We start from the raw sequence: 57,183 nt of genomic DNA, 5'->3' as shown, positions 1-57,183 counted from the left end.
GACACACTGACCAGCGCCACCGAGCTCACCTGGGCACTGCCCGACGGGCAGCTGCGCACCCGGATCCACGCGCTTCCCCAGCGGGCGAAGACCGCCAAGGGCGAGTGGGCTCCGATCGACAACAAGCTGACCCGGGTCAACGGTTCGCCCGGCGCCCTGGGCGTCGTTCCGGCCAACCCGGCCCTGCCCGTGCGCTTCTCCAGCGGCAGCGGGGGCGGAGACCGGGCGAACCGTTCGTTCGCCCGCGCCCCGCAGCCGGGCGAAACCGTGCTCGCCGAGGTCGACCTCGGCGGCCACACCATCGCCTACACCTGGCCCGGCGCCCTGCCGGCACCGGTCCTGGACGGCTCGCGGGCCCTGTACTCCGAGGTCCTGCCCGGCGTGGACCTGCTGCTCGTGGCCCGTGAGGAGGGCGGCTTCGGCCAGGTCCTCATCGTGAAGAACCGCGAGGCGGCACGGAACGGAGCCCTGGACACCGTCTCGTACGGCCTGCGCTCCGGCACCGCGACCTTCCGCCACGACGCCGAGGCCAGCCGGATCCAGGTCCTCGACCAGGCGGGCCAGGAGGTCGGCACCATACCGACGCCGTTCGCCTGGGACTCCAGCGGACGCGACCCCGAGCTGCCGGAGGGGCAGTCCGCGCCCCGCACCGCCACGGCCACCCCGGCCGACGTGCTGAAGCTCTCCGGCCTGACCGGCATCGAGCCCGGCGCCCGCTCCGCCCCGATCCCGCTGCGGCTGGACGGAGAGGGCACCGGCGCCGCGCAGCTGCGCCTCCAGGCCTCCGAGACCAAGCTGCTGACGGACGAGAACGTGAAGTTCCCGGTCTTCATCGACCCGCCGCTCAACAGCCAGTGGCAGGCCTGGACGACCGCCTACCGGCCGTACCCGAACAGCAGCTTCTGGAACGGCACGAACTTCTCCTCCGGCACGTCCGACGCCCGCGTCGGCTACGAGTCGGACACCGGCGGCCTCGGCCGCTCCTTCTGGCGCATGGGCTTCTCCTCCAGCTACAAGGGGGCCACCTTCACCCGCGCCACCTTCAAGGTCCTCAACAACCACTCCTGGTCCTGCACGGCCCGCGAGTTCCAGTTCTGGCTGACCGGATCGATCTCCTCCGGCACCACCTGGAAGGCCCAGCCGAGCTGGTCCACCAAGCTCGACCAGCAGTCCTTCGCGCACGGCTGGAGCTCCGGCTCCTGCCCGGACGACTACGAGGCGTTCGACGTGAAGGCCGCGGCCCAGAAGGGCGCCGACAGCGGCTGGTCGAACATCACCTTCGGCATGCGCGCCACCAGTGAGGGCGACACCCAGACCTGGCGCAAGTTCCGCGCCACGTCCGCGGTGCTGGAGGGCGACTACAACCGGGCCCCCTCCGAGCCCACCAACGGCACGACCTCGCCCGGCGGCGACTGCGTCGTCGGCTCCCCCGGCCGCACGGTCGGCAGGACCAACCTGACCCTGAAGGCCAAGGCGGTCGACGCCGACAACAACCTGAAGGGCCTGCGCTTCCGGATCTGGGAGGCGGGCGGCACCGCCCCCGCCGGCACCCTGGCCACCAACCTGTCCGGCGGCTACGCCTCGACCGTCATCGTCCCCAGCACCACCATGCTGGTCGACAAGAAGACCTACTACTGGGACGTGCGCGCCGAGGACACGGTCGGAGCCACTTCCACCTTCTTCCCTGCGGGCACCACCCCGTGCGCCATCACCATCGACGGCTCCGGGCCGCCGACCCCGACGGTCGACGAGGACACCACCCCGTTCAAGCGGGCCACGAACGACGGCGCGACCTGGGCGTCGGTGAAGTTCGGCGACACCGGCACCATGACCTTCAGTTCGGCGGGCGCGGCCAAGTTCAGCTACGCCTTCGACGGCACGAACATCAAGTACGTCAACGCCGTCAACGGCTCTGCCACGGTGCCGGACCTGCGGCCCCCGCACGCCGGGCCGAACTGGCTCCAGCTGTACGCCTACGACGCCCTGGGCAACCCCAGCGTCCGCGGGGACTACCCCACGTACATCCAGCCCAAGGACAACGCCGACGGCCCCCACGACGTGGGCGGTGACAGCCTGCCCGACATCCTCGCCATCAACTCCGCGGGGAACCTCGCCTCCTACTCCGGAGGCGAGGGCGGCGACCTGTACGGCAGCCTCACCGGCTCCTACAGCGCCGGCGGAAAGCTCAACCCGGCGGGCCACTGGTACGACCCGGCCACCGGAAAGGCAGCGCTGATCGCCCACTACGGCGACGTCTACCCCGGCGACGGGACGACCGACCTGTTCGCCCGGACGCCGGACAACCAGTTCTGGCTCTACCCGGGCGACGGCTACGGCAGCTTCGACGTCGGCGAACGGATCGCGATCCGGCTGCCGTCGAACGCTCCCGCGCCCTCGACCTGGACCCAGCTCAAGGCCGTCGGCGACGTCACGGGCGACAAGCTGCCCGACCTGTTCCTGCGGGCCGGTCCGGCGTTCTGGGTGCTGTCGGGCTACACCGGCGCGACCTTCCGGACGGCCACGCTGATGAACGTCGACGCGTGGGAGCGCCGCGACATCGTCAACGTCGCCGACATCAACCAGGACTCCACGCCGGACCTGCTGTGGCGCAACCTGGACAACGGCGCCATGTACGTCCGGCACGGAAAGCCCGGGGCCGTCGCCGGAAGCGTCGACCTCAATTCGCTCACCCTGGCGGCGAACTCCCTCAACGGCGACGTCCAGTACGGCACGGCATGGACGGAGGCGAACGTCTCGACCGCGATCGGCATCCCGGACGTCAACGGGGACTCGATCCCGGACATCTGGGCCCGCTCGGGCGTCGACGGCCAGATGCGCGTGTACTACCCGTCGCAGACCAACACCAACGCCCCGGCCAAGAACGTCCTCACGGTCGACTGGCGCAGCATGAAGTCCCTGAGCTGATCCCGGCTCCGCGCGGCGCGAGCCGGCGGGGACACCGACGACGGCCCCCATGCCCCGGGAACGGGGTGTGGGGGCCGTCGTCGTCGCGCGGGCCCGCCCGGAGCATTCCGGTGGTCTGTACGAGGGAGGTGGGGTGGGGTCTGTGGGTTTGGGGGGTGGGGTCGGGCCGGCGGCGTGCATAGGGTGGTTCGTGAGGCCGCATCGTGCCGGTGACCTGGTGCTTTGCGGGGAGTGAGCTCGCAGAGGGATGGGCGGCGCGGATGCGTGAGCTGGTGGAGACGGCGCAGCGGTGGGCGGCCGAGGGGCGGGCCGGGTTTCTGGCCAGGCCCCTCACGGAGCAGGGCTTCGGGCCGCGGGACCCGGCCGGCGCCGTGCTGATGGACGGTCGCGGCGTGTGCGTCGGGGCGTTGTACAACGGGGTGTTCGACGCGGAGCTGTCCGCGGACGCCGCCGCCATGCCCGCGGGGCGGACCGCGCGGGTGTGCGAGGTGTCGGTGGCCGGAGCGGAGGCGGTCGAGGCCCGGCTGACCTGCGGCGGGTCCGCCGAGATCCTGCTCCAGCCGCTGTCCGCGGTGCCCGCCGAGTGGTGGGAGCTGCTCGGGCAGGGGGCCGGGGTGGCGCTGGTGACCCGGCTGGACGAGGCCGCCGAACAGGCGGTCAGCGAGGTCGTGCGGGCCGTCGAAGCCCCCCGTGACGATGCGGCGCGGCGGGCCGGGGAGCTGCTGGCCACCCGGCGGCCCGGGCGGGACGCGCTGTACGGGGAGTCCGGGCTGGTGCTCGTGGAGGCGTACCCCTCGGCCCCGTACCTGGTTGTCGGCGGGGGCGGGGAGCTGGCCGACGTCATCGGGCGGCAGGCCGCCCTGCTGGGCTGGAGCGCGGTGACCGTGGAGGACGGGGCGGCGGCCGGGAAGCTCCTGGCCGAGCACCGGGACGCCGCCTGCCTGGTGATGCTCAGCCACGACCCGGCCTTCGACGTCCCCACCCTGCGGGAGGCGCTGGCGCTCGGCGTTCCGTACGTGGGGGCGCTCGGTTCGCGGCGGACGACCGCGCGGCGGCGTGAGGGGCTGCTCGCCGCCGGGGTGGGTGAGGCGCGGCTGGCGCTGGTGCACGGTCCGATCGGGCTGGACCTGGGGGCGCGGACGCCCGCGGAGACGGCGCTGGCGATCTGCGCCGAGATCCTGGGCGTGCTCGGCGGCCGCGAGGCCCGGGCCCTGCGGGACTCGGACGGTCCGCTGCGCGGCTGATCCCCTCCGGTCCGGGGACGGGGGCGGGGGCGGGGTGCACGGTGCGGCGTGCGGGTGCGGGTGCGGGATGCGGGTGCGGGGTGCGGGGTGCGGCTCAGGTGTCGCCGAGGGCGCGCCTCAGCTGGGCCTTGTTCATGTTCGAGCGGCCGTGCACGTTGCGGCGCTTGGCCTCCGCGTACAGCTGGTCGTACGTGGGGCCCTGCGCGCCGGAGTGGGAGTGCAGGCCGCCGCGCCGCGACGAGGACATGTCGTCGAGGGACTCCTTGCTCGCGGTCCTGGACTCGCCGGCGCGGGCGCGCTCCTTGTTGACGGTGCGGGCGGCGATCTCCTCGGCCTTCTTCTCGGGCTCGCCGCGCCGCTCCACGCTCTCCTTGATGTGCTCGTACTGGCGTTCGCGCTTGGGGGAAGATCCGCGGGGCATGGTCGCCCTCCTCTGGTCGTCGGCGTGCACCGGGCCTCTCTCCGATTACCCCGGTTGCAGCAAGCCATCCCCTCCAGAACAGCGCATAACGGATCAAAGTGCGAGAAAATATCCGTATGGACTCGACCCTGAGCGTGGACTCGACCCTGACCGACATCGCGTGGTTCGCGGTCGTGGGGATCGTCGTGGTGGGCTTTCTGCTCGGCGCCTTCTGGCTCGGCAAGAAGGTCCGGGCGCAGGAACCCGCCCCGCCGTCGGCGGAGAGCCAGCCCCACCTCCCGGAGGGCGGGGCGGTCTACGAGGTCCGCGAGGAGCGGGAGCACGTGGAGTTCCCGGAGGGCGGCCTGCGCCCGCACGAGATGCAGGGCTACGGGAACTTCGGCTCGACCACCCACAGCCACCAGGCCGAGGCCCGCGCGGAGCGGGAGTCCGGATACGAGCACGTGGAAGGGCCGGGGCCGCATCCGCAGCCGGGGTCTCCCCCCAACTCGGGGCGCGGCGCCCACGAATAGGCCGTCCTCCCCGACGGTCCCTCCGGACCGGCCCCGACGGCCCCCTCCGCACCGGCCTCTGACCCGCCTCCGCGCGGGTCAGAGGTCCGTCCGGAGGCGGAGGACCTCCGGGGGCGGGTGGCGGGCCGACGTGTGGCGGACCTCCGCCGCGAGCGGAGGGTCCAGCGGCCGGAAGGGGATCTCCCCGAGGCCGATGGCGGTGACCGTCGACGGGGTCGCCGCCAGGGCCGTCGCCGGGGCCGTCTCCCCACCCCCCTGCGCGTCCCGCCCCGCCACCGCCCGCGCCACCTCGGCGCGCAGGGCCGCGGTCAGCGGGCTCGACACGAGCGGGGTCTCGTCCTCGCCCGGCAGCGCGAGGACCAGGGCGAGCGGGCGGCGCGGGGTGCCCGTGTAGCCGACGACGGCCGCGTCCCGCACGTTCGTGTGCCGGAGCTTGCTCCAGCCGCGCCGCCCGGCGGGGTAGGACTGGTCCAGCCGTTTGACGACCAGGCCCTCGATGCCGCTGGCGGGCAGGGTCTCGTACCAGGTGGCCGCCAGCTCCGGGTCGGTCGTCATCGGGACGGGCTGCAGCGGCGGGCCCAGCGGCAGCAGCAGCTCCACCAGCAGCGCCCGGCGGCGCTCGTACGGGCGCCCGCGCAGGTCGAGCCCGGCCAGTTCCAGGACGTCGAAGGCGGCGTACGAGGCCGGCAGGCTGCGCGCCAGGACGGCGGCGCGGGCCGCCGTGGCCGCGGCCCGGCGCTGGACGAGCGCGAAGTCGGTGCGGCCCGCGTGCCAGACCACCACCTCCCCGTCGAGGACCGTCCCGGCCGGCAGCTGCCGGGCAGCGGCGGCCAGGTCGGGGAAGGCCGCGGTGACGATCCGGCCGGAGCGCGCCTGGAGCACGACGTCCGCCTGCGACCGCAGGACGACGAGGCGGTGGCCGTCGAACTTCGGCTCGTACGCGAGGCCCGCCCCGCGGGGCAGGGTCCGTACCGCGGTGGCCAGCGCGACGCGGATCACGGCCGGGCCCGGCCGGAGGGCCCCGGCAGCCGGCCGGCCCGGTTGAGGTTGATCAGGGGCCCGAAGAGGTCTCCGTCGAGGGCCAGCCGCGGCGCGATGTCGTCGGCGAGGAACACCAGCTCGGAAGCGGTTCGGCAGTCCGCGACCTCGTCCCAGGACACGGGCGCGGAGACGGTGGGGCGGGGCCGCGCGCGCAGCGTGTAGGGGGCGGCGGTCGTCTTCGCGGCGGCGTTCTGGCTGTGGTCGACGAAGACCTTGCCGGGGCGCAGGGCCTTGGCCATCCGGTGCACGATCAGGTCGGGGAGCTCGCGCTCGGCCTCCTGCGCGAGCTGTTTGGCGTACGCCGACACCTGCTCGGAGGGGGTCGGCTCCAGGGGTACGGCCAGGTGGAGGCCCTTGGAGCCGGAGGTCTTGGCGTAGGCGTGCAGTCCGTCGGCGGCGAGGCGCTCGCGCAGCCAGAGGGCGGCGGCGCAGCACTCCACGACGGTGGCGGGCGGGCCGGGGTCGAGGTCGAGGACCATCCGGTCGGCGACGGCGGGGCTGCCGGCGGTCCACTGGGGGGTGTGGAACTCGACGACGAGGTTGGCGGACCACATGAGGGTGGCCATGTCGGCGACGACGACCTGGGCGGCGGACGCGTCCTCGGAACGGGGCACGGGGGTGGTCTTCACCCAGGTGGGCGTACCGGGTGGCGGGTTCTTGGTGAAGAAGAGCTGGCCGTCCGGACCGTCGGGATAGCGCAGGAAGGACACGGGCCGGTCGTGGATGTGGGCGAGGAGGGAGCCCGCGACCGTGGCGTAGTAGTGGAGCACCTCGCCCTTGGTGAAGCCGGTCTCCGGGTAGAGGACCTTGTCGAGATTGCTGAGCGCGATGCGACGGCCCTCCACCAAAGTGATCGGCGTCATACGATGAGATTGCCACGAAACAGGAGGAACCGTGCGATCCATTTGGAACGGGGCGATCTCCTTCGGCCTGGTCAGCATTCCGATCAAGCTCGTGAACGCCACCGAGAGCCACTCGATCTCCTTCCGTCAGATCCACCTCGCCGACGGCGGGCGGGTCCGCTACCGCAAGGTGTGCGAGCTGGACGGCGAGGAGGTGTCGGGCGCCGAGATCGGCAAGGGGTACGAGGAGGCCGACGGGTCGATCATCCCGATCACCGACGACGACCTGGCCCAGTTGCCGCTGGCCACCGCCAAGACGATCGAGATCATGTCGTTCGTGCCCGCGGAGGAGATCGATCCGCTGCAGATGGACGCGGCGTACTACCTCGCGGCGAACGGGGCGACGGCCGCGAAGCCGTACACGCTGCTGCGGGAGGCGCTGAAGCGGAGCCGGAAGGTCGCGATCGCCAAGTACGCGCTGCGGGGCCGGGAGCGGCTGGGCATGCTGCGGGTGGTCGACGACGTGATCGCGATGCACGGCCTGCTGTGGCCGGACGAGATCCGGGCGCCCGAGGGCGTGGCCCCGGAGGGTTCGGTGTCGGTACGGGACGCCGAACTCGACCTGGCGGACGCGCTGATGGCGACGCTCGGCGAGGTGGAGATGGCCTCGCTGCGCGACGACTACCGCGAGGCCGTGGAGGCGATGGTCACGGCGAAGGCGGGCGGGGCGTTCGAACCGTCGGAGGTGACGGCGGAACCGGCGGGCGGGCAGGTGATCGACCTGATGGCCGCGCTGGAGAAGAGCGTACGGGCGGCCAAGGCCTCCCGCGGCGAACCGGAGTCCGGTGCGGAGCCGGATGCGGGGGCCGGCGGGGAGTCCGGTGCCGGGGCCGAGGTGACGCCGATCCGGCGCAAGGCGGCGGCCGCGTCGCCGAAGGCGGTCGGCGGGAAGAAGTCGACGGCGTCGACCGCGAAGAAGACGGGGTCGGCGGCGACGAAGAAGACCACCGCGACGGCGGCGGCCAAGGCGACGAAGTCGTCAGCGAAGTCGGCGTCGTCATCGGCCTCGACGGCTTCGGCGAAGGCGAGCGCGGTCAAGTCGACGGCGGCCAAGTCGAGTTCGGCGAAGTCGGCGGGGTCCACGAAGAAGGCCACGACGAAGAAGGCCGCCCCGGCGGCCCGGAAACGCACCTCCGCCTGACGGGGCCCGCCACGGTGGGGAAGGGGCGTTCTAGAGCCAGGTGCCGGCGTCGCGGGCCAGGGTGAACAGGGCTTCCACCTCGCGGGGTTCGAGGACGGCGGGCAGGCCGGCGAGTTCCGGTGCGGCCGTCCCGGGCTGGAGGACGCGGAGGTCCCGGACGGTGGGCGCGACCTCGACGCGGGACGCGTCGGCCACCGCCAGGGCTCCGGTGACGCGGGCCGTCGGGGTCCGCCCGGTGCGGTCAGCGGCTGGCCTGGCGGCCGACGGCCCCGCCGTGCGGTCAGCGGCGGACCGGGCGGCCGGCCACCCCGCCGGACGGGCCCCGGCCGCGCGGGCGCCGGGGCCCTCTTCGGTACCCGGGCGGCCGGAAGACGTGCGGAGCGGGCTCGGGGCGGACCGGACGCGCGAGGCGCTTGCGGTCAGGGCCAGTTCGGCGCGGGCGGCGGCGCGGCGGGCCCAGCGCGGGTCCGGGCGGGGTTCCGCCCGGCCGACGGCGATGAGGAGGTCGCCGACCGCGGCGTGCCGGCCCCGGCCCGGGACCGTACGGACGCAGAAGATTCCCGCCGGGCCGATGAGCAGGTGGTCGATGCGGCCGAGTCCGGGCAGCGGGACGCAGTGCAGGATCCGCCAGCCGTGCGCCTCCAGGGCGTCGAAGGCGTCCCCCGCCCGCTGCTGGGCCGCGAGGTCCTGGCGGAGCCGGTGGCGTGCCCGGGTGCCCGCCGTTCCGTGGTCCAGCTCGCCCAGCAGGCTCTCGCCGGGGCGGTTGGGCGCCAGGTCGGCGTCCGGCGGGAGCGCGAGGCCCCGCAGCTCCGCCGCCGTGGGCACCGGGGGCGGGCCGATCGCGACACCGCGGGTCAGGAAGGGCCGCAACGCCCGCACCACCGCGTCGCGTTGGTCGTCGGCGAGGACGCTGATCCGGTTGGCCTGCCGGTCGTACCAGGCCACCGCCCGGCCGTCCGGCAGGTTGACGTACAGCCGCCCGCGGCCGGGCCTCCCGCTCGGTACGACCCTGAGTCCCCTCATCGCCCTCACCCCCGCCGTCCATGGGAGCAGCCGGGCTGCCCGGGGGCAATCCCCCGGCGGTGTAACGACTCCGACGGAACCCTGCGACGCCGCTGTTACACGAACGGGGCCCTGCCGCAACGGCCGCCGCCTACGTTGGTCCCACCTGGACCCGCCAGGCCCCGGCCCGCACCGAAGGACTTCCCGTGAGCACCGTCAGCCGCCGCACCCTCGTTCGCGCCGCCGCCGTGACCGTCTGCGCCGGAGGCCTGCTGGCCCTCCCCGCGGCCGCGGCGCTGGCCGAGGGCGTGCCCGCGGCGGCGGCGGCGCACTCCGCGGGCCCCCAGCGGACGCTGCTCAAGAGCCTCTCGCTGGCGGACGGCGTGTCCACGGCGAAGGTGTACCGCGTCGGCAAGGGCGCGTACGAGGCCGACATCCTGACCGCGGACGGCGCCAAGGCCGCCACCCTGACCAGCCGCGACGGGGTCACCGGCACCGGCGGCGCCGGGGAGCTGCGCGCTTCGCTGGACGCGGACGGGCGGCTGACCTCCTGGGTGGGCGACGCTCCCGCGCGGGGTGCCGGGCACGCCGTCGCGGGCGACGGGCACAAGACCGGGACCCGCAGCGGACAGGTCGTCCCGGCCTCGCTCCCGGCACGGGGCTCCGCATCGGGCTCAGCATCGGGCTCCGCCTCCGGCCCGACTTCCCCGCCGCGCACGGGAGAGGCCGGCGGTGACCGCGTCGTCGCCACCGGGCCGGTCGACGCGCTGCGCCTGAACACGCTGGCCGACGAGCCCGGGGAGGGCGTGCTGCTGCTGGCCGCGGGCGGCGGGATCGCGGCCGTCGGCGCGGCCGGGCTGGGCTTCGCGATGCTGCGGCGCGGGCGCACCGAGGGCTGACGCGCAGGTCACGGGCCCCTCCGTCCACCCGGACGGGGGTGGTGGGCAAAAAGGACGTACCTCCGCATAAGGTTGACGCTGCGGGTGCCGTGTCCCTTGGGTGCCCCGTCGCCCACGCCGCGGACAGGAGGACGCAGGGCCCCGTGAAGCCGCACCCGTACCCGTACTCGTATCCCTACCCGCGCCTTGCGCACCCGCCGTTCCCCGCGCCCACCACCCTGGCCGGACCCGCCGTCTCCGCCCCGCCGCCCCTGCCCTCCGGGGTGCTGCGGCGCAGGGCCACGGGCGCCGTGCTGCTGGTGTGCTGCCTGCTGCCCGTCCTGGCGGGCTGCGGCGACGCTGACGGCGCGCTGGCCTCGGCCGGTTCCACGCCCACCGCGAGCGGCCCCGTCAACCTGTGGCCCGGGCGGCAGGGGGCGGCCGTTCCTCCCGCCGACCCCGGCGGCGCGCCGCCCGAGTACGTACCGGGCATCGCGCCCGTCCGGAACCAGAACGTCCACGAGGTGGATCCGTTGGCCATCGTCCGGGCGGAGGTGCGCGCCCACGCGAACGCCGACGTCGGCCCGGACGGGATGCCCGCGGAGACGGCGGCGGCGATCGCGGCGTGCGGTGACGGTGACGGTGGCAGCGGGGGCGGGGCCGAGCGCGGCGCGAAGTGCCCGGTCCTGGAGCCGTACTACCGCGACCTGACCGGCAACGGCCGGGACGAGCTGATCGTCGGCGTCGAGCTGCCGGACCGCATGATGTCCGTACGCGTGTACACGGCGGACCCCGACGGCCGGCTCAACCGGATCATGGCGACCACGGACACGGTCATCGGCGTGGAGCTGGCCGGGCAGGACGTGGTCCTGCGGGTGCCCAGCGGCAACAACGGGTACGAGCTGATCACCGCCTGGTCCTACGACGGGAAGCAGCGCACCATGCTGCCCACGCGCGAGCAGATCGTACGGGTGCCCTCGGCTCCGCGGACGACGCCCGCGCCGGCCACCACGCCCGCCCCGGCCACCACACCCCCGCCAGCCGGCCCGGCGCCCGGGGCCGGCGCGCCGTGAGTCTGCGGCTGCCGGCGTGGACGGCCACGCTGACCTGGAAGTCCGCCTGCTTCATCGTCGTCATGTGCTGCTCGCTGGCGGCCGTCCTGGGAGCGCTCGTGCACGTGGAGGTGACCCGGCAGACGGTGTCCACGGCGCGCGAGAAGGCGCTCGCCAAACTGCACGACGTCTCCCACGCCTACGAGGCGGGCGAGCCCCTGCCGCCCGAGTCCGGGCTCGATCCGCAGGCGCTCCCGCCGGAGCTCCGGAAACTGGCCCTCGGCGGCCACCGCGGGACGGTCGTGGGCGACTGGCGGGGCCGTCCGACGATGTGGGCGGCCGCGCCGGCGGACGGGCGGGTGCTGGCCACCGCCGTCGACTACGCGCAGAGCGCCCGGACGATCAGCGGGCTCGACAACGCGATCATCGGGTCCTCGGTGCTGGCGATCGGCGGAACGCTGCTGGTGGGCGCGTTCGCGGTGACGCGGGTGACGCGGCGGCTGCACCAGACGGCCACGGTGGCGCGGCGGATCACGCAGGGCGACCTCGACGCGCGGGTGGGCGACCCCCGTACGAAGGACCCCGCGCGGCGCCAGGACGAGGTGGCGACGGTCGCCGGGGCGCTGGACACGATGGCGGGGACGCTGCAGTCGAAGCTGGAGAGCGAGCAGCGGTTCACGGCGGACGTGGCGCACGAGCTGCGCACGCCGCTGACCGGCTTGCAGGCGGCGTCGGAGCTGCTGCCGGAGGGACGGCCGACGGAGCTGGTGCAGGAGCGGGTGCGCACGATGCGGCAGCTGACCGAGGACCTGCTGGAGATCTCCCGGCTGGACTCGGGCAGCGAGGAGGTGGACACGGACCTGCACCAGCTGGAGCGGCTGGTACGGCGGGTGGTGCGGGCGTCCGGGACGGACACGGAGGTGGTCGTGGTCCGGGACGCGCACGTGGAGACGGACCGGCGGCGGCTGGAGCGGGTCCTGGGGAACCTGGTGGCGAACGCCCACAAGCACGGGCGGGCCCCGGTGGTGGTGACGGTGGACGGGCCGGTGGTGACGGTGCGGGACCACGGGGACGGCTTCCCGGACTACCTGGCGGCGCACGGCCCGCAGCGGTTCCGCAGCGGGGGCAAGGGGCACGGCCTGGGCCTGACGATCGCGGTGGGCCAGGCGGAGGCGATCGGGGCGCGGCTGGCGTTCCGCCCGGCGCGGGGCGGCGGCGCGGCGGCGGTCCTGACCCTCCCGCCGATGCCCGGGTGAACCGGCCCGGGCGGGTCGGGGTGCCCCTTGGGCCGGGCCCACCCGAAGGGCGGGCCCGGCGCACCCCACGAGCGGTCCGCGGCCCCGGCCGTTACGGGCGCGGGGTCTTCGTCCACGGCCAGCGCGGCTTCGGCTTCTCCCCGCCCGGGCGGAACGCGTACTTCCACCCCTTCTGGAGCCCGAGCCGCTTCGAGTACCCCGACGGGACCCGCTCGTAGAGCAGCACCGTCGGCGGGGCGTCGGGCGCGGGGACCGGGATCTCGTACCACTTCGGGGGGTGACCGGTCAGGCCGAGGATGACCGGCAGCACCCTGCCGTCCATCGGGCCGCCTTCGAAGGGGGTCGGTTGGCTTCTCACCCCACCAGTGTCACAGCAGGTGGGCGGCCTCGGAGACCACAGGGATCACGCGGCGGGCCAGCACGCCGACCGGGCCGTCCGCCGATTCCAGGGCGAGGGCGGCGCGGGCCGCGGCCGCCGTTTCGGGGTCGGTGGCGGCGGTGGCGGTCAGCAGGGCGATGAACTGGTCGAGCAGCCAGTCCCGGAGCGCACCGGCGTCCGGCTGCTTGCCCTCGTCGATCCAGATGAGCGAGGCGGCCTCGACCGCGGTGATCCACGTACGGACCATCATCCGCAGCCGGGGCCCCGGAGCCGGGGCGCCCAGGTGGTAGAGGATCTGGCCGACGGCGGCCCGGCGGATGCCGTCCACCGTGGCCGTCGTGCGGGAGGTCTCGACGACGCTGCCGCCCTGCAGGAGCGCGGAGAAGCCGGCGTGGTGCTGGTCGACGAAGGCCAGGTAGCGGTCCAGGGCCCGGGAGAGGCGCTGGGTCAGGGGCCCCTCCTGGGGCTCGGCGAAGCACAGTTCGAGGACGTCCGCCGCGGAGCGCAGGGCGGCTTCGTAGAGCTGCTGCTTGCCGCCCGGGAAGTAGCGGTAGACGAGGGGGCGGGACACCCCGGCGGCTTCCGCGACGTCGTCCAGCGAGACGTCCTCCGGCGCCCGGTGCGCGAACAGCGAGAGGGCGGCGTCGAGGAGTTGGGCTCGCCGCTCCTCGACACCCAGTCTGCGGTAGGCGCGTACGGTCATGTCCGCAGGGTAGCCCGGCGGACGTGGCCTCAGGCCAGGAGTCCGGAGCTCTTCCACAGCTTGCGGCCGACTCCCCGCAGGATGCCGATGTCGTCGAGGAAGTCGGTGAGCCGCTTGGAGCCGGCCTGCATGACCTCCCGCCGGTGGCCGCTGGCCTTGACCTGGGCGACGGCTTCGTTGCGGTCCAGCCCGATGTTCTCGTACACGGCCGGGTTCACGAAGGCCAGCGAGAAGACGCGGGCGGCCTCGCCGCAGCTGATCCGGGTGAGTTCCTGCTCCCAGCGCGGGGCGGTGAGCATCTGGCGGCGCAGCTCCTCGCGGGCGTAGCGGACGTGCCGGGCCTCCTCGATGACGTGGATCCGGGTCACGCCGCGGACCAGCGGCTGGATGCGCTCGTCCGGGAAGGTCAGGCGCTGCATCCAGTCGAGGATCTCCTCGCCGAGGAGGGTGCAGGCGAAGGAACCGGGTGTGGTGGAGACCGTCTTGAGGATGCGCGCGAGGTTGTGGTTCGTGCGGGAGACCGGGTACTCGGGGGCTCCGCCCTTCTGGATCATGCGGGCGAACATCATCGAGTGGCGGCACTCGTCCGCTATCTCGGTGAGGGCGTAGCGGACGTGGTTGCTGGTCAGCGACTTGTCGTAGATGTGCCGGACCAGGAGCTGCATGAGGATGATCTCGAACCAGATGCCCAGCGAGCCCAGCGCCGCCGCCTCGTGGCGGGAGAGCTCGATGCGCTGCTCCTCCCCCATCTTCTTCCAGAGCGGGGTGTCGTAGAGGGAGAGGAGTTCCGGGGGCCAGTAGTACTTGCCCTCGATGGGCGGGGCGTCCCAGTCCAGCTCCTTGTCGGGGTCGAAGGAGTGCTTGGCCGAGGATTCGAGGAGCCGCTCGGCGATCTGCTCGCGGTCCTTGAGCAGGCCGAGAGCGTCCCTCAGGGCGGCTCGATCGGTCACCGTCGTCATGGCTTCGGACACCTCGTTCGTTGGGTTACCGGCGGTCACTTCTTATGAGACTGCTTGTCAGCAAGGGCGTCAATCCCCTGCGCACGACTTGTTGACCCCGCGTCTACCAACGTGTGACGCTGCCAACTGTCCAGTCCTGTACGGAAGTACGCGACAGAGGTGGTGCCAGTGTCGACGCACGAGCTCTACACCAGCGACCCGGGCGCGGGAGTCTGGCAAGTCCCCGCCTCCGGATCGGCCCGTTTCAGCTGGGAGTACGACGGAGGCCGCGAGCGGCTCCTCGCGCTCTACCAGAAGGGCAAGGACAAGCAGTGGGACGGTGCCAAGCGCATCGACTGGGGCATCGAGGTCGACCCCCACGACCCGCTGGGCACCCCGGACGACGTGCTGACCCTGTACGGAACCCGGCACTGGGCCAAGCTCACGGAGAAGGACAAGGGCGAGCTGCGCCGGCACTACGCGTCGTGGAACTTCAGCCAGTTCCTGCACGGCGAGCAGGGCGCGATGGTGTGCGCGGCGCGGATCGTGGAATCGGTGCCGGACCTGGACGCGAAGTTCTACTCCGCCACGCAGACCATGGACGAGGCCCGGCACGCGGAGATCTTCGGGCGGTTCCTGCACGAGAAGGTCGGGATGCTGTACCCGATCAACGACAGCCTCCAGGAGCTGCTCGGCGACACCCTGCGCGACTCCCGGTGGGACATGCCGTACCTCGGGATGCAGGTGCTGATCGAGGGGCTGGCCCTGGCGGCCTTCGGCATGATCCGCGACACGACCGACAAGCCGCTGCCGAAGCAGATCCTGGCGTACGTGATGCAGGACGAGGCCCGGCACGTGGCCTTCGGGCGGATGGCCCTGCGGGACTACTACCGGCAGCTGACGGACGCCGAGCGGCGCGAGCGCGAGGAGTTCGTGATCGAGGGCTGCTACCTGATGCGGGACCGCCTGCGCGGGGTCGAGGTGCTGGAGAACTTCGGGATCTCCCGCAAGGAGGCGGAGGAGTTCAGCGAGCAGTCGGAGTTCCTGCACCTGTTCCGCAAGCTCCTGTTCAGCCGGATCGTGCCGTGCGTCAAGGACATCGGGCTGTGGGGCGAGCGGCTGCAGAAGGCGTACCTGGACATGGGCGTCTTCGAGATGGGCAACTCCAACCTGGACCTGCTGATGAGCCAGGACGAGGAGATCGCGGAGGCCCTGGACCGCGAGCGGTTCGCGGCGGAGGAGGCCGAGCGCGTGGCGGAGGTCGGTGCCGCGATCGCCTCGGGCGCCGAAACCTGACGCCCGGCGCCCGGTCCGCACCGCCGCGCCGCCGCACCCGCCGTCGACGCGTGGCCCGGCGCCCCGCTCACCGGGCGGGCGGGGGCGGCGGGGCGGACAGGGCCGCCTGCATCACCGAGCGGGCGATCGGCGCCGCCGCCCCGTTGCCGCTGATGTCGCCGCGCACCGCCGACGCGTCCTCGACGACGACGGCGACCGCGACCGCCGGGAGGGCGGCGCCGCCCTCCGCCTTCGCCCAGGAGATGAACCAGGCGTACGGGGTCCCCGCGTTGCCGACACCGTGCTGCGCGGTGCCGGTCTTGCCGCCGACCACCACGCCGGGGATGGCCGCGTTGCGCCCCGTACCGCTCTCCACGACCTTCACCATCAGCTCCTGCATCCGCAGGGCGGTCGCCGGGTTCATGGCCCGGCCCAGGGAGCGCTGGTCCCCGCGCCGGACCTGGGAGCCGTCGTCCTGGGTGGTGCGGTCCACCAGGTAGGGGGCCTTGAGCTCGCCGCCGTTGGCGACCGCCGCCGCCACCATCGCCATCTGCAGCGGCGTCGCCTTCGTGTTGAACTGCCCGATCGAGGACAGGGCCAGCTGGTCCTGGCTCATGTCGGTGTCGAAGTTCGACCGGGAGACCCACGACGGCACCCGCAGCCCCTCGTCGTTGAACCCGAACCGCCGCGCCGCCTCCACCATCCCCCGCAGCCCGACGCGCACCCCGATCTTCGCCATCACCGTGTTGCAGGACCACTGCACCGCGTCCGCCATGGAGGCGTCCTGGCAGCCCGTGCCCGCGTTGGGCAGCAGGGTGCTGGTGCCGGGCAGCGGATAGGGGTCGGGGGTCTCGGTCGGCGCGTCCACGTCGGTGACCGCGCCCGAGTCCAGGGCGGCCGCCGCCGTCACGATCTTGAAGGTGGAGCCCGGCGGGTACGTCTCGCGCAGCGCCCGGTTCAGCATCGGCTTGGCCGGGTCCGCGTTCAGCCGCTCCCAGGCCGCCTTGACCCGGCCGCCCGTCCCCGACAGTGCGGCCGGGTCGTACGAGGGGCTGCTGACCAGCGCCAGGATCTTCCCGGTGGCCGGCTCCACCGCCGCGACCGCGCCGCGCTTGCCGGCGAGGCCCGCGTACGCGGCCTCCTGCATCCCGGCGCGGATGGTGGTGGCGGCGTTCCCGCCGCCCGGGCGGCCGCGGGTGAGGTCGTACCAGAGGGGGAAGGCCGAGAGTCCCGGATCGGTGCCCGACAGGACCGCGTCCTCGGCGCGCTCGACGAAGCTGGTCCCGTACGTCTGGGAGGAGTAGCCGGTGACGGGCGCGTAGAGCGGGCCGTTGAGGTACGTCCGCTCGAAGCGCAGCAGCTGGCCGCTGTCGCGGGAACCGGTGACCGGCCGGCCGTCGACCAGGACGTCGCCGCGCGGTTCGGCGTACCGCTCGATGACGGGGCGCTTGTTGGCGGGGTTCGCGCCGTAGGCCGCGGACTCCCAGACCTGGACCCGGGCGATGTTGACGAGCAGGGCCACCAGCAGCAGCGCGCAGAAGTACGCGCACCAGCGGATGTAGCGGATCACGCGGCGGCCTCCTGCGGTTCGGGCCTGCGGGCGCTGTCGCTCAGCCGGACCAGCAGGGCGACGATGATCCAGTTGGTGACGACGGAGGAACCGCCCTGGGCCAGGAAGGGCATGGCCATGCCGGTGAGCGGGATCAGCCCGGTGACGCCGCCGGCGATGACGAACACCTGGAGGGCGACGATCGAGGCGAGCCCGGTGGCGAGCAGCCGGCCGAAGGGGTCGCGCAGCGCGAGTCCGGCGCGGAAGCCGCGGGCGACGAGGAGCCCGTACAGCAGGAGGATCGCGGTGAGGCCGACGAGGCCGAGCTCCTCACCGGCGGTGGCCAGGATGAAGTCCGACTTGGCGGCGAAGCCGATGAGGAAGGACTGTCCGTGGCCGAGCCCGGCGCCGAGGAGTCCGCCGGCGCCGAAGGAGAAGAGGGACTGGGCGAGCTGGCCGGGGCCCTCGCCGCGCTCGATGGAGGCGAAAGGATTCAGCCAGTCGTCCACGCGACTGTTCACGTGCGGCTCGAAGGTGCCGACGGCGTAGGCGCCGATCCCCGCCAGGACCAGGCCGATCGCGATCCAGCCGATCCGTCCGGTGGCGGTGAACAGCATGATCACGAAGAGTCCGAAGAAGAGCAGCGAGGTGCCGAGGTCCCGCTCCAGGACCAGGACGCCGACGCTGAGCAGCCAGATCGCGAGGATCGGGCCGAGCACCCGGCCGGGCAGGAGGCGGAGCTTCCAGAACAGCGTGCGGCCGGTGAGGGCGAGCGCGGTGCGGTTCGCGGCGAGGTAGGACGCGAAGAAGACGGCGAGCAGGATCTTGGCGAACTCCCCCGGCTGGAAGGAGAGTCCGGCGAACCGGATCCAGATGTGCGCGCCGTTGACCGCCGGGAAGAAGACGGGGACGAGCATCAGCGCGAGGGCCGCGGTCACCGAGACGTACGCGTAGCGCTGGAGCGCGCGGTGGTCGCGGAGCCGGGCGACGACGAGCACGAACAGCGCCACCCCGAGCGCGGACCAGAGGAGTTGGTCGCCGGCGGCGAGGTGGGCGGGGGTGGTCACGTCGAGGCGCTGGATGAGGACCAGCCCGAGGCCGTTGAGCAGGAAGGCGATCGGGAGCACGACGGGGTCGGCGTACGGGGCCCAGCGGCGGACGGCCAGGTGCGCGAGCAGCGCGGCGGCGGCCAGCCCGCCCGCGTAGCGGGCGGCGGAGCGGGGGACGTCGCCCGTGGTCGCGAGGCCGACGTGGACATGACCGAGGGCGGCGATCAGGACGGCCCCGGCGAGGAGGGTCAGCTCGACGCCGCGACGCCGGGGGGCGCGGGCGTCGGGAGGCGGCGGCGCGGGCTCCGCCACCTTCGCCGTCAGAGCGGTCATGGGGGAAACGTAGCAAGCGGACGGATGGTATGTCCGTTTATGTCATAGGGTGCCGAAGAGTCGTCACAAGCGGTCGGAATCAGCGCCGGAGCCCTGCGGAGCCCGTGCCGCCGATCGCCCTCGCCCCCGCGGAGCGACGGCCCCGCGGCCGCGAGGGCGGGGGCGGGGCGAGGGGGCGGGGCGGCGCGGGGCCCCACCCCGCCACCCGGGTGACCCCGGTCGGGCCCGCCGACCCTGTTGGGCGATTTGTCATACCGGGCGTGGCAGCATCGGCCGCCCCGGAGGTGATTCCATGTCACATCGGCCGCTCCGTGCCGCCTGTATCGCCGCGCTGCTCCTCGCAGCCTGCCCGACCCCCGCCGCCACCGCCGAGCCCCTCCCGTCCGCCGAGCCGGTCGGCGTCCTGCTCACCCGGCTCCAGGGTCTGTACCAGAAGGCCGAGGAGGCCACGGAGGCGTACAACGCCACCGAGAGCGCGCTCGGCGCACGGCTCGACGAGGAGCACCGGCTCAGCGGTGAGCTCGGCAGGGCCCGCGGCGCGCTCGACGCGGAGAAGGCGCTCGCCGGGCGGCTGGCCCGCGAGCAGTACCAGGCCGCCCGCGGCTTCGCCCCGTACGCCCGCATGCTGCTCGCCCGGGACCCGCGCGCCGCCCTCGACCAGCACCGGCTCGCCGCCCGGGAGGGCAACCGCCGCGCCGGCGTACTGGACCGGCTCGCCCGCGGCGAGCAGCGGGCCGGCTCGCTGGCCGCCCGGGCCCGCAAGGCTCTGGACGACCAGCGGGCGCTGGCCGCGCGGCAGAAGCGGCAGAAGGAGGAGGTCGCGGTCCAGCTCAAGGAGGTCGAGCGGCTGCTCGCCTCGCTCAGCGCCGAACAGCTCGCGCAGCTCGGCGCGCGCGAGGCCGCGGTCACCGCCGGCGCGCAGCGCGCGCTGGTGGACTCCGGTCGCCTGCCGGCCCGTACCGGCACGCCCACCGCCGCCGGCGGGGCGGCGCTCACCTACGCGGCGGCGCAGATCGGGAAGCCGTACGTGTGGGGCGCCGAGGGGCCGGCGTCCTTCGACTGCTCCGGGCTGACCTCGCAGGCCTGGGCGCACGCCGGCCGCGCCATCCCCCGTACCAGCCAGGAGCAGTGGGCCCGGCTGCCCAGGGTGCCGCTGGACCGGCTGCGGCCCGGGGACCTCGTCGTGTACTTCCCCAAGGCGACGCACGTGGGGCTGTACGTCGGCGACGGCAAGGTCATCCAGGCCCCGCGCCCCGGAGCCCGGGTCAAGGTGTCGCCGATCGCGGCGAACCCGCTGCTGGGCGCGGTGCGGCCGGACCCGGACGGAGCGCCGCTCGACCGGTTCGTCCCGCCGCCGCTGCCCGGGGCGGACGCGGCGGGGGGCGACGACACCGGCTATTCGGCGGAGGAGGCTCCCGAGGGGGCCGGGGCGTCCGCGGCGTCCGGCTCCGGTGCCGAGCCGGCGGGCTCCGAGCCGGATGACGGGCCGGCCACCGCCGCCGCGACCTCGGCCAGGTAGTCCGCCGCGTCCTCGGGGTCGTAGAAGTACCCGTCGAAGTCGGCCGGGTTGTCGAAGCCGTTGGCGAAGCGGTCCGCCACCGGCTGGAGCTGCCCGGCCGCGCCGATCAGGTTCAGCACGTGCTCCGGCGGGACCCCCAGCATCGCGTTCGTCCACTGGGTGACCGGCTTGCCGGTCGTGAACCAGAACTTGTCGAAGGTGGCCTTCATCCACGCCTCGTCGAACGGCTTGTCCCCGTGCATCAGGATCGACGACAGGTACGAGGCCGCGCACTTCGAGGCGGAGTTGGAGCCCTGCCCGGTGATCGGGTCGTTGGCCACGACCACGTCGGCGACGCCGAGGACCAGGCCGCCGCCCGGCAGCCGGCCGATCGGGTTGCGGACCACCGGTGCGTAGCGGCCGGCGAGTGTGGCGTGCGCGTCCGTGAGCTCCACGTCCGCCGCCCGGGCGTGCTCCCACGGCGTGAACGTCCGCATCAGCTCCAGCGTGAGCTCCAGGTGCGCCGCCGGGTCCTTGACGCCGTTGAACGCGTCCACCGGACCGCCCGGCACCCCCTCCCAGAACAGGATGTCCGCGCGGCCCGAGAGGGTGAGGGTCGGCATGACGAACAGCTCGCCGACGCCCGGGACCAGGTTGCAGCGGACCGCCTCCGTCTCCGGGTGCTCCGGGCGCGGCCCGAGGCCGTGCACGTAGCTGACCGCGAGGGCGCGCTGCGGGGCGTCGTACGGGGAACGGGCGGCGTTCCGGCCGAACATGGACACCAGCTCGCCCTTGCCGGCCGCGACCAGCACCAGGTCGTACGTACGGGAGAAGTAGTCCAGGTCGGCGACGGAGGCGCCGTGGATGACCAGCTGCCCGCCGCGCTGGACGAAGGCGTCGAGCCAGCCCGCCATCTTCAGGCGCTGGTCGACGGATTGCGCGTACCCCTTGAGGCGGCCGAGCCAGTCGACCGGCCGGCCGGCGTCGGGTGCACCGACGGAGACGCCCACGCCCTCGATCCGGGGGGCCTGCTGCCCCCAGAAGTCGATCCGCAGGTCCCGCTCGTGCTGGAGCGCCGTGTCGAACATGCATTGCGTGGACATGACCCGCCCGGTGCGGATCTCGTCCGCCGTCCGGTTGGACATGAGGGTGACGTCGTAGCCCTTCGACTGGAGTCCGAGGGCGAGCTGGAGACCGGACTGGCCGGCTCCGACCACGAGTATCTTGCGCATGTCGTTCTCGATTCGCGTCTCGTCGGGCTATTCGGGAGTGCTGTCGAGGGCGTGCGACACCAGCGTCAGCAGGGCCTCGACGACCGTCGCGCGACGTCGCGCGTCCATGATCACCACGGGGACGTGGGGCGGGACGGTGAGCGCCTCGCGCACGTCGTCCGGCTCGTAGGCGCGGGTGCCCTCGAAGTGGTTGACGGCCACGGCGTACGGCAGGCCGCAGCTCTCGAAGTAGTCGAGCGCGGGGAAGCTGTCGCGCAGCCGGCGGGTGTCGGCCAGCACGATCCCCCCGACGGCGCCGCGCACCAGGTCGTCCCACATGAACCAGAACCGCTCCTGGCCCGGGGTCCCGTACACGTACAGCACGAGGTCGTCGTCCAGGGTGACGCGGCCGAAGTCCATGGCGACGGTGGTGGTGCTCTTCTCCGGGGTCGCGGAGAGGTCGTCCGTGGGGATGCTGGCCTCGGTCATCACCGCCTCGGTGCGCAGCGGGGCGATCTCCGAGACGGAGGAGACGAACGTGGTCTTGCCGACGCCGAAGCCGCCGGCGACGAGCACCTTGACGGCGACGGGGGCGCGGGAGCGGTCGTACTGCCAGGCCTGTACGGATTCCTCGGCCGGCGCCGGACGGTCAGAGACGGCGGAGCCCACTGAGCACCCTTTCGAGCAGAGCGCGTTCGGGACGGCCGGTGCCGTGGCCGGTGCCGTAGACGCGGAGCCTTCCCTGGTCGGCGAGGTCGCTGACGAGGACCCGGACCACGCCGAGGGGCAGCTTGAGCAGCGCCGCGATCTCGGCGATCGTGCGCATGCGGCGGCAGACCTCGACGATGGCGGGCATCTCGGGCATCCGGTCGGGCTTCTGCGGGTCCGACGCCTTGGTGTCCAGGGCCGCGACGAAGGTCTCGACGAGCAGGACGTGCGCGAACCGCGTGCGGCCGCCCGTGAGGGAGTACGGGCGGACGCGGGCGGGGCGGCGATCGGCGCCGCGGACGGGCAGGCCGGGTATCGGCAGCAGGTCGGAGGCCGGGCTCCTCACGGGGTCTTCTCCATCGACTGGCGCAGCTCGCTGCGGACTTCGGGGGTCAGGACGTGGCCGGCGCGGCCGACGAACAGGGCCATGTGGTAGGCGACGACGCTCATGTCGCAGTCGGGCGTGGCGTGCACGCCCAGCAGGGAGCCGTCACTGATGGCCATGACGAAGACGGAGCCGTGCTCCATCGCCACCATGGTCTGTTTGACGGAGCCGCCGTCCATGAGGTCGGCGGCGCCGGTGGTGAGGCTGCCCAGGCCGGAGACGATGGTGGCCAGGTCGGCCGAGGCCCCGCGCGGGCCCCTCGGCCTGCCCTGCGGGGACTCCGCTCCTGGTTCGGAGGAGAGCAGCAGGAGCCCGTCCGAGGAGACGACGGCGACGGAGTTGACGCCGGGCACCTCCTCCACCAGGTCGGTCAGCAGCCACTGCAGGTTGCGGGCCTGGGTGCTCAGTCCGTACGTACTGGGCGCGGTCATGTGCGTGCCTCCTGTGCGGTGTCCCCCTGGTCGGTCTGACCCTGCCCCCGGTCCTGCGTGTGGTCCTGGTCGCCCGCGAGTTCGGCCGCGACGACGCGGCGTCCGTCCTGGGCCCCCTGGTAGAAGCCGCCGAGCCGGCGGCGCAGCTCGTCGGCGTCGACCCGGCGCGGCGGCTCGGGCCGCGGCTCCTCGGTACGGGCGCCGGCCACCGCGCGCGGGGTCCGCTTCGGCAGGCCCTTGTCGGTGACGGCCTCGGCGGGGTCGGCCGGGTGGCTGCCCTGGCGCGGCAGCCAGTTGCCCTCGGCGGCGGCGTGGGTGTGCGGGTCGGCCTCCGGCGCGGGGGCGGACTCCGCGGCCGGCTCCGGCAGGGGGGCGGACAGGGGCTCCGGCGCGGGCGCGGGCGCGGGCTCGGGTGCCGGGTCCGGCACGGCGTCCGGGGCGCGCTCCGGGGCGGTGGGCTCCGCGTCGGGGACCAGCCGGGCGAGGAGCTGCTCCGCGGGCTCGGGGCCGGCCGGAACGGTGAACACCTGGTCGGCCGGGGGCACCTGCTCCGCGGCGCCGTCGGTGTCCGGGACCACCCGGGCGGGCGGCTCTTCGGCGGGCGCGGTGTACGGGGCGCCTTCGGCGTCCGCGGCCGGGCTCGGCGCCGGAACGGTGGAGGTCCCGTCGGTGTCCTGTGCCGGGTCGGTACCCGGCGCCTCCGCGGCGGCGGGCATGGCGGACAGCGGCAGCACGGCCGCGGTGGCCTCGGGCCGGGCGGCGGCCGGGAACGGCCCGTCCTCCGGCTCCGCACCGGACCCGCCCGCGTCCGGCTCGGTGTACGGCTCGGCGGCCGGGGCCGCGGTGGCGTCCGCGTACGCGGCCTCGTGGTCCGCGTGGTCCGCGTGGTCCGCGTACGCGGCGCGGTCGGCCTCGTCGACGGCCCAGCCGGGCGCGGCGGGCGCCGCGGGTTCCGCGGGTTCCGCCGAAACAGCCGCCTGGGCCTCCTCGGCGGGGGCTTCGCCGCGCCGGCGGGTCGGCAGGGTGTTCTCGTTCGCCTCCGCGACCGCACCCGGCAGGTGCAGCGCTGACGATCCCGGCGTGCCCAGCGCGTGGACCGCCGACGTGGGCGGGGTCGCGGGCAGCAGCGCGGCCGGTACGACCACCAGGGCCTCGGTGCCGCCGTGGCGGGGGGCCCGCAGTTCGGCGGTGACCCCGTGCCGCGCGGCGAGCCGCCCGGCCACGTACAGGCCGAGGCCGAGGCCGTGTTCCGCCTCCGGCTCCTCGTCGTACGCCTCGGGGGTGGACAGCCGGGAGTTCAGCGCCTCCAGCCGGTCCTCGGTGATCCCGATGCCCTCGTCGACGACGGACAGCACGGCGTCACCGGATTCCAGCAGCCACCCGGACACCTTCACCTTGGCGTCCGGCGGCGAGAACGTGGTGGCGTTCTCCAGGAGTTCGGCGACCACGTGCGAGATGTCGTCGGCAGCGTGCCCGGCGACCTGGGTGAAGGAGGGCAGCGCCGCGAGGTCGACGCGCTCGTAGCGCTCGATCTCGCTGACGGCGGCCCGCATCACGTCGACCAGCGGCACCGGTGCCGCCTGGCCGTGTCCGTGTTCCTGGCCGGCGAGCACCAGCAGGTTCTCGTTGTGGCGGCGCATCACGGTCGCCAGGTGGTCGAGCTTGAACAGCGTCGCCAGCCGGTCCGGGTCCTGCTCCTTGGACTCCAGCTCCTCGATGACCGCGAGCTGGCGTTCCACCAGGCCGAGGGTGCGCAGCGACAGGGAGACCGAGGTCGTCGACATGACGCGGCGGTGTTCCTCCAGGCCCGCCCGGAGCTTCGTCAGCTCCTCCTCCAGCACCTCGCGGCCGCCGGTCAGCGCCTCGTTGCGGCCGATCAGGCGGCGGCGGTCGGCGTCGAGCCCGGCGATCCGCGTGTGCAGGGAGACCGTCTGGTCCCGTACGGCGTTGAGGTGGCGGACGACCTCGGCGAACTCGTCGTTCCGGCCGGTGAACCGGACCGGCTCCACCGAGCCCTCGGGCGTCGCCAGCCGTTCCGCGCCGCGGCGCAGGACGGACAGCGGCCGGGTCAGCGAGCGCGCGATGGCGGTGGAGAAGCCGACGGTGAAGAGGAACAGCACGCCCAGCAGGGCGACCACGGTTTCCAGCCGGGTGACGTCGTCGTCGCGCAGGGAGGCGAGCGCGGTGGCCCGCTGGCCCGCGAGCGTCGACTCCACGGACCGCATGCGGTCGAGGCGGGAGGTGAGCGCGGCGCCGACGGCGGCGCCGTCGGTCCTGCGGTCGGCCGGCGTCAGGGTGGGCCGGTCGGTGAGGCGCTTGAGGTAGTCGTCGGCCGTCTTGACCTCGGGCCCGGTGACGGTGGCGGCCAGCGTCTGGCGCACGTCGGGGCGGGCGGCCCGGGCGAAGTCCTCCAGGGCCGCCTGTTCCCGTACCCGGGCCCGCTGCGCGGCGGTGGTGAGCTCGTCCACGACCGCGGCGTTGGCCGACTGCTCGCCCTTCGGGACGGCCAGTGCGGCCAGCAGCAGTCCGCGGGTGGCGGAGGCCTGCTCCACGGCCTGGCCGAGGGGGGCCATGGGCCGGGTGGTGGCGAGGGCGCCGACGGCGCGCGGCGGGGTGAGTTCGGTGAGCCGGTCGCCGGGGGCGAGGAGTTCGGCGATGAGGCCGGCGTACGCCTGGTGGGCGGCGAGGGCGCTGCCCTTGCCGTCGACGGCCTCGGTACGGACGGCCCGGAGCCGGCCCAGCGCGCGGGCGGTCTGCTCGTCGGCGTCGGCCTGGACCTCGGTGATCTGCCGGTCGGTCCGGGCGGCGCGTTCGTCCACGGGCCCCTTGGCGGAGCCGGGGCGGCCCTTGGCGGCGTACTCGACGACCGCGTCGCGCTCGTCGCCGAGGAGGTGCGCGAGGGTGAGGCTCTGCCGGGTCTGCTCCGCGAGGACGACCAGGTTCTGGGAGTCGTTGAGTTCTCTCGTGGCGGAGACGACGGCTGGCGCGCCGGCCACGAGGACGGTGAGGCCGGCGACGGCTACGCCTACGACCAGCCTGCGGCGCACGCGGACGCGGCGTCCTGCGGGTGCCGGGCCGTCGATGGCGGTGCCGTTCTTCCGAGACCGCTTCTTCTGCACCGGTGCTCGCAATCCTGTACGTGTGCTCTTGCTCGTCTACTCGTGTGGCCGAGGTAACGGCCGGTCAACAAGTAAACGCCCCCTGCCTCCTCGTACCGCCACAGACCTTTGCAGTGTGTTGGGGAGAGAGCCGCCCATCGCTCACCCGGCCACTCGAACGAGTGAACATCACGGATGAGTTGGCGACCAACTCGGGCACCCGGTGTCAGAGCGCGTCCGTGGACAGGCGGTTGAAAGATCGACGGGGGCTTTGGCAGTATGCCCGCCCACAGCTCGGCCGCCGCCGCCCTCCCGGGCCGGGCGGGCCCGCCGCGGCACCCGGCGGGACGGCCGGACGGGCCCGGGAATCGGTCCGGACCTGCCCGCGCTCCCCGGGTCGCCCAGGGGCAGTATGTCCGTATGCGCATCGACCTCGCCTCGGCCCCCGGCGACCCGGAACGCCCCAATGAGGACTGGCTGTCGGCCGCGATCCCCGCCGCGGGCGGGGGCGTACTGGTGGCCCTGGACGGGGTCACCCCGCCGCGGGACGGGGACGGATGCGTGCACGGGGTGCCGTGGTTCGCGGCGCGGCTCGGCGGCCGGTTGACCGAACTGTCCGGATCGCGGCCGGACCTGCCGCTGGACCGGATCCTGGCGGAGGCCGTCCGCGCCACGGCAGGGGCCCACGGCGACGCCTGTGACCTTTCTCACGTACGGACGCCGCAGGCGACGGTGGTCGTCGTCCGGTGGGACGCGGCGTACGTGGAGCACCTGGTGCTCTCGGACTCCGTCCTGCTCCTCCAGGCGCCCGACGGCGCGGTGACGGCGGTGCTCGACGACCGGCTGGACCGGGTGCCCCGGGAGGTGCTCCGGTCGGTGGCCGCGACGGACGCGCTGCGGAACGCGGAGGGCGGTTTCTTCACGGCGGCCGCGGACCCGGCGGTGGCGGCCCGCGCGGTGACGGGGCGCACCCCGCGCGGCGAGGTCCGGGCGGTGGCCGCGCTGACGGACGGGGCGAGCCGGTGGACGGACACGTTCGGGGAGGGCGACTGGGCGCAGTGCCTGGCGGTCCTGCGGAAGGAGGGCGCGCAGGGCCTGATCGCCCGGGTCCGCGCCGTCGAGTCCGACCCGGCGCGTCCGCGGGCCCGCCACAAGCGCCACGACGACGCGTCGGCGGCGTACGCGGAGCTGTAGCCGAGCGGGGGCACGGCGGGCGCGCCCGAGGGGCGGGCGGTCCCGGACCGGGCGGGCGCGGACCGGGCGGGCGCGGACCGGGCGGGCGCGGACCGGCTGTTGCTATTCGGCTCCGGCGTTCAGCTGGTTCAGCAGGCGGGCCAGTTCCGCGACCTCGCCGCGGTCCCAGTCGGCGAGCTTGCGCATGTACTGCTCGCGCCGCGCGTCCCGCACCCGCAGGAAGCGTTCGCGGCCCTCGTCCGTGAGGCCGACCAGGAAGGCCCGTCCGTCGGCCGGGTCCGGCTCGCGGGCCACCAGGCCCAGCACCTCCAGGGCCCGCAGCTGGCGGCTCATGGTGGCCTTGCCGACGCCGAAGTACGCGGCGAGCTCGGTGGCCCGCTGGCGGCCGGCGGCTTCCAGGCGGGTGAGGAGCCCGTACGCGGCGGGTTCCAGTTCGGGGTGGAGCTCGCGGGCCATCTCCCCGGAGGAGGCCCGGGCCCGCCGGAGGAAGACGGACAGCTCCCGCTCCAGGGCAAGGAACTCCTGGTCTTCGCTCCCGTGCACGTACCGCTCCTTCGGTGGTGGGGTGGGCGCCCAGTATTTCGCAGCGGACACACCGGCGGCCCGGGGCCCCGCCGCAGCGGGACTCCGGGCCGTCCGGACGGCGGCCGGGCCGCCCCCGGTCAGGCGGCCGCGGTCAGGCGGCCGCGGTCACGGGCGCCGTGGGCGCCGCCGTCTCCGCCCCCACCAGGGCGATCTCCAGGACCTGCCGTACGTCGGTCACCGGGTGCACCTCCAGCCCCTCCAGCACCTCCGCCGGGACGTCGTCCAGGTCCGCCTCGTTCCGCTTCGGGATGATCACCGTGGTCAGCCCGGCCCGGTGCGCGGCCAGCAGCTTCTGCTTGACCCCGCCGATCGGCAGCACCCGGCCGGTCAGCGAGACCTCGCCGGTCATCGCCACGTCCGTGCGGACCTGCCGTCCGGACAGGAGCGAGGCGAGCGCCGCCGTCATGGTGATGCCCGCGCTCGGCCCGTCCTTGGGCACCGCGCCCGCCGGGAAGTGGATGTGCACGCCCCGGTCCTTCAGGTCGGCCACGGGCAGTTCCAGTTCCGCGCCGTGCGAGCGCAGGAAGCTCAGCGCGATCTGCGCCGACTCCTTCATGACGTCGCCGAGCTGGCCGGTGAGCGTGAGCCCGGCGGCGCCCGTCTCCGGGTCGGCGAGCGAGGCCTCGACGAACAGCACGTCCCCGCCGGCGCCGGTGACCGCCAGGCCGGTGGCCACGCCGGGAACGGCGGTGCGCCGCTCGGCCGGGTCCTGGGCGGACTCCGGAACGTGGTGCGGGCGCCCGATCAGCCCGCGCAGATCGCCGGCGCCGATGCGCAGCGGCAGTTCGCGCTCCCCCAGCTCGTGCTGGGAGGCCACCTTGCGCAGCAGCCGGGCGAGGGACCGCTCCAGGGTGCGCACGCCCGCCTCGCGGGTGTACTCCCCGGCGAGGCTGCGCAGCGCGTCCTCCTCCAGGACCACCTCGTCGGCGGCGAGCCCGGCCCGCTCCAGCTGGCGCGGCAGGAGGTGGTCGCGGGCGATGACGACCTTCTCGTCCTCGGTGTACCCGTCGAGCCGTACGAGCTCCATCCGGTCGGCCAGGGCCTCCGGGATGGACTCCAGGACGTTGGCGGTGGCGAGGAAGACCACGTCGCTGAGGTCGAGCTCGACCTCCAGGTAGTGGTCGCGGAACGTGTGGTTCTGGGCGGGGTCCAGGACCTCCAGCAGGGCGGCCGCGGGGTCGCCGCGGAAGTCGGAGCCGACCTTGTCGATCTCGTCGAGGAGGACCACCGGGTTCATCGAGCCGGCCTCCTTGACGGCCCGTACGATCCGGCCCGGCAGGGCGCCGACGTAGGTCCGGCGGTGTCCGCGCACCTCGGCCTCGTCCCGTACGCCGCCCAGCGCGACCCGGACGAACTTGCGGCCCATGGCGTGCGCGACCGACTCTCCGAGGGAGGTCTTGCCGACGCCGGGCGGGCCGACCAGTGCGAGCACCGCGCCGCCGCGCCGGCCGCCGATGACGCCCATGCCGCGCTCGCCGCGCCGCTTGCGGACGGCCAGGTACTCGGTGATGCGGTCCTTCACGTCGCCCAGCCCGGCATGCTCGGCGTCGAGCACGGCGCGGGCGCCCCGGATGTCGTACCGGTCCTCGGTCCGCTCGTTCCAGGGCAGTTCGAGGACGGTGTCCAGCCAGGTGCGGATCCAGGAGCCCTCGGGGCTCTGGTCACTGGACCGCTCCAGCTTCTCGACCTCCTTGAGCGCGGCCTCGCGGACCTTCTCCGGGAGGTCGGCTGCCTCGACGCGGGCGCGGTAGTCGTCGGACTCCTCGCCGGACTCCTCGCCGTTGATCTCCCGCAGCTCCTTGCGGACGGCCTCCAGCTGGCGGCGGAGCAGGAACTCGCGCTGCTGCTTGTCGACGCCGTCCTGAACGTCCTTGGCGATGGATTCGGCGACGTCCTGCTCGGCGAGGTGGTCGCTGAGCGCCTTGACGGCGGTCCGGAGGCGGGCGACGGGATCGGCCGTCTCCAGCAGCTCCACCTTCTGGGCCAGCGTCAGGAAGGGCGAGTAGCCGGAGTTGTCGGCGAGGGCGGAGACGCCCTCGATCTGCTGGACCCGGTCCACGACCTGCCAGGCCCCGCGCTTCCTGAGCCAGCTGGTGGCGAGGGCCTTGTACTCCTTGACGAGCTCGGCCACGGCGCCGGGCAGCGGCTCGGCCACGTCCTCGTCGGCGCTCTCGCCCTCGACCCAGAGCGCGGCGCCGGGCCCGGTGGTGCCGGCCCCGATGCGGACGCGCCCGCGGCCGCGGATGAGGGCCCCGGGGTCGCCGTCGGAGAGCCGTCCCACCTGCTCGACGGTCCCGAGCACCCCGGTCGCGGCGTACGTCCCGTCGACCCGCGGCACGAGCAGCACCCGGGGCTTCCCGCCGCCCGCGGCGGCCTGGGCCGCTTCCACGGCTCCCCGCACCTCGGCGTCGGACAGGTCCAGCGGCACGACCATCCCCGGCAGCACGACCTCGTCGTCGAGCGGCAGCACGGGCAGGATGAGCGTTTCGGACGTCGAAGCCATGATCTTCCCTCCGGCAGTGAAGTTGAGCTATGCCGACTCAATGCACGTGAGCCCCTCAATGTTCCCCCCACCCCGTTCGCCCCGGGCGAACGCGCCGTGACCTCGGGTGACGGGCGGTGCCGGGACGGCCGGGCGGGGGCGGACGGAGGGAGGGAGGACGGACGGAGGGGGGAGGGGAGCGCCCCCGCCGGGCGGGAAGGGCGGGGGCGCTCCGGGGTCAGGAGGCGGGGCGGGGGGCCGGACCGTCGGCCTGGAGGCCGCGGAGGACGGCCGCGCCGAGGGTCTGGACGGCCGACAGGGGCCGGACCATCACCGTCATCTCCTTGATCAGGCCCGCCCCGTCGAGCTGGAACAGGTCGATGCCGTGGATCTCCTTGCCCTCGACCGTGGCCCGGAAGATCAGGATCTGCGACGGCGCCTCCTTGCCGTCCGCGCTCGTCTCGGCCGCGCCGTCGAGGCTGCCGACGTAGCGGAAGTCCTCGAAGGTGCGCAGCAGCACGCCGAGGAGGCCGAGCACCGCGGGCCGGCCCTCGAAGGGGGTGAACTTCACCGGGCTGTACAGGCGGACGTCCTCGGTGAACAGCTCCGTCAGTGCGGCGAGGTCGCGCGTCTCGACGGCTGCGCGGAAGCGTGCGGCGGTTTCCATGGACCCTCCAGATACTCAAAAGCATGACTAGTCTTGTTCATGAGTAGGATGCGGGTCCGGACGAGAGAGCGGAAGGGGGCGCCGCGGTGGCTTTGAGACATGCCGTGCTGGCGGCTCTGCTGGGCGGGGACTTCAGCGGGTACGAGCTGGCCAAGGAGTTCGGCCTGGGCGTCGCGAACTTCTGGCACGCCCAGCCCCAGCAGCTGTACGCCGAGCTGGCCAAGCTGGAGGCCGAGGGGATGGTCGTCGGCCGGCAGGTGGTCCAGGAGTCCCGGCCCAACAAGCGGCTGTTCCGCGTCACCGACCCGGGCATCGCCGAGCTGGAGCGGTTCGCGGCGGTTCCCTCGAAGCCCTCCTTCATCCGGGACGACCTGCTGGTCAAGGTCCAGGCCGTCGACCGCCTCGGCACGGGGCCGGTGATCGAGCAGCTGGACGCGCGTGCGGCCGCCGCCGAGGCGAAGATCGAGCTGCTCTCCAAGCTGCTCGTCCGCCTGCGCGGCGACGCGGACGAGGAGGAGTTCCTGCGCCACGGCCGGCCGATCGGCCCGTACCTCACCTGCCGGCGCGGCCTGGCCTTCGAGGAGGAGCACCGGGACTGGTGCCGGAGCACCGCCGCGGTCCTGCGGGAGAGGCAGGCGCCCCGTGGCGAGCACTGAGTACCCCGGGTACGCGCGCTACGTGGCCCTGGGCGACAGCCAGACCGAGGGCGTCGGCGACGGCGACGACGCCGCCGGACTGCGCGGCTGGGCCGACCGGCTCGCGGAGCACCTCGCCGCCGTCGGCCCCGGACTGCAGTACGCGAACCTCGCCGTGCGCGGCCGCCTCGCCCGGCAGGTCCGCGGCGAACAGCTGGGGCCCGCCCTGGCCCTGCGGCCCGATCTGGCCACCGTCGTCGCCGGGTTCAACGACCTGCTCCGGCCCCGGTTCGACCCGGCGGAGGTGGCCGGGGAGCTGGAGGCGGTGTTCGCCGCGCTCACCGCTTCCGGGGCCCGCGTGGCCACGCTCGCCTTCCCCGACATCGGCCGGATCGCCCCCATGGCCCGCCCCCTCGCGCCCCGCGTGGCCGACCTGAACGCCCGCGTCCGCGCCGCGGCGGCCCGGCACGGGGTGACGGTCGTCGAGACCGGCGGGCACACCGTCAGCACCGACCCGCGGCTGTGGACGGCCGACCGGCTGCACGCCGGCCCCCTGGGCCACGAGCGGATCGCCGCGGCCGCCGCGCACGCGCTGGGCGTACCGGGCAGCAGCGACGCCTGGACGCACCCGCTGCCGGTCCGGCCGCTCCCCGGTGCGCCGGCGGCCGTGGCGGCCGAACTGCGCTGGGCGGCCGGGTTCCTGGGCCCCTGGGCCGTCCGCCGGCTGCGCGGCCGCTCCAGCGGCGACGGCCGGTCGGCGAAGCGGCCGCTGCTCCTGCCCGTGGTCCCGCCGGGGATCCGGCACGACCCGGAGGGGACCCCCTGAGGACCGTCCCGCGATCCCCGGCGGGCGCGCGGGACGAACGGCGCGTACGGGATGTGCGGGGCGTACGGGGCGCCCCTCAGCCGAGCGCCCCCACGCGGACGTCGCCCGAGGTGGTCTTCGCCGTGAGGCGGGAGGCCGCCGCCGGGTCGGTGGGGACGGTGACGTCGCGGTCGCCCGAGGTGGTGGACACGGCGACCCGGTAGGGGCCGGAGGGCACCTTCAGGGTGACGTCGCCCGAGGTGCTCTCGGCGCTGACCGAGGCGGGGGCGCGGGTGAAGTCCAGGCGGGCGTCCCCCGAGTGCGAGCGGACGTCGGCGCTCGGCCCGGCCAGCCCGGTGGCGGTGATCGTGCCCGAGGACGTACGGACCTTCAGCGGGCCCGTGATCGCGTCGGCCCGCACGTCGCCCGAGGCCGACTCGACGTCGGCGGTGGCCACGCCCGTCACCGTGACGCGGCCGCTGCCGGCCTCGATCGTGACCCCGGCCGAGGCCGGCACTTCCAGGCGGTAGTCGACGGAGCAGTCGCGCGAGCAGCCGGAGGTGAACGTCAGGACGCCGCCGGTCACCTGCTGGCCGACCTCCGGAGCGGTGGCCCCGCGGTAGTGGACGGTGCGCCGCACGGCGACCCCCGGGCCCGTCCCGGTGGTGACCTCGACCGAGCCGGACCGGACCCCCGTCAGCCGGACCGCCGTGACGGCCTCGGTGACGGTGGCGTCGGCGGCGACCGACGTGCGGACCGCCTCTCCGAAGGTGCATCCGGCGAGCAGGAGCGCCGCGCCGAGGACGGCGACTGCGGCGGGGGCGGGGCGAACTGACGCGGCGTGAAGGGTCATGTCCCCATCGTCGGCGCCGCGGCGCCCCGGGCCGATGGTGCCGGTACCCGGACCCCGGGTGGGGTTAACCCCCGCCCGCGCCGCCCCCCGCCCGCGCCGCCCGCCCCGCGCCGTCAGGGCGCGCAGGTGCCCGGGGCCGCGTACACCGCGACGCGGGCGCCCCGCACCGCGGTGACCGAGCACAGGTCGAACCAGGCGGCCAGCGTCTGCCGCTTCACCGCCTCCCGCGGGTACGGGTCCAGCGGCTCGTCGGCCGGGTCCAGCAGCGCGATCACCCGGGGCGACGCGATGAGCGCCGCGCGCAGCTCCGCCGAGGGCAGTTCGGTGCCCTGGAGGCTGCGCGAGGCCGCCGGGGAGCGGTCCAGGGCCACGTCGCGCAGCGCGGCGTACGTCCGCGGCGAGGAGAGCAGCCACTCGCGCCGCCGCGACGGGAGGAACACCACCGCGTCGCCCGGCCGGGCCGCCTCGCGGACGGCGGCGGCCACGGCGAGGGCGTCGTCCTTGCGGCTCTCGGGGGTCCGCAGCCACACCGACCAGAGCGCGCACGGCACCAGGAGCGCGGCGAGCAGGGCCACCACCGGGCGGGGCCACCCCCGCCGGGCCGTCCACCGGCCCCGCAGGACCCCCGTCCGGGCCGCCCCCGTCCGGGCCGCCCCCGGCCGGACGTCCGACAGCCGGACCTCCGCCAGCCGGGCCCCGGCCAGCAGGGCGAGTCCGGCCAGGGAGTAGAGCACGTACCGGTCCACGTACCAGGGGTCCACCAGCGACACCGCCATCAGCACCCCGGGCGGCAGCAGCGCCAGCGGCACGGCCACCCGTACGAGGTCCCGCTCCGCGGCGCCCCGGGCCGGGCCGTCCCTTTCGGATCTTGCCGACAAGATCCGAAAGGGACGACCCAGCAGCAGCACCGCGACCGCGAGCACCCCGTACGCCGTCCAGTCCTGCCAGGCCGGCCGCCCCAGCCAGCCGAGCTGCTGCCCGGCCTGCCGCGCGCTGACCAGGGCCAGCGGCAGCAGCAGGACCGCGACGGCCCCGGCCGCGAGCCGCCAGCCGCGCGAGCGCCAGGCGGTGACGGCGTGGGCGGGCAGGGCCAGGACGGCGAACTCGTGCAGCCAGCAGCCCAGCAGCAGCACCGCCGCGTAGGCCGTCCACCGCTCGCGCAGCATCAGGTACGTCGCCCACACCACGGCGGCGGCGACCAGGGCGTACGAGCGCCCCTCCTGCGCGTACATCTGCACCGGCGGGAGCACGGCGTACCCGACCCCGGCGATCAGCGCGGCCCGCTCCCCCGCGAGCCGGCGGGCGATCGCGGCCACCCCGGCGGCCGCGAGGGCGGTGGCGGCGACGGAGGGCAGCCGCAGGGCCCACAGGCCGCCGTCCCAGACCTGGAAGACCCCGTGAAGGATCAGGTAGTACAGCCCGTGCACGGCGTCCACCTGACCCAGCAGCTCCCAGAGCCCGCCCAGCGGCCGGTGGGCCACCTGCCAGGTGACGGACTCGTCGCGCCACAGGCTGCCGCCGCGCTCCAGGCCCCAGAGGCCGAGGAGCAGGGCGGTCAGCGCGGGCACGACGCGCCAGGGCGCGATGCGGCGGATGGCGGCCTCCGGGAGCTGTCGGATCGGGTGCGGGGACTCCATACTCGGGGTTCGGCCCGAGTACCCGCGGAGGTGGGGCGTGCGAGCACGACGAACGGTGCCGGTGACGGCCGCCGCACTGCTGGGCGCGGCGCTCCTGGCCGGGTGCGGCCCCTCCGCCCCGGCGGCGCCCGACTCCCCCTCCGGCGGGCCCGGTTCCCCGGCCGCCACCGCTTCCGCCTCCCCCGTCCCGGCCACCGGCGCGCCCCCGGGGGCCACGCCGGATCCGGCCGCGAGCCCGAGTCCCGCGCCGGTCCCCGGCCGCAGCGTCCCCGCCGGGGAGACCCTCGTACGGGCCACGCGGTCCGGCGGTTTCGCCGGCCGGACCCACACGCTGATCGTCAAGGGCGACGGGTCCTGGACCCGGCTGGACGGCGCGGCCGACCCCGACGGCTCCGGCCGGCTGGCACCGGACCGGCTCGCCGCCCTGTCCGCCGCGCTGCGGGAGGCGGATTTCGCGCGGCTGCCGCGGTTCTCGAAGAACGCGACCACGGTCTACGACGGGTTCACCCACGCCGTCGTGCACGACGGCCACGAGGTGGCCGCCGAGCAGGGGGCCGAGCCCCCGGCCCTCGCCAAAGTGCTGGACGCGCTGCCCCCGTTCACCGCGGAGGAGGCGCCATAGGGCGTTCCCCCGGTTCTCCCCGGGAGCCCCGGCGGCCCCCCGCCGGAGCGGAACGCGACCGTCCGCGGGCCGGTCTGGCGGGGGCCTCCCCACCCGGCACATTCCCTCTCCGACCAGCGCTTTCCGTACAAATGCCCTGTCCGAACCCCGCATAGCCGCAGGCCGGTGGCTCCTCTACGCTGCACCCCACCACGCAGATCTTCACGGGGCGGGACCGGGACATGGAACAGACGCACACCAGCCACAACGGCGCATCGGCGACACCCGGCGCCCAGCGCCGCGTACTCGTCGTCGAGGACGACCGCACCATCGCGGAGGCCATCGCGGCCCGGCTGCGGGCCGAGGGCTTCCAGGTGCAGACGGCCGCGGACGGTCCGGCCGCCGTGGCCGCGGCCGAGAGCTGGCTGCCCGAGCTGCTGGTGCTGGACATCATGCTGCCCGGATTCGACGGGCTGGAGGTCTGCCGCCGGGTCCAGGCCCAGCGGCCGGTGCCGGTGCTGATGCTCACCGCCCGGGACGACGAGACCGACCTGCTGGTCGGGCTCGGGGTCGGTGCGGACGACTACATGACCAAGCCGTTCTCGATGCGCGAGCTCGCCGCGCGCGTCCACGTCCTGCTGCGCCGCGTGGAACGCGCCACGCTCGCCGCGCACGCCCCGCGCGGGGCCACCCTGCGCCTGGGCGACCTGGAGATCGACCACGCGCAGCGCCGGGTCCGGGTGCAGGCCGAGGACGTCCACCTGACGCCGACCGAGTTCGACCTGCTGGTGTGCCTGGCCGGGACCCCGCGCGCGGTGCTCTCGCGGGAGCAGCTGCTGGCGGAGGTCTGGGACTGGGCCGACGCGTCCGGGACCCGTACGGTCGACAGCCACATCAAGGCCCTGCGCCGCAAGATCGGCGCGGAGCGCATCCGTACGGTCCACGGCGTCGGGTACGCCCTGGAGACCCCGGCGCAGGCGTGAGCGCCCCGCCCACGAGGCCGCGGCAGCGACCGCGGCCCCGGCCGAAGCCGCGGCCCGCCGGGGGGCTGCGGCCCTTCTCGCCCTTCTCGATCAAGACCAAGCTGGGCACCCTCGTGGTGGTCTCGGTCTTCATCACCACGGGCCTGCTGATGGTCGCGCTGCGCACCGACACCGAACTGCGGTTCATCACGGTCTTCTCGGTGATCGCCTCGATGCTGATCACCCAGTTCGTCGCGCACAGCCTGACGGCGCCGCTCGACGACATGACGACGGTGGCCCGGGCGATCTCCCGCGGCGACTACACGCGCCGGGTGCGCGAGGCGGGCCGCCGCGACGAGCTGGGCGACCTGGCCTCCACGATCAACCTGATGGCCGACGACCTGGAGGCCGTGGACCGCCACCGCAAGGAGCTCGTCGCCAACGTCTCCCACGAGCTGCGCACGCCCATCGCGGCGCTGCGGGCGGTGCTGGAGAACGTGGTGGACGGGGTGTCGGCCGCCGACCCCGAGACCATGCGGACCGCGCTGAAGCAGACCGAGCGCCTGGGCCGGCTGGTGGAGACCCTGCTGGACCTCTCCCGGGTGGACAACGGGGTGGTCCCGCTGCGGGCCCGGCGCTTCGAGGTGTGGCCGTACCTCTCGGGGGTGCTGAAGGAGTCCGGGCTGGCGGCGGCCGGCCGGCCGGGGCTGTCCTCCGGCTCCGGCGGGCACACCCGCAACGACGTGCACCTGCACCTGGACGTCTTCCCGTCCGAGCTGGCGGCGTACGCGGACGCCGAGCGGCTGCACCAGGTGGTGGCGAACCTGATCGACAACGCGGTCAAGCACAGCCCCGCCCACGGCCGGGTCACCGTCCGCGCCCGGGCCGGTGACGCGCCCGGGAGCCTGGCCCTGGAGGTGCGGGACGAGGGCCCGGGCATCCCGGAGGCGGAGCGCCACCGGGTCTTCGAGCGGTTCAACCGGGGCAGCGCCCGGGGCGGCGACGGCGGGACCGGACTGGGGCTGGCGATCGCCCGGTGGGCCGTGGAGCTGCACGGCGGGCGCATCGGAGTGGCCGAATCGTCACGGGGGTGCCGCATCCTCGTCACGCTTCCGGGCAGCTCGCAAGCGCCGTGTTGACGTAGGGTTCGAGTGGGAAGGACATGATCTCGGCCACATCCAGCCGGGGTCCGTCAGGGGTGCGAAGCCATGGGGGCCGCAACCTGGGTGCCCCCTACCCGAACCACGCTTGTTTCCCGCCATTCAGGGCGGCGAAACCCGCCGTTCGATGTGACCTACGTGACGGATGTCCCGCCCGGTCTGCATGTCGCCCCCCAGGAGGCGTAGCCTTTATTCCCGCTGTCCATACCTTGTGAAGCGGAAGAGGGCGGTTGCCGCCGTGTCGCCACAGTCCCCCAGTAACTCGAGCACCACGACCGAAGCAGCAGAGGGCGGGAAGACCCCTGCCACGAGCTTCGGAGCCAATGAGTGGCTCGTCGACGAGATCTATCAGCAGTACCTCCAGGACCCGAACTCGGTCGACCGGGCCTGGTGGGACTTCTTCGCGGACTACAAGCCCGGGGGCGCCGTCGCGCCCGTGAAGGCCGAAGAGCCGAAGACTTCCCCGACGACGGACGGCGCCTCCGCACAGGCCGCCCCCGCCGTCGCCGCGGCCCCGCAGACCGCCGACGCCGCCACGGGGGCGGCGCCCGCCGCCGCCGCGCCGACCTCAGCCTCCGCGCCCGCGGCCGTGCCGGCCCCTGCCCCTGCTCCTGCCACCCCCTCTGGTGCCCCTGCTGTGACTGTCACCTCCCAGGCCCCGGCCGCCGCACCGGCCGCGCCCTCCTCCCCGGCACCGGCTCCGGCCGCGCCCGCCCCCTCCGCCGCAGCCCCCAAGGCCGCGCCCGCCACCGAGGCCCCCGCGGGCCCCGAGCTGGTGACGCTCCGCGGCCCGTCCGCTGCCGTCGTCAAGAACATGAACGCCTCGCTGGAGGTGCCGACGGCCACGTCCGTCCGCGCCGTCCCGGTGAAGCTGCTCTTCGACAACCGCATCGTCATCAACAACCACCTGAAGCGCGCCCGGGGCGGGAAGATCTCCTTCACCCACCTCATCGGCTACGCGATGGTGCAGGCCATCAAGGCCATGCCGACGATGAACTACTCCTTCACGGAGAAGGACGGCAAGCCGACCCTGGTCAAGCCGGAGCACATCAACTTCGGCCTGGCGATCGACCTGGTGAAGCCGAACGGCGACCGCCAGCTCGTCGTCGCCGGCATCAAGAAGGCCGAGACGCTCAACTTCTTCGAGTTCTGGCAGGCGTACGAGGACATCGTCCGCCGCGCCCGCGTCGGCAAGCTGACGATGGACGACTTCACCGGCGTCACCGTCTCGCTGACCAACCCCGGCGGCCTGGGCACCGTGCACTCCGTGCCCCGCCTGATGCCCGGACAGTCGGTCATCATGGGCGTCGGTTCCATGGACTACCCCGCCGAGTTCCAGGGCACCTCGCAGGACACCCTGAACAAGCTGGGCATCTCCAAGGTCATGACCCTGACCTCGACCTACGACCACCGGGTCATCCAGGGCGCGGCCTCCGGCGAGTTCCTGCGGATCGTCGCGAACCTGCTGCTCGGCGAGAACGGCTTCTACGACGACGTCTTCGAGGCGCTGCGCATCCCGTACGAGCCGGTCCGCTGGCTCCGCGACATCGACGCCTCGCACGACGACGACGTCACGAAGGCCGCCCGCGTCTTCGAGCTGATCCACTCCTACCGGGTCCGCGGCCACGTCATGGCCGACACCGACCCGCTGGAGTACAAGCAGCGCAAGCACCCCGACCTCGACATCACCGAGCACGGCCTCACCCTGTGGGACCTGGAGCGCGAGTTCGCGGTCGGCGGCTTCTCCGGCAAGTCGATGATGAAGCTCCGCGACATCCTCGGCGTCCTGCGCGACTCGTACTGCCGCACCACCGGCGTCGAGTTCATGCACATCCAGGACCCGAAGCAGCGCCGCTGGATCCAGGACCGCATCGAGCGTCCGCACACCAAGCCGGAGCGCGAGGAGCAGCTGCGCATCCTGCGCCGGCTGAACGCCGCGGAGGCCTTCGAGACCTTCCTGCAGACGAAGTACGTCGGCCAGAAGCGGTTCTCCCTGGAGGGCGGCGAGTCCGTCATCCCGCTGCTCGACGCCGTCATCGACTCGGCCGCCGAGGCCCGCCTCGAAGAGGTCGCGATCGGCATGGCCCACCGCGGCCGCCTGAACGTCCTGGCGAACATCGTCGGCAAGTCGTACGCGCAGATCTTCCGCGAGTTCGAGGGCAACCTCGACCCGAAGTCCATGCACGGCTCCGGCGACGTGAAGTACCACCTGGGCGCGAACGGCACGTTCACCGGCCTGGACGGCGAGCAGATCAAGGTCTCGCTCGTCGCGAACCCCTCGCACCTGGAGGCGGTGGACCCGGTCCTGGAGGGCGTGGTCCGCGCCAAGCAGGACATCATCAACAAGGGCGGCACGGACTTCACGGTCCTGCCCGTCGCCCTGCACGGCGACGCGGCCTTCGCCGGCCAGGGTGTGGTCGCCGAGACGCTGAACATGTCGCAGCTGCGCGGCTACCGCACCGGCGGCACCGTGCACGTGGTCATCAACAACCAGGTCGGCTTCACCGCCGCCCCGGAGTCCTCGCGTTCCTCGATGTACGCGACCGACGTGGCCCGCATGATCGAGGCGCCGATCTTCCACGTGAACGGCGACGACCCGGAGGCCGTGGTCCGCATCGCGCGGCTCGCCTTCGAGTTCCGTCAGGCGTTCAACAAGGACGTGGTCATCGACCTCATCTGCTACCGCCGCCGCGGGCACAACGAGTCCGACAACCCGGCGTTCACGCAGCCGCTGATGTACGACCTGATCGACAAGAAGCGCTCGGTGCGCAAGCTGTACACCGAGTCCCTCATCGGTCGCGGGGACATCACCCTGGAAGAGGCCGAGCAGGCGCTCCAGGACTTCCAGGGCCAGCTGGAGAAGGTCTTCGCGGAGGTCCGCGAGGCCGCCACGCAGCCCGCCGCCAGCGTGCCGGCCCCGGTGGCGCAGCCGCAGTTCCCGGTCGTCGTGAACACCGCGATCTCGCAGGAGGCGGTCAAGCGGATCGCCGAGTCGCAGGTCAACATCCCCGAGCACGTCACCGTGCACCCGCGTCTGCTGCCGCAGCTGCAGCGCCGCGCGTCGATGATCGACGAGGGGACCATCGACTGGGGCATGGGCGAGACCCTGGCCTTCGGTTCGCTGCTGATGGAGGGCACTCCGGTCCGGCTGTCCGGCCAGGACTCCCGCCGCGGCACGTTCGGCCAGCGCCACGCGGTCCTGATCGACCGGGAGACCGGCGAGGACTACACCCCGCTGCAGTACCTGGCGGACGACCAGGCGCGCTACAACGTCTACGACTCGCTGCTCTCCGAGTACGCGGCCATGGGCTTCGAGTACGGCTACTCGCTGGCCCGCCCCGAGGCGCTGGTCCTCTGGGAGGCCCAGTTCGGTGACTTCGTCAACGGCGCGCAGACCGTCGTCGACGAGTTCATCTCCTCGGCCGAGCAGAAGTGGGGCCAGACGTCCGGCGTCACGCTGCTGCTGCCGCACGGCTACGAGGGCCAGGGCCCGGACCACTCGTCCGCGCGTCCCGAGCGCTTCCTCCAGATGTGCGCGCAGGACAACATGACGGTCGCGATGCCGACCCTGCCGTCGAACTACTTCCACCTGCTGCGCTGGCAGGTCCACAACCCGCACCACAAGCCGCTCATCGTCTTCACCCCGAAGTCGATGCTGCGCCTGAAGGCGGCGGCGTCGAAGGCGGAGGAGTTCACGACCGGTTCGTTCCGTCCGGTCATCGGTGACGCCACCGTGGACCCGAACGCGGTGCGCAAGGTCGTCTTCTGCGCCGGCAAGGTCTACTACGACCTGGAGGCCGAGCGGGAGAAGCGCGGCATCACGGACACGGCGATCATCCGCATCGAGCGGCTGTACCCGCTGGCGGGTGCGGAACTCCAGGCGGAGATCGCCAAGTTCCCGAACGCGGCGAAGTACATCTGGGCGCAGGAGGAGCCGGCGAACCAGGGTGCGTGGCCGTTCATCGCGCTGAACCTGATCGACCACCTCGACCTGGCGGTCGGCGCGGAGGTCCCGGCGGGCGAGCGCCTGCGGCGCATCTCGCGCCCGCACGGCTCGTCCCCGGCGGTGGGCTCGGCCAAGCGGCACCAGGCGGAGCAGCAGCTGCTGCTGAACGAGGTCTTCGAGGCCTAGCCACTGCGCGGCTCGGCGGTACGGAAGGCCCGGTCCCCGGAAGGGGGCCGGGCCTTCCCCCTTTCCGGGGCTACGGCTGGGGTTCGAAGTCCCAGTAGGGGCGGGTCTGTTGCTTCGCCGAGACCGTGTGGACGTGCTGCGGCCCGAGCACGCGGGTCAGCGACCGGATCCCCGCCTCCTCGTGCTTGCCGGCCTCGACGTCCTCCCGTACCGACCGCAGGTCCGCCGCCAGGGCGATCTGGGCGCTCAGCGTCATGGGGTGGTCGGGGCCCAGGACCCGTTCGGCCGTCCGCAGGGTCTCCCGGCTGAGGTCGAGCGCGTCCTCCAGGCGGCCGGTGATGTTGCGGTGCCCGGTGGCGTTGAGGGCGCAGCCCAGGGTCCAGGGGTGGCGGTCGCCGAGCGCCCCCCGCATGCCGGCGAGGGCCTGCTCGGCGAGGTTCAGGGCCTCGGCGCGCTCGCCCTGGGCGCGGAGCACGAGCCCGAGGTTGCCGACCGTGCCGATGCTGTACGGGTGGGCGAGGCCGAGCTGCGTCTGGTAGCCGCGGACCACGTCCTCGGAGATCCGGCGGGCTTCGCCGATGTCCCCGTACTCCCGCAGGTAGGTGGCGTAGTCGGAGGCCACCATCAGGGTCCACGGGTAGTCCACGCCGAAGACGCGCGTCGCCCGTTCCCACACCGTCCGCAGCCGCAGCCCGGCGCCGGTGATGTCGCCGGAGCGGCGCAGGCACATGCCGAGGTTGTGTTCGGCGCGCAGGGTCTGCGGGTGGCCGAGGCCGAGGACCTGGGTGTTGAGCTTGACCCCCTGTTCCTGCCGGGTCTGGGCCTCCCGGTAGCGGCCCATCAGGCGCAGGCCCATCGCGCAGGCGATCCCGGAGGACAGCGTGGAGATGTGCTGGGGCCGCAGGATCCGCTCGCGGCGGCGCAGGGTGTCCAGGTCGAGGTCGTACGCGTCCTGGTAGCGGCCCAGCAGCCGGTAGGTGGCGGCCAGGTTGTTCTGGGCGCCGAGGGTCGTGGAGTCGTCCTCGCCGAGCAGCTCGCGGTAGGTGGCGAGGCAGTGCTCGAAGATCACCCGGGCCGGTTCGAACTTGGCGATGCACAGCAGGACGCCCCCGTACGCGCTGACGGCGCGCAGGGTCTCCAGGTCGCGTTCGCCCCGCTCCTCGGTGAGCCGGTCGGAGACGGCCCTGGTGAGGGTCTCCGCGCGGCGGAACAGGCCGAGGTTGCGCAGGGCTCCGCCGTACTGGTAGCTGAGCTCGCGGACCTTGGGGTGGTCCTCGCCGAGCAGGGCCCGCCAGGCCTGGTCGGTCTCCTCCGACAGTCGCAGGCAGGTGCGGTACTCGCCGGCGAGGAGCAGGTAGCGCAGGCAGTGCAGCAGGAAGTTCTGGATGCGCGGGTTGCTGCTGGTGAGGACGCCGGAGGTGGACAGGTGCGGGACGAGTTCGGCGTAGCGGGGCCAGAGCCGGGAGTCGGAGGGGCGGCCCGGGTCGGCGGCGGCGAGGACCTGGCGGACGGCGCGGGCGAGGGGTTCGGCCTCGTCCTCGGACAGGTTGGCGCGGACGATGCCGTGGACCATGCGGTGCAGCTGTACGGTCTCCAGGCCTCCGCCGCCGTCCTCCACGGGCAGGTCGGAGTACTCCAGGCGGACGACGGAGAACTGGACGAGCTTGTTGAGGGCGGCGTTCCAGCGGATCTGGTCGTTGATGAGACCGGCGAGCTGTTCGGGGACGTTCTCGACGGGGAACTCGCGCAGCAGCCGCAGCGGTACCGGGCCGGGGGCGAAGAACACGAACAGCCGGAGCAGGGCGAGGGCGTCGGGGAAGTTCTCCCGGACGTTGTTGAGGAGTATCGCCAGGGCGGTCGGGAAGGGCACCGGGTAGTCGTCGGAGACGAGGACGGCCTCGCGGGAGTCCAGCCGGCGCTGGAGCAGGTCCAGGTAGTCGCCGACGGTCAGCGGGGAGTCGGCGAGCCAGCCGGCGGTCTGGTCCAGGGCGAGGGGGTAGTCCTCCAGGGCCTCGGCGAGCTGGTCGGCCTCCTGCGCGGTCAGCCGCAGGGCCCGGCGCCTGATGAAGGTGACGGACTCGGGCCGGGCGTAGAGCGGGACCTCGACGAGGCTGGTGTGCCGGGTCGCCCACTCCCGGTTGCGGGAGGTGATGATGACGTCGCCCGCGCCGGAGGGCAGCAGGTCGGTGAGGTCGTCGGGGTTGTCGCAGCCGTCGAAGACCAGCAGCCAGCGGTGGTACGGGGTGCCGCGGCGCAGGGCTTCGAGGACGGCCCGGATCTGCTCGCCGTAGCTGCCGGCGCCGCGCGGCAGCCCGAGGGCCGGGGCCAGGTCGGCGAGCCGCTCGCGCAGGGTGGGCCGGTCCTCGGCGGGGACCCACCAGACGACGTCGTACTCGGAGGCGAAGCGGTAGGCGTACTCGGTGGCGACCTGCGTCTTGCCGACGCCGGACAGTCCGAGCAGGGTGACGGTCGAGGCGCCGGGCGGGGCCTCGACGAGGGCGGAACGCAGGGTGCCGATGACGTCGTTGCGGCCGGTGAAGCGCGGATTGCGGCGCGGGATCCGGCCCCAGATCTCGGGCGGGTCGTTGGGGAAGCGGGGGCCGCGGCGGCCGGTCTCGGTGCCGATGCGGTCGGTGGGCAGCTCCAGGCGGCGCAGCACGCGGTACTCGGCCTCGTACGCGTCGAGGCCCCACAGGTCGGTCTTCTCCAGGACGGCGACGGCGCTGGGCAGCGGGGCGTCGGTGAGGCAGACGGCGGCGAACCGGTCGGGGTGGCGGTCGGTGACGGCGCGCAGGGCGGTGTTCCACTCCTCGTCGGCGTGGGTGCCGGCGGAGAAGTAGCGTTCGCTGAGGACGAGGAGGACGCGGCTGCCGGAGCGGGCGAGGTCGTCGAGCGCGGGGGCGAGGCCGGGACTGTTCTGCGGGTCCCAGCGCTGGAGGGCGACGCGGTGGCCGTGCTCCTCCAGGCGGTGGGCGATCCACACGGCCCAGGGGCGGTTGAAGCCCGCGAAGCTGATGACGAAACGCTGCGGCTGGCCCGGAAGCGCGTGCGCGTGCTGGCTCGGGTTCTGGCTCTGGCTCTGGCTCTGGCTCTGGCTCTGGCTCTGGTGGGGATTCTGGTGCGGGTGTTGCTGCTGCTGCGCTGCCGCGTCGCGATCCTGCCGACTACCGGTGGTCATACGGCCGTCTCCCTGGAATCCGGGCAGTGGACGGGGTTGAAAAGGTACCGCAGCGGACGATCCGTCAGCCTCGTGCGAACGGCGCGAGTTCGGGGTGTTCCGCGCACCAGGCGCGGCGCTCGTGGTCGACGGCCCGGCGGGCGGTGGCGTGCTGGTCCCCGGGCGGCGGCAGCTCGTCCATGGCCCGCTCGGCGTCGTCCATCGCCTCGGTGAACTCCTGCCCCACGGGCGTCAGTTGCGGATGGGCGCGGAGGACGGGCAGGACGGCCGCCACCTGCGCCCGGACGCGGGCGTGCTGGGCCCAGGCCCCGCGGGCACCGTAGAGCGCGGCGCGCTGCCAGTAGCCGGCCAGGGCCAGGTGGGCGTACGCCCCGTGCAGGAGCCCCTCCAGGGGCCTGGGGTCGGCCCGCCAGGGGGCCCAGTGACGGGGCGTGCGGTCGGCGGTGTGCAGGGTCAGTACGTCGGCCAGGGCGGTGAGCTTCCCGTGCTGCACCTCGTGGACCAGGGTGGCGGCCAGCGCGGGCGGGGCCTGCGCCCGCGCCAGTACGGATCCCGCGGCCGCGGGGAGGGTGGCGCCGCTGGAGCGGGAGCCGCCGGCCAGCGGCACGACGGAGCGCAGCAGCTGGACGGTCTCCCCCGCGCGGAGGGTGTCGTACCGCTGGAGCAGCGTGAGGGCGCCGGACCACTGGGTGTCCCAGCGCTTGTGCCCCTTGGGGGTGAGCCGCCGGGCGGCCCGCACGGGGGCCGGGTGTTCGGGGCCGGGCGCCCGGTAGGGGTCGAGGTCGTCGAGGGCGGTGCCGCCGCCGGGCAGGGTGTGCAGGGGCAGGGTGGCGGGGTCCGCGGGGTCCCAGGAGCCCTCGGTGAGGGTGAGCGGGCCGGGCCGGGGCGGACGCAGCAGGCCGAGGGTGGGCAGGACGAGCCGGCCGTGCACCGGCCGCAGGGTGGTCGCGAAGGAGACCCCGGCGCGCAGGGCCGCCGCGGCGGCGAGGGCGCCGAGGTGGCCGAGGTCGGCGGCGGGACCGTACGGGTCGTGCAGGCGGCGCAGGGTCTCCTCGGCCCACACGCCGGTGGCCGGGTAGTGCACGACGTCGCGCACGGCGCCGGGGTCCTTGCGCTCGGCCTCCTCCAGCAGGGCCCAGTGGTCCGCGGCCTCCCCGGCCCGCCCGCCGGGAGCGGCGTCGAGGACCGCGCGCAGCAGGACGAGCCGCTTGGAGCGGCGGATGTCGCGGATCAGGCGGGTGCCCTCCGCCGAGGGCTCGGTCGAGGCGAGCGCGCGCAGGGTCGGGGACGGAACCTCGAAGGCGGCGAAGGGCGTCCGCGGGACGGGGCCGTCGAGGGCGTCGCGCGGGCCGAAGACGTCGCGGCGGCCGGCGGGGTCGCGGGGATCGGCGGGGTCGCGGCGGCCGGCGGGGTCGCGGGGGTGCCGGGGCTCGCCGGGCGCGCTGCCGTGGCCGGGTCGTACGGGCTCGCCCGGGTCGCGGGACTCGTTCACGACGCGGCCGCCTGCCGGGGGGCGCCGGAGGCCGGCGGCGCGGGACGGTCGGCCGGCGCGGGGAACGGGCCGGGACGCGCGGGGACGGCGGGAGCCGCGGCCGGACGGGGGCCGGCCGCGTCCGGGGCCGGACGCGCGGTGGCCGCGTCCAGGGCGGCCGCGACGTGCCGGATCAGGACCTTGAGGTCGGCGCAGTACACGGACGGCTGCCGGAAGCCCTCCCCCGCCAGGTAGCGGTGCGGGTAGTGCCCGCCGCCGCACACCTCGACCAGCTCGCAGGAACGGCATCCGGCGGCCAGGGCCTCCCGTCCGAGCTGGCGGGCGGCGAGCCCGGGATGGTCGAGGAGCTGGTCGAAACTGTGCGCGGCGAGGGTCATCCCGGTGGCGGCGGCGCCCTCGTAGGCGGATTTCAGCGAGTCGGCCTGTTCGATGGAGCCGTCGGTCTCGATGACGGCGGTGGTGGCGGGTGCGAGCCCGAGGGTCTCGGTGGCGGCGGGCAGGCCGAGGAGGAGCGCGATGATCTCCTCGAAGATCCTGACCCGGGTCCTCCGCGCCCCGTCGTGCCACCAGCGCTCGAAGACGGCGATCAGCCAGTCGGCGTACGGGGTGCGGCCGGGGCTCCGGCCCGGCGGCGGGGAGCTGTGGTGGGCGAGCGGCAGGAGCAGGCCGAGGGAGGGCGGGGCGTAGCCGAGCAGCGACTCGTACGTCTCCACGGGGTCCTGGCCGAGGTCGACCACGCAGAGCACCCCCGCGTAGCTGTCCGGGTGCCGGGACAGCAGCCGCAGTCCGCGGGTCGCCGCGGCGAAGCCGGGCCGGCCCCCGCGGTCCACGCGCCGGGCGTTGTGGGCGGGCAGGCCCCCGTCGAGGCTGACGCCGACCCGGATGCCCGCGGCGGCCAGGGCGGCGAGCCGGCCGCGGGTGAGGAGGGTGCCGTTGGTCTGGACGGTGGCGGTGACCCGGGTGCACGGGGAGCTGCGGGCCACGGCGGCCCGTACGGCGTCGACCGGTTCGGCCAGCCGGGCGGGCGAGGTGAGCAGCGGTTCGCCGCCGTGCAGGACGAGGTCGACGTGGGTCAGGCCGTGGGCGGCGGCGTGCTCGGCGATCCGCTCGGCGGCGCGGGCCGCGGTGGCCGGGGCCATGACGGCGGGCTGGCCGCGCCAGCCCTGGTCGGCCATCTCGTAGACGTAGCAGTAGGTGCAGGCGAGGTTGCAGCGGCTGCGGGTCTTGAGCACGAACTGGCGGATCGGGTGCGGGCGGTGGCCCGCGGCGCGCAGGGCGGGGACGTCGAGGCGGGCGTAGGGCCAGGGTGCGTGGCGGGCGTGACGCCCGTGGAGGGCCTGGAGTGCCTGGAGGGCTTGGTTCCGGTGCGGGGGCGGCAGGCCGTCGCTCGTGATCGTGTGACTCATCGCCTGTACCTCCCGCTGCGCACGGTCCATCCCTGCCCTCCGCAGGGCCCCGGCTAACGGCGGAAAGTGGTCAACCGCGTTCACTCTGGCGGATGGTGACGGTGCCTCTGCGACGCCCGGCGGGGCGGCGGTGCGGGACGGCGTGCGCGGCGCGAGCGGTCACACGACCCCGGAGTCGAAGGCGTTGAGGACCTCGGCCGGGTGGGTGACGCGCTCCACCATGCCCTCGATGACCGCGGCGAGCACCGGGTGGTCGATGCCCCGCAGCGCGGCCAGGTCGAGCCCCGAGAGGTCCGGGAGCCGGCCGGGGCACGCGCGGGCCGCGGGAGCGTCCTGATGTTGAGTCACCATGGGCCGGGTTTCCCCCTGTTGCCTGGTACGTACGGCGGTCCACTGCCCTTTCCCCTCCCCCGGTACGCGGAAACGGGCGCCCCCGGGTCGCACGGCGGCGCCGCCCCGCGGCCGGTGCGGTCCGGGCCGGTTCCGGCGCCCCCGGTGCCCCGGTTCCCGCGCCCGGGCCGTCCCGTCAGGGGCCGGCCTCCAGGGCGCGGATCCGGGCGCGGACCGCCTCCGGCCGGATGGTGTCGCCGGCGTCGGGCCCGTCGGCGTCCGGGCCGTCGGCGGTGGCGGTGTCGGTGTCCGCGAGGCGCTGCCAGAGGTCCAGGGCGGCCCGGTACGCGTCCAGGGCCGCCCGGGGCCGCGCCAGGCGCTCCAGTACCGCCCCGCGCAGCTCCTGCACCCGGGCCGCCAGCCGCACGGCGGCGTCCGCGCGCTCCTCGCGGTCGGCCTCCAGGGCGGCCCGCCAGGCCCGCCGGTAGGAGTCCGCGGCCCGGTCGAGGCGTTCGGCGGCGTGCGTGTGGCCGTGGATCTCCTGCTGCACGTCGCCGTGGTCCCGCCAAGCGCGGGCCTGCTCCAGCGGGCCGCGGCTGTGCCGCACCGCCAGCTCCAGCAGGTACTCCGCCTCCCGCAGGTCCACCGGGTCCCCCTCGTACGCGTGCCGCAGCCGCAGCCCGGTGGCCAGCCGCACCAGCCGGTGCGCCGACCCCGGGTCGGACTGCGCGACCGCCGCCCGGCTCTCGCGCAGCACGCGTACGGCGGTGCCGGTGAACCGCCGTCCGTCGGCCGCCCGCGCCCGGTCCAGGAGGACGTCGCCCCACTCGGGCAGCAGCTCCGCGAAGGCCTCGGCGTCCCGGGGGACGAGCCGGCGGGCGCGGCCGTACGCCTGGGCCGCGTCCTCCAGGGCCACCGGGTCGGCGTCCCGGGCGTACCGGGCCCGGTGGACGCGGCCCAGGCACACCAGGGCCGCCACCCGCAGTTCGGCGTCCCCGCCGGCCTCGGCGAGGGCGGCGCCGAGCTGGGCGGCGGCCTGCTCCAGCCGCGCGGGCAGGTGGCGCAGCGCCCCGGCCAGCTCCACCCGCACCCCGGCGGTCCGCGGGCTCCGCGGCTGCCCGCCGCGCGGCGGGGCGGGCAGGGCCGAGGCCAGCCGGGCGGCCGCCTCCGCGGCCAGGGCGCCGCGCTCGGCGGCGTCCGGCGTCCGGGGCAGGAGCGCCAGCAGGACGCGCCCCAGGGCCAGTTGCAGCGCCGGATGCCGGTCCACCCCCGCCGCCGCGGCGCCGTCGCCGGACCCGGCCTCCTGCTCCGCGGCACCGCCGGATCCGCCGGATCCACCACCGGAGTCCCGGTCCGGGCCACCGGTTTCGGGGTCCCCGGTTTCCGGGCCGCCGTGATCCGGGCCGCCGGTTTCCGGGCCGCCGTGATCCGGGCCGCCGGTTTCCGGGCCGCCGTGATCCGCCATGCCCGCCGAGCGCGGAGCCGGGCCCGGGGCGCCGCCGTCGCCGGAACTCCCGTCCGGGGAGCCGGCGGCCGGATCCTCGCCCCCGCCGCCGAAGCCCCGGCCAGGGAGGCCACCGCCCGCCGCGGGACCCCCGCCCCCGCGCGGCCCCACAGCCGGAGCCGGGTCCGGCGGCCCGCCCGGGGCCCGGCCCGGCGTCAGGTCCGCCGCCAGGGGCGGCGGCGGGCCCGTGAGGGGTTCCAGGGCGGCGCGGGCCTCCCACAGGGGCGCCGGGTCGTCGCGCACCGCGCTCAGCCGGATCAGGGCCTCCGCCCGCCGGACGGCGCAGTCGAGGCGCAGGCGCCGGTCGGCGCCCGGAACCGCTCCCGCCGCCGCCCACTCCCGTTCCGCCGCGGCCAGCAGCTCCGCGTCGGGCCGCGCGCCCGCCAGGGCCCGCTCGTACAGCACCCGGCCCAGCACCGCCCGCGCCGGGGCCGTCCGCAGCCCGGTCACGGCCCGCTCCGCCTCGGCGAGGAATCCGGGGTCCCGCTGGTCCGCCCAGAGCCTCAGCAGCGCCCCCGCCAGCTCGGTCTCCGCCTCCTCCGGGGGGTCTCCGGGCCCCTCCGGGACCGCCACGGCCCGCCGGAGCACCGCCACCGCCTCGTACAGCGCCCGTGCCTCACCGCCCCCGTCCGCGAGCCGGTCCCGCGCGGCCCGCACCGCCCGGGCGCGCCCCGGCGCCGCAGGGACCGGGACCCCGTCAACCGGGCTGCCGGGGCTGCCCGGGCTGCCCGTGCCCGGCGGCCCCGGCAGGTAGCGCCGTACGACCTTCGCCGAGACCTGCGCGAAGGCCTGCGGGAGCCGCCCCGCGGGCACCCGGCCGGCGGCCTCCCGGGTCCCCGGACCGGGTACCGGCGGCGGAGCCCCCGTCAGCTGGGAGACGGCGAGCGCGGGGAAGTTCCGTACGCCCCGGCCGAAGTGCGCGAGGACGTACTCCGAGCAGTGCTTGAGCACCAGCGCGGCCTCGTCCCGCCCCAGCGGCCCCAGTAATACGTCCTGCACCCCCGGTACGAACTCGTACCACTGCACCGGCGGCGGTCCGCTGCGCCGCAGCAGTCCGCTCAGCAGCACCTCCGCCAGGTCGGACGGCTCCGAGTCGGGCAGCATGGTGCGCTGCACCAGCCGCATGACGGGCAGGGTCAGCGGCGCGGCCGACAGGTACACCGCCAGTTGCACGGCCCGCGGTGCGGCCGACGAGCGGAAGCGCCCCACCAGCTCGCGCGGGGGCCGCACCGCCCTCGGCGGCGGCGCCGCCGCGGCCCGGTGGTCGGCCAGCACCCGGCCGACCTCGGCCGGTACCGGCCCGGTGCCCAGCCCGGCGACCAGCCGGGCCCACGCCCCGAGCGCCGTGGCGCCCGGGGGCAGCACCGGCACGGTCAGGCCTCCGGTGGGCCGCCCCGGCAGCGGGGGCCGGTCCGGCCGGAACACCAGCTTCCGGCCCGCTCCCCCGGCCCGGGCGAGGGTGCCCCGCTCGGTCGGCAGCCAGCTGCGTCCCCACAGCCGCTGGGGCAGCGGCTGCACGACCACGCACGGGGTGCACTCGGCCCACCGGTGCAGCAGCCGCTGCGCCGAACCCTCCCGCCACAGCGGCCCGGTGCAGTCGGAGACCACCATGGTCAGGGCCCGTCCGGTCGGGTCGCGCAGCTGGTCGCCCGAGCGCATGCCGGTGCCGGGCACGGGGTCGCGCCCGAGGGCGGGCGTGCCGTCCGGCAGCCGGTGCAGGTGGTGCACCTGTACGTCCCGGAAGGCGCCGAGCCGTTCGCACACCGTCCGCAGTTCCTCGAACATGTCCTGCCACACGGCCATCGACGGCGACGCGTCCATCACCAGCCGTACGGTCGCCTCGTGCCGGTGCTCCGGCCGGAGCACCGGCACGATCAGCCCGAGGGCCCGCGCTCCGGCCTCGGCGGTGGCGGGCTCGTCGAGCACCATCCGGCCGGGCGGCCCGGTCGGCCGGTGCCGCTGGAGGGCGCGCAGGGCCCGCTGTACGTCCAGGATCCGGGGCAGCGCCGCCGCCCCGGGGACCCGTACGGGCACCGCCTCCCCGGCCGGGGAGGCCTCCTCCGGTTCCGCTCCGGCGGCCCCGCGCACGGCGGGCGCGTACAGCGTGACCGGGTCCTCGGGCTCCGCCTCCTGCGGTACGGGCTCCCCCTCGCCCGGCGCCGGCCCGCCCGGCCCGTCCTCCGCACCGGGAGCGGCATCGCCGCGCACGGGGCCGGCGGCCGGTCCCGGGCCCGGCGGTTCCCCGATGGGCGGCGCTCCGGCGGCCGCGCGGGTCCGGCCGGCGAGCCAGAGCGCGTCGGCCAGTTCCCCGGCGGACGGATCGAGCCCGGCGGCGCGCAACAGCCCCGCCAGCACCCGGATGCCGGGCTCGGCGGGGTGCCCGGCACCCGGCTCGGCGGACGGCCAGGCGGCGGGCTCCGCGACGGGCCCGGCGGTGCGCCCGGCAGGTGGTTCGGCGGCCGGCTCGGCGGGGAACACGGCCCGTCACCTCGGGCGGTCGAGACGCTGGATCAGCAGGTCGGCCAGGTCCTCGCGGGTCGGCGGGGCGGCGTGGTGGGTCAGGTAGATCGCGTTGAGCAGCTGGTCGGCGGCGACCAGCTCCGACTGGGAGCGGGTGAGGAACTCCCGGATCAGGTCCGCGCCGAGCCGGGCCGCCTCCTCGCCGAGGTGCGCGCGGACCATCGTGGCGAGCCGCTTCTCCCCCGGCTGCCCCAGCTTGAGCTGGATGCAGCGGCGCAACAGGGCGGCGGGGAAGTCCCGTTCCCCGTTGCTGGTGAGGATGATGAAGGGGAAGGCCCGGCAGCGGACCCGCCCGTCGCGGACCACCGCCTTGGTGCCGTCGTCGGTGAGCACCCGCACCTCGGGCTCGGTGTCGGCCACCCGTTCCAGCTCGGGGAGCGTGAACTCCCCCTCCTCCAGGACGTTCAGCAGGTCGTTGGGCAGGTCGATGTCGCTCTTGTCGAGCTCGTCGATCAGCAGCACCCGCGGCCGCTCGGTGGGCAGCAGCGCCGTCCCGAGGGGCCCGAGCCGGATGTACCTCCCGATGCCGGGCGCCCCGCCGCCCGCCCCACGGCCGACCCCGGCGTCCCCGCCGGCCGCGTTCTCGCCGCCCCCGCCGGCCGTGTTCTCGCCGCCCGCGCCGGCCGTGTTCTCGCCGCCCGCGCCGGACGGGCCGCCCGCCGGCCGGCCGCCCGCCGCCAGCTGCACGTCCTGGAGCCGGGCGATCGCGTCGTAGCGGTACAGCCCGTCCTGGAGCACGGTCCGCGAGACCACCGGCCAGCGCAGCACCCGTCCCAGCTTCAGCTCGTGCGCCACGGCGTGCGCGAGGGTGGACTTCCCCGTCCCCGGGAAGCCGGTCACGAGCAGCGGCCGCCTCAGGTAGAGAGCGGCGTTGATCGCCTCCAGTTCCTCCGGCTCGGGCCGGTGCAGTTCGGCGGCCTGCCGGTGCGCGCCGAGCCGCCGGGCCACGTTCCCGTCGGCCGCCGCCGCGGGCCCGCCGGGCGCGGCGGTCGGACCGCCGTCGAAGTCCCGCCAGGGCGGCGGGTCGGGCAGGGCGTCGATCCCGTCGTGGGGCTCCCCGACACCGCGGTAGATGAGCCACTCGTCGTTCATGGCAGCTGCTCCCTCCTGCCGGTCACAGGTCCCCCTGGAGCGGCTCGTCCTCGGGCAGGGCGCGCGCCGGGTCGTCCCATACGAGGACGGCTCCCGCCGCCCAGTACGCGTCCGGGTCCGCCCCGTACGCGCGCCCCCGCAGCGCCTGCAGGCGCTGCGGCAGGGCCTGTGCCCCGCCCGCCACGGCCAGTTCCTCCCGCAGCCCGCGGTGGAACGGCGCGCAGGTGGCCCCCGGTTCCGGAGGCGGCCGCCGGCCCGCCACCACTCCGTACCCGGACTCCCGCACGGCGTGCAGCGAGCCCAGCGTGGGCTCCTCCGCGGCCGCCCGGCAGTGCACGGCCACCGTGTTGTCCGGATGCGCCGCGAGCCGGTCGGGATCGGCCGCGCGCGGGCGCCCCCGCGCGCAGTCGATGCGCTCGTCCAGCAGCGGGCCCGGCTGTACCCGCGCCCACCGGTCGGCGGCGCGCTCGGGCGCGGGCGCGGGGCCGCCGGGGTGGCGCAGCACCACCGGCCGCTGCACGCCCAGCGGGGCGCCGCCCACCAGCGTCCACTCGTCCACCGCCAGGCCGAACAGGGCCGGTTCGACGGCCACTTCGAGCAGGGCCGCCGCCTCGTGGGTGTCGCACCGCCGGAAGGCCTCGGCGAGCGGGGCCCGCAGCGCTTCCGGCAGGCCCGCCAGCGTGGCCCGTACGCCCGAGTCCACGGGGGTCAGCCGGCCGGGGTGCTCCGGCCCGGCGAGCACGGAGACCCGCCAGTCGTAGACGTCCTCCCAGCCGTGCGCCCAGGCCTCCAGCAGCACCGACGCGCCGGTGGGCGCCCCGCCGGACCGGCGGGCGGGGCCGTGGGCGCCGCGTTCGGCGCGGGTCCGCCGGCGCTGCTCCCGCTCGGCCAGCCCGCGCTCGTGGCGCTCGCCGAGTTCCCGGCGCAGCGGTCGCCACAGCCGCTCGGCCGTGGCCCGCACCCAGTCCCACAGTTCCTCGTCCGCGCCGGGCGCGGGCGGCTCGCGGTAGTCGGCCACGCTCACGTCCGTCGCGTACCGCAGCATCGCGGCGGCCTCGCCGACCCCGCCCGGCGGGTCGTGGAGCAGGCCCAGGCCGTCGCGCCAGCTCAGGGGGGCGGGGGGCTGCGGGTCCGGTTCCTCGCCGCGCGCCGCCTCGGCCAGCGCCCGTACGACCTCGGAGGAGCCGGGCGGGGGCAGTTCGGCGAGGAGCCCGCACAGGGTGGTGCGTTCGCCGGGGGTGAGCCGGCCGCGTCCCTGCGGGCCGCCGCCGTCGGGGGCGGGCAGCTCGTCGTGGACGTCGGTCCAGGTCCGGCGGGTGTCGAGGTCGCTGACGTGCTGGTCGTAGTGGTGCAGGTCGTGGGCCTGCATGACGCGCCGGTAGAGCCCGATCTGGCCCCGCGGGGGCATCGGCAGGGTGCGCAGCTGGACGACGGACACGGCGAGCCCGCCGCCGCCCGTGTGCCGTCTGGCCTTGACGACGCCGACGACCTCGCCGCGGCCGAGGTCCACGACGGGGCCGCCGGACATGCCGGGCTCGATCTCGTCGTCGTCGCCGAGCCGGATGGCGGCGCCGTTGCCCGCGGTGCCGCGCAGCCGGGTGGTGCGGCCGGTGATCTCGGGGGTGCCGAGGTCCTCGGTGCAGCCGAAGTACGCGACCTCGTCGAAGCGGGGCCGGGAGCGGTCGGTCAGCCAGACGCAGGCGTGCGAGACGGGGGCCAGTATCCGGATCAGCGCCAGGTCGGGGAGGTCCCACAGGGCGCGCCGGCCGGGCCGGCGTTCGTCGAGCCGCTCGGGCAGGACGCACTCCACGCGCCCGACGACGGTCCCGGTCGCCGCTCCGGGGCGGGCGGAGCCGCCAGAGGAGAAGGTGATCCCGACCTCGCGCCCCGTCAGACGCACCGCAGCACCCCCCTCGCCGACCACGTGCGCGCACGTCAGGACCCAGCCGGGGGCGATGAAGAACCCGCTCCCCCAGGTGGGTCCGGACGGACTGCCGGGGGGTTCATACCCGCCCGGCGGGGCGTGGACGCGTACGGTCGCCGCCTGGACGAGGGGTTCGAGGAGCTCGAAGGCGCGCGCGGAGCCGGCCGTGCGCCCGTCGGTCATCCGCGCCCCCGTCCCGTGAGACGTCCTGGACGTCCAGGCTAGCGCCGGGGGCCGATACGGCGGGAGGTGTCGCCGCAACGCGGATTATCCTGGCGGGAAACACCCCCATCACGGCACGGAGCCAGACTTGTACTTCACCGATCGCGGCATCGAGGAGCTTCAGAAGCGGCGCGGCGAGGAGGAGGTCACCTTCGAGTGGCTCGCCGAGCAGCTGCGGACCTTCGTCGACCTGAACCCGGACTTCGAGGTCCCGGTGGAACGCCTGGCCACGTGGCTGGCCCGGCTGGACGACGACGAGGACGACCCCGACGAGTGAGCGGGCGCCGCGCGCGGGGGGATCCGTCCGCGCGGCACGAGAACGGCCCGGCTGCCTGGAGCAGTCGGGCCGTTCTCGTCGTCGCGGGCGGCCGGTGGGGCCGCGCGAGCAGGGGGACCGGGCGCCGGTCAGGCGGCCTTGGTCTCCCAGAAGATGCGGTCGATCTCGGCGATGAGGTCGAGCGCCTTCTGGCCGGTGGCCGGGTCGTTCGACGCCTTGGCGGCCGAGAGGGCCTTCAGGGTGTCGTTGACCAGGACGTGCAGCTGCGGGTACTTCTCGAAGTGCGGCGGCTTGAAGTAGTCGCTCCACAGCACCGAGACGTGGTGCTTCGCGAGCTCGGCGCGCTGCTCCTTGATGGTGATGGCGCGCGCGCGGAAGTCGGCGTCGTCGTTGGCCTGGTACTTCTCCTGCACGGCCTTGACGGACTCGGCCTCGATGCGGGCCTGGGCAGGGTCGTACACGCCGCACGGCAGGTCGCAGTGGGCGGAGGCCTTCGCCTTGGGGGCGAAGAGGCGGGAAAGCATGGGGTGTGTCCTCCTCGTGATCGTCTTCTCAAGGGGGAGGTTACTCGCTGGGGATCGGTATTTCGCGGCTGCCCCCATGGGCTTAGGACAAAAGTCCAGGGTCGCGGCCGGACCGGTGAGCGAATGTACGGGCCCGTACGGCAGCATGCGGAGGTGACGAGGAGGTCGCCCATGGTGGAGAGCCGGAGCCCGCTGAAGCGGTTCGGTCTGGTGGACGTGTCGGGGCCGTCGATGGCCCCCACCCTGGCCCACGGCGACCAGGTCGTGGTCCGGTACGGGGCGGCCGTCCGTCCGGGTGACGTGGTGGTGCTGCGCCACCCGTTCCAGCAGGACCTGCTCGTGATCAAGCGGGCGGTGGAGCGCCGGCCGGGCGGCTGCTGGTGGGTGCTCGGCGACAATCCGTTCAACGAGGCGCCCGGCGACAGCAGCGTCTTCGGCCCGGTCCCCGGCGACCTGGTGCTGGCGACGGCGCTGCTGCGCGTGCGGCCGCGCCGGGAGGATCAGTGCTCGCTGAGGGCGCGGCTGTCCTGGGCGCTGTCGGCGGTGCGGCCGCTGTGGGCGGACGCCTCGGCCTCCAGCCGCTTGCGGGCGCGGTAGGCGGCGACGTTGGCGCGGGTGGCGCACCGGTCGGAGCAGTAGCGCCGGGAGCGGTTGGTGGAGGTGTCGAGGTAGGCGTTGCGGCAGGGCGGCGCCTGGCACAGGCCGAGACGGTCGGGGCCGTGCTCGGTGAGGTGGAAGGCCAGGCCCATGGAGGCCATGGCGGCGTAGCCCGCGGACGCGTTCGAGGGGTGCTCGGCGAGGTGGATGTGCCAGTCGGGCCCTCCGTCGTCGCCGAGGGTCTCGTGGCCCGAGACCTGCGGGCTGACGGGGAACTCCATGAGCAGCGAGTTCAGCAGGTCGACGGCGAGCACGTGGTCGCCGCCGTCGGCGGCCTCGAAGACGGACCGCAGCCGGCCGCGGACGTTGCGGAAGCGGGTCACGTCGGTGTCGGTGACGCGGCGCGCCATCTGCACGCTGGGGCCGAACAGGGCGCGGACGGCGTCCACCGAGGTGAGGGCGTCCTTGTTGCG

The 57,183-nt window shown here is 74.8% G+C and carries 45 protein-coding genes and 1 pseudogene (2 of these 46 running past the window's edge); 18 read left to right on the top strand and 28 right to left on the bottom strand.

Going from position 1 to position 57,183, the window contains the following annotated elements; genetic code table 11:
• Both ACZ6S8_RS01275 and ACZ6S8_RS01270 read left to right on the top strand, forming a co-directional pair.
• On the top strand, positions 1–2,925 hold the 3' portion of the coding sequence (locus ACZ6S8_RS01275) for a DNRLRE domain-containing protein (RefSeq protein ID WP_469451346.1). It extends 204 nt beyond the left edge of the window; the window shows 2,925 of its 3,129 coding nt (coding positions 205–3,129); its start codon lies off the left edge, out of view; its stop codon occupies positions 2,923–2,925.
• Between the two features lie 260 nt (positions 2,926–3,185).
• Positions 3,186–4,169 (top strand): XdhC family protein, encoded by a 984-nt coding sequence (locus ACZ6S8_RS01270; RefSeq protein ID WP_469451345.1) that lies wholly within the window; start codon positions 3,186–3,188, stop codon positions 4,167–4,169.
• Positions 4,170–4,263: 94 nt separating this feature from the next.
• Here the strand turns inward: ACZ6S8_RS01270 and ACZ6S8_RS01265 are convergent, their stop codons facing one another.
• Positions 4,264–4,590 (bottom strand): plasmid stabilization protein, encoded by a 327-nt coding sequence (locus tag ACZ6S8_RS01265; RefSeq protein ID WP_469451344.1) that lies wholly within the window; start codon positions 4,588–4,590, stop codon positions 4,264–4,266.
• A 116-nt stretch (positions 4,591–4,706) separates the two neighbouring features.
• On the opposite strand from ACZ6S8_RS01265, the gene ACZ6S8_RS01260 reads away from it, so the two are divergent.
• A complete protein-coding gene (locus ACZ6S8_RS01260; protein WP_469451343.1) occupies positions 4,707–5,102 on the top strand; it encodes a DUF6479 family protein in 396 nt (131 codons plus the stop codon).
• Between the two features lie 78 nt (positions 5,103–5,180).
• Here ACZ6S8_RS01260 and ACZ6S8_RS01255 read toward each other — a convergent pair whose 3' ends face one another.
• Positions 5,181–6,098 (bottom strand): ATP-dependent DNA ligase, encoded by a 918-nt coding sequence (locus ACZ6S8_RS01255; RefSeq protein ID WP_469451871.1) that lies wholly within the window; start codon positions 6,096–6,098, stop codon positions 5,181–5,183.
• Positions 6,098–7,006 (bottom strand): non-homologous end-joining DNA ligase, encoded by a 909-nt coding sequence (gene ligD / locus ACZ6S8_RS01250; protein WP_469451342.1) that lies wholly within the window; start codon positions 7,004–7,006, stop codon positions 6,098–6,100. Before ligD ends, ACZ6S8_RS01255 begins: the two co-directional genes overlap by 1 nt.
• Positions 7,007–7,037: 31 nt before the next feature.
• Here ligD and ku point away from each other — a divergent pair, with 31 nt between their 5' ends.
• Complete coding sequence (ku, locus tag ACZ6S8_RS01245) at positions 7,038–8,186, top strand: non-homologous end joining protein Ku (RefSeq protein ID WP_469451340.1); 1,149 nt, start codon at positions 7,038–7,040, stop codon at positions 8,184–8,186.
• Positions 8,187–8,216: 30 nt separating this feature from the next.
• Here ku and ACZ6S8_RS01240 read toward each other — a convergent pair whose 3' ends face one another.
• Complete coding sequence (locus ACZ6S8_RS01240) at positions 8,217–9,209, bottom strand: nuclease-related domain-containing protein (protein ID WP_469451339.1); 993 nt, start codon at positions 9,207–9,209, stop codon at positions 8,217–8,219.
• 185 nt (positions 9,210–9,394) lie between these two features.
• Here ACZ6S8_RS01240 and ACZ6S8_RS01235 point away from each other — a divergent pair, with 185 nt between their 5' ends.
• The 3 genes from ACZ6S8_RS01235 to ACZ6S8_RS01225 all read left to right on the top strand — a co-directional run bounded on the left by ACZ6S8_RS01235 (position 9,395) and on the right by ACZ6S8_RS01225 (position 12,374).
• Entirely contained in the window at positions 9,395–10,087 is a 693-nt protein-coding gene (locus ACZ6S8_RS01235) for a hypothetical protein (RefSeq protein WP_469451337.1), read from the top strand.
• 143 nt (positions 10,088–10,230) lie between these two features.
• Entirely contained in the window at positions 10,231–11,139 is a 909-nt protein-coding gene (locus ACZ6S8_RS01230) for a hypothetical protein (protein ID WP_469451336.1), read from the top strand.
• Positions 11,136–12,374 (top strand): histidine kinase dimerization/phospho-acceptor domain-containing protein, encoded by a 1,239-nt coding sequence (locus ACZ6S8_RS01225; protein WP_469451334.1) that lies wholly within the window; start codon positions 11,136–11,138, stop codon positions 12,372–12,374. Before ACZ6S8_RS01230 ends, ACZ6S8_RS01225 begins: the two co-directional genes overlap by 4 nt.
• A gap of 91 nt (positions 12,375–12,465) precedes the next feature.
• On the opposite strand, the gene ACZ6S8_RS01220 is transcribed toward ACZ6S8_RS01225, so the two are convergent.
• From ACZ6S8_RS01220 to ACZ6S8_RS01210, 3 genes are read right to left on the bottom strand one after another with little or no spacing between them, the layout of a single operon-like run.
• The gene (locus ACZ6S8_RS01220) at positions 12,466–12,732 is read right to left on the bottom strand and encodes a hypothetical protein (protein ID WP_469451332.1); all 267 of its coding nucleotides are present in this window, start codon (positions 12,730–12,732) and stop codon (positions 12,466–12,468) included.
• Between the two features lie 10 nt (positions 12,733–12,742).
• Positions 12,743–13,456 (bottom strand): TetR/AcrR family transcriptional regulator, encoded by a 714-nt coding sequence (locus ACZ6S8_RS01215; RefSeq protein WP_469451331.1) that lies wholly within the window; start codon positions 13,454–13,456, stop codon positions 12,743–12,745.
• A gap of 29 nt (positions 13,457–13,485) precedes the next feature.
• Positions 13,486–14,415: an AurF N-oxygenase family protein gene (locus tag ACZ6S8_RS01210; RefSeq protein WP_469451329.1), complete on the bottom strand. Its 930-nt coding sequence runs from the start codon at positions 14,413–14,415 to the stop codon at positions 13,486–13,488.
• A gap of 168 nt (positions 14,416–14,583) precedes the next feature.
• On the opposite strand from ACZ6S8_RS01210, the gene ACZ6S8_RS01205 reads away from it, so the two are divergent.
• Positions 14,584–15,690, top strand: coding sequence for a ferritin-like domain-containing protein (locus ACZ6S8_RS01205; protein WP_469451327.1), 1,107 nt, complete (start codon positions 14,584–14,586; stop codon positions 15,688–15,690).
• Positions 15,691–15,757: 67 nt separating this feature from the next.
• Here ACZ6S8_RS01205 and ACZ6S8_RS01200 read toward each other — a convergent pair whose 3' ends face one another.
• Complete coding sequence (locus tag ACZ6S8_RS01200) at positions 15,758–17,239, bottom strand: penicillin-binding transpeptidase domain-containing protein (protein WP_469451325.1); 1,482 nt, start codon at positions 17,237–17,239, stop codon at positions 15,758–15,760.
• A complete protein-coding gene (locus ACZ6S8_RS01195) occupies positions 17,236–18,600 on the bottom strand; it encodes an FtsW/RodA/SpoVE family cell cycle protein (protein ID WP_469451323.1) in 1,365 nt (454 codons plus the stop codon). Before ACZ6S8_RS01195 ends, ACZ6S8_RS01200 begins: the two co-directional genes overlap by 4 nt.
• A 292-nt stretch (positions 18,601–18,892) precedes the next feature.
• Between ACZ6S8_RS01195 and ACZ6S8_RS01190 the strand changes: the two are divergent.
• A pseudogene (locus tag ACZ6S8_RS01190) lies at positions 18,893–20,020 on the top strand (C40 family peptidase); the annotation flags it as partial.
• Here ACZ6S8_RS01190 and ACZ6S8_RS01185 read toward each other — a convergent pair.
• The 5 genes from ACZ6S8_RS01185 to ACZ6S8_RS01165 are packed head-to-tail and all read right to left on the bottom strand — an operon-like array spanning position 19,996 to position 25,952.
• On the bottom strand, positions 19,996–21,330 hold the full coding sequence (locus tag ACZ6S8_RS01185) for a styrene monooxygenase/indole monooxygenase family protein (RefSeq protein ID WP_469451321.1): 1,335 nt from the start codon (positions 21,328–21,330) through the stop codon (positions 19,996–19,998). The pseudogene ACZ6S8_RS01190 and the gene ACZ6S8_RS01185 overlap by 25 nt on opposite strands.
• Before the next feature lie 27 nt (positions 21,331–21,357).
• Entirely contained in the window at positions 21,358–21,978 is a 621-nt protein-coding gene (locus ACZ6S8_RS01180; RefSeq protein ID WP_469451319.1) for a GTP-binding protein, read from the bottom strand.
• A complete protein-coding gene (locus ACZ6S8_RS01175) occupies positions 21,959–22,363 on the bottom strand; it encodes a DUF742 domain-containing protein (protein ID WP_469451318.1) in 405 nt (134 codons plus the stop codon). Before ACZ6S8_RS01175 ends, ACZ6S8_RS01180 begins: the two co-directional genes overlap by 20 nt.
• On the bottom strand, positions 22,360–22,833 hold the full coding sequence (locus ACZ6S8_RS01170; RefSeq protein WP_469451317.1) for a roadblock/LC7 domain-containing protein: 474 nt from the start codon (positions 22,831–22,833) through the stop codon (positions 22,360–22,362). The genes ACZ6S8_RS01175 and ACZ6S8_RS01170 overlap by 4 nt, the downstream gene beginning before the upstream one ends.
• Complete coding sequence (locus tag ACZ6S8_RS01165) at positions 22,830–25,952, bottom strand: sensor histidine kinase (RefSeq protein WP_469451316.1); 3,123 nt, start codon at positions 25,950–25,952, stop codon at positions 22,830–22,832. The genes ACZ6S8_RS01170 and ACZ6S8_RS01165 overlap by 4 nt, the downstream gene beginning before the upstream one ends.
• 399 nt (positions 25,953–26,351) lie before the next feature.
• On the opposite strand from ACZ6S8_RS01165, the gene ACZ6S8_RS01160 reads away from it, so the two are divergent.
• Complete coding sequence (locus ACZ6S8_RS01160; protein WP_469451315.1) at positions 26,352–27,125, top strand: hypothetical protein; 774 nt, start codon at positions 26,352–26,354, stop codon at positions 27,123–27,125.
• A 102-nt stretch (positions 27,126–27,227) separates the two neighbouring features.
• Here the strand turns inward: ACZ6S8_RS01160 and ACZ6S8_RS01155 are convergent, their stop codons facing one another.
• From ACZ6S8_RS01155 to ACZ6S8_RS01145, 3 genes are all read right to left on the bottom strand, one after another.
• On the bottom strand, positions 27,228–27,668 hold the full coding sequence (locus tag ACZ6S8_RS01155) for a MarR family winged helix-turn-helix transcriptional regulator (RefSeq protein WP_267717866.1): 441 nt from the start codon (positions 27,666–27,668) through the stop codon (positions 27,228–27,230).
• A gap of 133 nt (positions 27,669–27,801) precedes the next feature.
• The gene (gene lon, locus ACZ6S8_RS01150; RefSeq protein ID WP_469451314.1) at positions 27,802–30,213 is read right to left on the bottom strand and encodes an endopeptidase La; all 2,412 of its coding nucleotides are present in this window, start codon (positions 30,211–30,213) and stop codon (positions 27,802–27,804) included.
• A 217-nt stretch (positions 30,214–30,430) separates the two neighbouring features.
• Positions 30,431–30,859, bottom strand: a complete 429-nt coding sequence (locus tag ACZ6S8_RS01145) for a nuclear transport factor 2 family protein (protein ID WP_469451312.1) — start codon at positions 30,857–30,859, stop codon at positions 30,431–30,433.
• Between the two features lie 86 nt (positions 30,860–30,945).
• Between ACZ6S8_RS01145 and ACZ6S8_RS01140 the strand changes: the two genes are divergently transcribed.
• Both ACZ6S8_RS01140 and ACZ6S8_RS01135 read left to right on the top strand, forming a co-directional pair.
• Positions 30,946–31,515 carry a PadR family transcriptional regulator gene (locus ACZ6S8_RS01140; protein WP_469451311.1) on the top strand — a complete coding sequence of 190 codons (570 nt, stop codon included), beginning with the start codon at positions 30,946–30,948 and terminating at the stop codon, positions 31,513–31,515.
• Entirely contained in the window at positions 31,502–32,320 is an 819-nt protein-coding gene (locus tag ACZ6S8_RS01135; protein ID WP_469451309.1) for an SGNH/GDSL hydrolase family protein, read from the top strand. Before ACZ6S8_RS01140 ends, ACZ6S8_RS01135 begins: the two co-directional genes overlap by 14 nt.
• A 76-nt stretch (positions 32,321–32,396) precedes the next feature.
• On the opposite strand, the gene ACZ6S8_RS01130 is transcribed toward ACZ6S8_RS01135, so the two are convergent.
• Positions 32,397–33,152 (bottom strand): DUF4097 family beta strand repeat-containing protein, encoded by a 756-nt coding sequence (locus tag ACZ6S8_RS01130; protein WP_469451307.1) that lies wholly within the window; start codon positions 33,150–33,152, stop codon positions 32,397–32,399.
• Between the two features lie 113 nt (positions 33,153–33,265).
• On the bottom strand, positions 33,266–34,789 hold the full coding sequence (locus tag ACZ6S8_RS01125) for a glycosyltransferase family 39 protein (RefSeq protein ID WP_469451306.1): 1,524 nt from the start codon (positions 34,787–34,789) through the stop codon (positions 33,266–33,268).
• Positions 34,790–34,826: 37 nt separating this feature from the next.
• Between ACZ6S8_RS01125 and ACZ6S8_RS01120 the strand changes: the two genes are divergently transcribed.
• The 4 genes from ACZ6S8_RS01120 (at position 34,827) to ACZ6S8_RS01105 (ending at position 41,644) form a co-directional block, all read left to right on the top strand.
• Entirely contained in the window at positions 34,827–35,411 is a 585-nt protein-coding gene (locus ACZ6S8_RS01120; protein ID WP_469451304.1) for a hypothetical protein, read from the top strand.
• Between the two features lie 221 nt (positions 35,412–35,632).
• On the top strand, positions 35,633–36,373 hold the full coding sequence (locus ACZ6S8_RS01115) for a response regulator transcription factor (protein WP_469451303.1): 741 nt from the start codon (positions 35,633–35,635) through the stop codon (positions 36,371–36,373).
• 65 nt (positions 36,374–36,438) lie between these two features.
• The gene (locus tag ACZ6S8_RS01110; RefSeq protein WP_469451869.1) at positions 36,439–37,491 is read left to right on the top strand and encodes a HAMP domain-containing sensor histidine kinase; all 1,053 of its coding nucleotides are present in this window, start codon (positions 36,439–36,441) and stop codon (positions 37,489–37,491) included.
• Positions 37,492–37,750: 259 nt separating this feature from the next.
• Positions 37,751–41,644: a multifunctional oxoglutarate decarboxylase/oxoglutarate dehydrogenase thiamine pyrophosphate-binding subunit/dihydrolipoyllysine-residue succinyltransferase subunit gene (locus ACZ6S8_RS01105; RefSeq protein ID WP_469451301.1), complete on the top strand. Its 3,894-nt coding sequence runs from the start codon at positions 37,751–37,753 to the stop codon at positions 41,642–41,644.
• Between the two features lie 70 nt (positions 41,645–41,714).
• On the opposite strand, the gene fxsT is transcribed toward ACZ6S8_RS01105, so the two are convergent.
• The 7 genes from fxsT to ACZ6S8_RS01070 form a co-directional block, all read right to left on the bottom strand.
• The gene (gene fxsT, locus ACZ6S8_RS01100) at positions 41,715–44,822 is read right to left on the bottom strand and encodes an FxSxx-COOH system tetratricopeptide repeat protein (protein ID WP_469451299.1); all 3,108 of its coding nucleotides are present in this window, start codon (positions 44,820–44,822) and stop codon (positions 41,715–41,717) included.
• Between the two features lie 64 nt (positions 44,823–44,886).
• Positions 44,887–46,314, bottom strand: a complete 1,428-nt coding sequence (locus ACZ6S8_RS01095; protein ID WP_469451297.1) for an HEXXH motif domain-containing protein — start codon at positions 46,312–46,314, stop codon at positions 44,887–44,889.
• Positions 46,311–47,720, bottom strand: a complete 1,410-nt coding sequence (locus tag ACZ6S8_RS01090) for an FxsB family cyclophane-forming radical SAM/SPASM peptide maturase (protein WP_469451296.1) — start codon at positions 47,718–47,720, stop codon at positions 46,311–46,313. Before ACZ6S8_RS01090 ends, ACZ6S8_RS01095 begins: the two co-directional genes overlap by 4 nt.
• A 159-nt stretch (positions 47,721–47,879) precedes the next feature.
• Entirely contained in the window at positions 47,880–48,071 is a 192-nt protein-coding gene (gene fxsA, locus ACZ6S8_RS01085) for an FxSxx-COOH cyclophane-containing RiPP peptide (RefSeq protein ID WP_386522568.1), read from the bottom strand.
• Between the two features lie 175 nt (positions 48,072–48,246).
• Positions 48,247–52,032, bottom strand: coding sequence for an SAV_2336 N-terminal domain-related protein (locus ACZ6S8_RS01080; protein WP_469451294.1), 3,786 nt, complete (start codon positions 52,030–52,032; stop codon positions 48,247–48,249).
• Positions 52,033–52,038: 6 nt separating this feature from the next.
• Positions 52,039–53,166, bottom strand: coding sequence for an AAA family ATPase (locus ACZ6S8_RS01075; RefSeq protein ID WP_469451293.1), 1,128 nt, complete (start codon positions 53,164–53,166; stop codon positions 52,039–52,041).
• A gap of 22 nt (positions 53,167–53,188) precedes the next feature.
• Positions 53,189–55,273 carry a VMAP-C domain-containing protein gene (locus ACZ6S8_RS01070; protein ID WP_469451291.1) on the bottom strand — a complete coding sequence of 695 codons (2,085 nt, stop codon included), beginning with the start codon at positions 55,271–55,273 and terminating at the stop codon, positions 53,189–53,191.
• 127 nt (positions 55,274–55,400) lie between these two features.
• On the opposite strand from ACZ6S8_RS01070, the gene ACZ6S8_RS01065 reads away from it, so the two are divergent.
• Positions 55,401–55,589, top strand: coding sequence for a DUF6104 family protein (locus ACZ6S8_RS01065; RefSeq protein WP_267717887.1), 189 nt, complete (start codon positions 55,401–55,403; stop codon positions 55,587–55,589).
• 128 nt (positions 55,590–55,717) lie between these two features.
• On the opposite strand, the gene sodN is transcribed toward ACZ6S8_RS01065, so the two are convergent.
• Positions 55,718–56,113, bottom strand: a complete 396-nt coding sequence (gene sodN, locus ACZ6S8_RS01060) for a superoxide dismutase, Ni (RefSeq protein WP_351271465.1) — start codon at positions 56,111–56,113, stop codon at positions 55,718–55,720.
• Between the two features lie 171 nt (positions 56,114–56,284).
• On the opposite strand from sodN, the gene sodX reads away from it, so the two are divergent.
• Positions 56,285–56,710: a nickel-type superoxide dismutase maturation protease gene (sodX, locus tag ACZ6S8_RS01055; RefSeq protein WP_469451288.1), complete on the top strand. Its 426-nt coding sequence runs from the start codon at positions 56,285–56,287 to the stop codon at positions 56,708–56,710.
• On the opposite strand, the gene ACZ6S8_RS01050 is transcribed toward sodX, so the two are convergent.
• A protein-coding gene (locus ACZ6S8_RS01050) for a CGNR zinc finger domain-containing protein (RefSeq protein ID WP_469451287.1) crosses the window boundary here: on the bottom strand, positions 56,614–57,183 show its 3' portion. 60 nt of this gene lie beyond the right edge of the window; 570 of the gene's 630 nt are visible here — the last part of the coding sequence; the start codon falls outside the window, past its right edge — the gene reads right to left on this strand; its stop codon occupies positions 56,614–56,616. The two genes, sodX and ACZ6S8_RS01050, sit on opposite strands and share 97 nt — an antisense overlap.

The sequence above is a fragment of the Streptomyces sp. NPDC048461 genome, from assembly GCF_055587105.1.
The sequence above is the reverse complement of the archived record's forward strand: the minus strand, read 5'-3'. Positions and strand labels throughout refer to the sequence as shown.

What these genes read in the sequence shown, in the direction of transcription:
- ACZ6S8_RS01270 (WP_469451345.1), top strand. Translation starts at nt 3,186, where the DNA reads ATGCGTGAGCTGGTGGAGACGGCGCAGCGGTGGGCGGCCGAGGGGCGG.
- ACZ6S8_RS01265 (WP_469451344.1), bottom strand. Translation starts at nt 4,590, where the DNA reads ATGCCCCGCGGATCTTCCCCCAAGCGCGAACGCCAGTACGAGCACATC.
- ACZ6S8_RS01260 (WP_469451343.1), top strand. Translation starts at nt 4,707, where the DNA reads ATGGACTCGACCCTGAGCGTGGACTCGACCCTGACCGACATCGCGTGG.
- ligD (WP_469451342.1), bottom strand. Translation starts at nt 7,006, where the DNA reads ATGACGCCGATCACTTTGGTGGAGGGCCGTCGCATCGCGCTCAGCAAT.
- ACZ6S8_RS01240 (WP_469451339.1), bottom strand. Translation starts at nt 9,209, where the DNA reads ATGAGGGGACTCAGGGTCGTACCGAGCGGGAGGCCCGGCCGCGGGCGG.
- ACZ6S8_RS01215 (WP_469451331.1), bottom strand. Translation starts at nt 13,456, where the DNA reads ATGACCGTACGCGCCTACCGCAGACTGGGTGTCGAGGAGCGGCGAGCC.
- ACZ6S8_RS01210 (WP_469451329.1), bottom strand. Translation starts at nt 14,415, where the DNA reads ATGACGACGGTGACCGATCGAGCCGCCCTGAGGGACGCTCTCGGCCTG.
- ACZ6S8_RS01195 (WP_469451323.1), bottom strand. Translation starts at nt 18,600, where the DNA reads ATGACCGCTCTGACGGCGAAGGTGGCGGAGCCCGCGCCGCCGCCTCCC.
- ACZ6S8_RS01185 (WP_469451321.1), bottom strand. Translation starts at nt 21,330, where the DNA reads ATGCGCAAGATACTCGTGGTCGGAGCCGGCCAGTCCGGTCTCCAGCTC.
- ACZ6S8_RS01170 (WP_469451317.1), bottom strand. Translation starts at nt 22,833, where the DNA reads ATGACCGCGCCCAGTACGTACGGACTGAGCACCCAGGCCCGCAACCTG.
- ACZ6S8_RS01160 (WP_469451315.1), top strand. Translation starts at nt 26,352, where the DNA reads ATGCGCATCGACCTCGCCTCGGCCCCCGGCGACCCGGAACGCCCCAAT.
- lon (WP_469451314.1), bottom strand. Translation starts at nt 30,213, where the DNA reads ATGGCTTCGACGTCCGAAACGCTCATCCTGCCCGTGCTGCCGCTCGAC.
- ACZ6S8_RS01145 (WP_469451312.1), bottom strand. Translation starts at nt 30,859, where the DNA reads ATGGAAACCGCCGCACGCTTCCGCGCAGCCGTCGAGACGCGCGACCTC.
- ACZ6S8_RS01130 (WP_469451307.1), bottom strand. Translation starts at nt 33,152, where the DNA reads ATGACCCTTCACGCCGCGTCAGTTCGCCCCGCCCCCGCCGCAGTCGCC.
- ACZ6S8_RS01125 (WP_469451306.1), bottom strand. Translation starts at nt 34,789, where the DNA reads ATGGAGTCCCCGCACCCGATCCGACAGCTCCCGGAGGCCGCCATCCGC.
- ACZ6S8_RS01115 (WP_469451303.1), top strand. Translation starts at nt 35,633, where the DNA reads ATGGAACAGACGCACACCAGCCACAACGGCGCATCGGCGACACCCGGC.
- fxsT (WP_469451299.1), bottom strand. Translation starts at nt 44,822, where the DNA reads ATGACCACCGGTAGTCGGCAGGATCGCGACGCGGCAGCGCAGCAGCAG.
- ACZ6S8_RS01090 (WP_469451296.1), bottom strand. Translation starts at nt 47,720, where the DNA reads ATGAGTCACACGATCACGAGCGACGGCCTGCCGCCCCCGCACCGGAAC.
- fxsA (WP_386522568.1), bottom strand. Translation starts at nt 48,071, where the DNA reads ATGGTGACTCAACATCAGGACGCTCCCGCGGCCCGCGCGTGCCCCGGC.
- ACZ6S8_RS01075 (WP_469451293.1), bottom strand. Translation starts at nt 53,166, where the DNA reads ATGAACGACGAGTGGCTCATCTACCGCGGTGTCGGGGAGCCCCACGAC.
- ACZ6S8_RS01070 (WP_469451291.1), bottom strand. Translation starts at nt 55,273, where the DNA reads ATGACCGACGGGCGCACGGCCGGCTCCGCGCGCGCCTTCGAGCTCCTC.
- sodN (WP_351271465.1), bottom strand. Translation starts at nt 56,113, where the DNA reads ATGCTTTCCCGCCTCTTCGCCCCCAAGGCGAAGGCCTCCGCCCACTGC.
- sodX (WP_469451288.1), top strand. Translation starts at nt 56,285, where the DNA reads ATGGTGGAGAGCCGGAGCCCGCTGAAGCGGTTCGGTCTGGTGGACGTG.